This window comes from Lamprobacter modestohalophilus (assembly GCF_016583905.1).
GTDB classification, from domain to species: Bacteria; Pseudomonadota; Gammaproteobacteria; order Chromatiales; family Chromatiaceae; genus Lamprobacter; species Lamprobacter modestohalophilus.
The window spans coordinates 1-57,671 of record NZ_NRRY01000013.1 but is presented as its reverse complement, the minus strand read 5'-3'; the positions used below and the strand labels follow the sequence as shown (position 1 = coordinate 57,671).

Below are 57,671 nucleotides of genomic sequence, written 5' to 3'. Positions count from 1 at the left end.
CCGGCCAGCCTAGCGAAATCTCGCGAAAGCCTGATGAGCTGGCTCGATACGCAAGGGATCGAGCATGTGGGGATGCTGATCGACAATGGCTCCGGTCTCTCGCGGAATAGGCGCTGATTCGCCCTCCTAGCGCATCACCGGATTCCAGAGTAGATCCCAAGCTTTTTTGAGTGTTCTCATGCGGCATGGTACGACCCTTATCGTTCTGATACTGCTCCTCGCCCTGCCGGTTCAGGCCGATGAGGGCATGCATCCGGTCCTTGAGGATGCCTACAGCGCCCTGGATCAGATCCGCGATGTCCGGCAAGATCAGCTAGAAGGCTATCTTCAACGGCTGCAGCGACTGGCCGGCCAGGCATCCACCGACGCCCATTTTCAGGACTACTTCAAGGTCAAGCAGCGCTATCATCAGCTGCAGGGACAGCTGCCGGCCCCACCCGAGGTGATCCAGAGCATTGAGCAGCTCAAGGCCTCCATCCGCGATCACTACCTGCAACACTACCCGGTCTTCTACGACATCTTGTTCGTCGACAAGAGCGGATTCGTCCTCTCCACCATCCGGCACGAGCGGGACTATCACGAGCACCTGTTTTCGGGTCGGCTGGCCGAATCGGCGCTGTCTCGCCAACTCTTGCGCGATCCGGAGCGGTCGTTCGTGGATTACGATTTCTATTGGGCCTCGGATGAACCCTCAGCCTTTTTCGTCGAGCCCATGGTCATTGACGGCCAGAGGGAGGGTTGGCTGGTCTGCCAGTCTGCCTTGAATCGAATCAACAGGATCTTCACCCGGGAAGATGATCTGGGCCAGACTGGCGAGGTCTTTCTCGCCAATCGTCGCCACCAGATGCTCACGGCCAGCCGACTACACCCCGATCAGGGGGCCTTGCTGCGGCACCTAGCCGCGAAAAACCTGGAGCCCAAATTTTCCCAGGGCGAGGGACACCGGCGGGTAATCGATTACCGAGGCTACCCGGTGTTGACCTCATTTACCCTCTGCCGGGTACAGGACAGCGATTGGCTGCTGGTCGCCAAGATCGATGAAGACGAGATCCTGACCAAGCACTTCCGGCAACAGCAAGCGGAAGATGTTTCGCTCCTTGAGCGCCATCTTCCAGAGGGCGATCCGACTTTCTGCGCGGAGCATGTGCTGCCGCGAGATGGCCTCATCGTGGACATGGACGAATTTCGCTCATCTGCTGATGCGCCCCTGTTGACATTCGGTATTTCCACCTGCACGGCCCTGCTGATGATCCTTCCCAGCGGCGAGGCGATTCTGGGCCACGCCAGCGAGAATGACCGGATCTACGGAGGAACGGAGACCGATCTGCTGGGCAACATGTTGCGCGATATCACAAGGTTTCGGTTGCTGCCTTACGAAGTCCGCGACCTCAAGGTGGTGCTGATTGCCCCTCACGATCGGAGCCTAGGCGGGGCGGTGCAGCGTCTGCTCGCCGAGGGTTTGCTGCTTTCCCAGATCCGCTTCGCCCGTATGGCCGAGGCTGAGAGCGCTACCCTGGCACATGATCCTCGCCAGGGCAGCACCCTAGTGCGCTGGCGATTGTCGGAGTCGGCGGGTCTGCGCTGGCAATGCCTGGATGATCTGGAAGATCTGGGGCAGGTCTACCAAAGCGCCATTGCCTATCCTTAGGCTGCAGGCTCCACCAGAGATCGTGCTCGGCGATCAGCCGCACCGTCGCGTCATCCAACAGCTGGCCGTGCTCGATGCTCGCAACACCCGCCCGAGGAGATCCTCATGTGTAGGTTACAGCGGCACTGTTGGCGTCTGCCCATGATTAAGCGCTACCTCCTAACGCCAACGGCAAAGTGGTTGACGATGATCGAGGCCCCACTAAGCGCGTTTGCTGGCACCATCCAAGACGGTACCCAAGGGTTACTGTTAGCTGATTGAGCGGAGCCCAGAGGTTCGCTGGATATATTAGGATATCCTAGACAGCATGAGTCCAGAGCTGCCCTTCTACGGTGCCTACTTCCCCTCTTGGCTGATCAGCGCCACGCTCGGTATCCTGGGCTCAATGCTGGTGCGCAGCCTCCTGATCCGCTTGGGTGTTGATGAAGGCATGCCGCTGCGGACGCTGGTTTACATCGCACTCGCCTGCTTGATCGCCTTTGCGATTTCTGCCAAGGTCTTTGGCCGTTAGCCGATGGCGAGATCGGCCTATGCACGCCGCTACACGGTCGTCGGCACCAGCCTTGCGGTGCTGATCCTCATCGGCGCGGTCGCCTCCGGTTGGTGGTCCTTGCAGCGTGCCGCGAACAATCCTCTCTCCGAAGATGCCGTGCTGACCGCGAATCGGGTGAACGTCGCCGCCACCATCGCCGGCCGGGTCGTGACCATCGCAGTGACTGACAACCAGCGTGTCGCCGAGGGCGAGCTGTTGTTTGCGCTCGATCCCGAGCCTTACCAGCTGGCCGTGGCGCAGGCCCGGGCCGACCTACGCCTTGCCGAGGCAACGCGCGATGCCCAGCGGCGGACGATCGTGGCCGAGCAGTCGAATGCCGCTGTCGCCAGCGAGCAGGTGCAGCGCGCACGCTCTAACCTTGCGCTCGCCGAGGCGACACTGGCCCGGCTCCTGCCGCTGGCACCCAAGGGCTACGTCACGGCCCAGCAGGTCGATGACGCGCGCACGGCACGGGACGATGCGCAGACCAGCCTGGATCAGGCGCTGCGCCAGGCCGAGGCTGCAGAAGCGTTGGTGACAACGCTCGATGCCTCGGAGGCACTGGTCGACGCCCGACGGGCAGCACTGGCCATCGCCGAGCACGAACTGGCGGCGACCGAGGTGCTTGCGCCGCATGACGGGCTGGTGGTCGGCCTGACCGTCTCCACCGGCGAGATCGTCGCGCCTGGTCAGTCGCTGTTCACGCTGATCGACAGCGAGCACTGGTATGCCTCGGCCACCTTCCCCGAGACCGAGCTGTCGCGCATCGCGATCGGCGACTGTGCGCGCGTCTACGTGCTGGCCGATCGCTCGCGTCCCGTCGCCGGCCGGGTCGACAGCATTGGTTGGGGCGTCGTCTCCGAGGATCTGGTCAACCTGCCGCGCGGCGTGCCCTATGTGCCGAAGTCGCTCAACTGGGTGCGCATCATCCAGCGCTTTCCGATACGGATCAGACTCGACAACCCACCCGCGCCGCTGATGCGCGTGGGCGCATCAGCGGTTGCGGTGGTACGACATGGTGAAGACTGTGACCCAGGCGCCGCTGACTGATCCGTTGAATTTGTCGCCGGCAGCCCGGTTGGCACCCTCGTCGGCATCCCCGTCGGCCTCTTCGTCGGGCCCCTCGTTGGCACAACCGGCGGCTCCCAGGTCGGCACAACCGTCAATCCTCCCGCCAGCGCCATCGCGCTGGCACCAGGTGCTGGAGGACCTGCAACCCTTCCCCGGTCGCGCCGGCCTGACCTGGCGTATCGCGCTGCTGTGCGCGCTGGTGACCGGCGCGGCCATGATGTTCGAGATCCCCGAGGCGGCGATCAGTTGCTACTTGATCATCTTCTTGATGAAGCCCGATGCCGTGGCAAACATCGGCACCGGTATCGGCTTCCTGCTGCTGTTGCCGGGGCTGATCGCACTCCTGGCCTGGATCATCAACCTGACCCAGGGCTCGACCCTGCACATCATGTTGGCGATCGTCATCAGCTCCTGCCTATTGCTCTACCTCGGCGCGGCGACGCAGCTCGGCGAGCAAGGCAACGTGATGGCCTTGATCATCGCCTTCGTGCTGACGCTGATCGTCAAGGCGCCCTTCGGTGATGCCGCGACCTTCGCCTTGCGTGAGGCTTGGGCCATGGCCGCGCTGCCGATGCTCTTGATGATCGGCTTCAATCTGCTGCTCGGCTTTTCGCCGGTGGGGTTGTTGCGCGATAAGCTCCGCGCCCGGCTTGCCGCCGCCGCAGAGGCGCTGGAGACGGGTGATCGCGCGGAGTTGCGCGAATTGCTGCGCGAAGGCAACGCGCCCTTCGAGCCGCAGGCGCTGTCGGCCCGGCTGTTGCGGCTGGTGCCGCGCGCGGACGCCCGGCAAATCGCCGCCGACCTGCGCGCCGGCTATGCGCTGATGCTCGCGGTCTCGGCACTCCCGGATGATCTTGACCCGGCCCGGCGCGCCGCGCTCACAGACCAAATCCGCGCCGCCCATGAGGCGCTTGGTCAGGGCGAGGCGCCGGCGCCAGCTCCAGCTCCAGCTCCAGCTCCAGTTCCAGCTATGGCTATGGCTCCAGCTACGGCTCCGGCGCCGCCGCGATCGCCGTCTCGCACGCGCCTCATCGCCCAAAGTTCTCTCGAAGACGACGCCGCCTGCGCGGATGAGGCCGAGGTCGATCCTGCCGAGGGTGCAGCCTTGAATGACCCCGCCGAGCGAGCGGTCTCGGGTGCAGCCGGGGATGACCCCGCTGAGCAAGCCGCCTGGGCTGCAGCCTGTGATGATCCCGCCGAGCGAGCGGCCTGGGATACCCTCAATGTGCTCGCCGGTGCGCCCGAGGCCGAGGTCGTGCCGGCACCCAAGACGCCCTTCGTCGCCCCGGACGCGCTGAGCAATCCGGCCTACATCCGCTTAGCGTTCAAGACCACGGCGGCCGCGGTGATCTGCTTTCTCATCTATACGGCGATTGACTGGCAGGGTATCCATACGGCGATGGTCACCTGCTATGTCGCCGCGCTCGGCACCACCGGAGAGACCCTGCATAAGCTGACGTTGCGCATCATCGGCTGCCTGATCGGGGCAGCGATCGGGGTCGCGGCGATCTTTTGGGTCATCCCCCATATCGACGGCATCGGCGCGCTGATGGCATTGGTGTTCTTCGGCTGCCTGGTCGGCGCCTGGGTCTCGACCGGCCCCGAGCGCCTCTCTTACGCCGGCGTGCAGGTTGCACTGGCGTTCTTGCTCACGGTGCTACAAGGCTTCGGGCCGAGTGTCAGTCTGGACACGGCGCAGGGCCGTATCGTTGGCATCCTGCTTGGCAATCTCGTCGTCTATCTGATCTTTACGCGGCTCTGGCCGGCGCCCATCGTCGGCGAGGCCCGTGCCTTGTTCGCGCGCGCCCTCTCGGGGCTGGCCGGGATGGCGCGGCTGGCACCCGCCAGGCGACCGAACGCGGTCAGCAGCGCCGCCGCCATTGAATCGCTGGTCGGCAAGAGCGAGGAGGTCCTGCGCCTGCTGCCTTTCGAGCCCCGCGCGTTCAGGCCGACGCCTGAGAGCGAGGCGGCGCTGCATGGCGCGGTCGCCGAGATCGAGGCGCTCAATCGCGCGATCTGGCTGAGCCGTGATGCAGACCTCACGCAAACCGCCGAACAGCTCGACCGCCTTGCGGAACGCTTTTACGGACCTGCGGAAGAACCCGGACTCGCCGCCTCCGCCTCCGGCTCCAACAGCGGTTCCGACTGCGGCCTAAACCCCAATCCTTGTCCTGCGTCGTCTCCAACGCTACATGCCGGTCTAGCAACTTTCGTCGGCCCCTTCAGTCGCCAACTCAAACAGCTCCAGAGGGCCGCGGGATGACGGACCGTCATGCTTGGTTGCGCCGCGCTGGCGTCTTATTGCGCGATAGCGCTTCATGACAGGCTTTCACCTCAATGGGTGCGGTTTCCACATCATGTCGATCAGATGCTGCCATGTTGCGTAGACGACACAAGAAAAAGAGATCTCGCGCGGAGACGCAAAGGCGCAGAGAAGAAGAGAAGGACAAGAGAAGCGCACTGAGAACATCGAGCATGCGCTTTCTTCCTTTGCGCCTCTGCGTCTCTGCGCGAGCCTCTTCTTGCCACGTCAAAACATCACGCGACATCATGTCGAGGCTGCACCCCACCTCAATGCACCACGCCAGCGCCTCGGTGCGCGCTGGCGCTTCAGTGATCGCTGCCGCACTAGCTTTCACAGTCGTCCTCGGTCTGATGCTGATGCTGGCCGGCTGCGCCTCCAACGCAGAGAACATGACCTCCCCTTCGCCCGACCAGCCCTGGACGCCTAGCGGCGACGAGGAAACAGGCCTCTGGAGTCGCGCGCGCACGCATCAGCCAACACCAGATGACGGGACTGCACACTTCAGCATCCCTGCGGATTCAGCACGCGCGCAGTTCCCGCTGACCAAAGGGGTCGATCCAGACCGCACCTATGATCCGGACCGCACCTATCGCTTGCCCGAGCTGATCGACCTCGCACAACGGACGAACCCGGCGACCCGCACCGCCTGGCAGCAGGCACGGCAGGCGGCGCTGGCGGTCGGCATGGTGGAGGCGACCTACCTGCCGGTCATCAGCGCGACGGTGATTGGCGGATATCAGGAACTGACAACGCCGCTGCCGGACGTGCTGGGCGAAAACCTCAGTGTCGACACCAGCGAACAGGGTACGACGCAGATGCTCGCACTGCAGTGGCTGCTGTTTGACTTCGGCCAGCGCCAGGCGCTCGCGACGGCGGCCAAGCACACCGCGATCGCGGCAAACATCCTCTTCAACGGCACGCATCAACAGCTGATCTTCGAGGTGTCGCAGGCCTATTACCTCTACGGCGCTGCGATCCAGCGACGAGGCTTTGCCGAAACGGCGTTGCGCAACGCCGAAGCAGTCCGGACCGCCGTCGAAGCACGCGAGGCCCAAGGGCTCACGACCAGCGTCGAGTCGGCACAGGCGCGCCAAGCCGTGGCACAGGCCGAGTTACGACGGGTCCAGGCAGAGGGGGAAGAACGCGATGCGTATCAGAACCTGCTCGCTGCTGTGGGCGTGAATGCCCGGTTGCAGGTCGATGCGCTCAGCGCGGCGAGCCGGCCGCTTCCGGAGCCGGCCTCCGCACCGCTCGAGGCAACGATCCGACAAGCGCTTTCGCAGCGGCCCGACGTTGCGGCGAGCTACGCGGCGCTGCAGGCCAGCAAGGCCGGGGTAAAAGCCGCGCAGGCCGGTTCTCTGCCCAAGCTCTATGCCGGCGGAAACCTTGCTTCAGGGACGGGGGATTTTGATGTGTCCGGCCTGCCCACCATCGGTCAGCAGGGCTCAGGCAACGGTCTGCTACTCGGGGTCACGGTGCCACTCTACGATGCCGGTCTGCGAGAGGCTCAGGTCAGAGAAGCCGAGTCCCAAGCCGAGATGGCCGCCGATGAATTTCAACGGGTGCAGACCGCTGCGGTGACCGAGATCGTTGCAGCCCGAAATGCGCTGCGCACCGCGCTCGAATCACACCGCGCCGCCAGCGCCCTCGTCGAGGCCGCTGCGACCACCTATGATGCCGCCTTAGCGGCCTACCGCAATGGCGTCGGCACCGTCGATGCCGCAACAGAGGCGGACACCGCGCTACTCGATGCTCGCCAGGCGCAGGCCGAGGCACATGCGGCCACGCTGATCGGCGCGGTCAACCTCGCCTTTGTCGTCGGCTCGCTGACCTCGGGCGAGGGCCTGCCCTGATGTGCGTCCGTTTCCATCATTTGATTCAAAACGCCCGGCTCTGGATCGAGACTTGTCAATGCGAGTCTCGTCTCACCGTCGCACAATTCCGACTGAACTGATCGGAAAAGCAACGAGGAGACGCGATCATGCCCCAACAACGACGACACGACATGGGTACCGGCGGTGCTTGCTTCTGTCCGAAGTGCGCGTATCGCGCCGAGCATCAACGCGGGGTGCCCTGCCAAGACGAGCGCTGCCCGCAGTGCGGTGCCAAGCTGATTCGCGAGGGCTCTCATCACGATGCGCTGTTGCAACAGAAACGTCAGGGCTAGGACTCGCTTGCGATGAAGATTTATCTCGACTGCTGGCCCTGCTTTCTGCGTCAGGCACTGAGCGCGGCGCGCCGGGCCGGCGCTCCGCCCGCACTGCAGCGCGCGATCCTGGAAGAGACCATGACCGAGCTAGGGGCGGTCTCGGACGCGGCGACACCACCAGAGATGGGCAACCAGATTCATCGGCTAGTGCGCGAGCGCACCCAGGTGGCAGACCCCTACCGCGAGAGCAAACAGGAGGCTACTGCCAGCGCCCTCGCCTTGCTGCCGATGCTCAAGGAGCGGGTGGCGACTGCAACCGACCCGCTCGCAACCGCGGTGCGCATCGCGATCGCTGGCAATATCATCGACTACGGCGTCGCCGAGACCTTCGACCTGGAAGCGACCTTGGAGCGCGTGCTGCAGGCGACACCAGCGATCGATGACCTAGCACCGTTGCGCCAGACCTTGCAGCAGGTCGATCGAGTGCTGTATCTGGCCGACAATGCCGGTGAGACGGTCTTTGATCGCGTCCTGATCGAGGCCCTGCCGGTGCCAGTGGACTATGTTGTGAAGGCCGGTCCCGTGCTCAACGATGCCACCCGCGAGGAGGCGACCGAGGCCGGTCTCGATCAGGTCGCTGCGCTCAGCGATACCGGCTGCGACGCGATGGGCACCCCGCTCGGCCTCTGCTCGAGTGCCTTTCGTGAGCGCTTCGAGCGTGCCGGCCTGATCATTGCCAAGGGCCAGGCGAACTACGAGACGCTCAGCAACGTCGATGCGCCGATTTGCTTCCTGCTGCAGGCCAAGTGTTCCGTGATCGCCGAGGATATTGGCGTCGCCCCCGGCAGCGTCATCATCAAGGCGAGTGATGCCTTAAGCGCCGCAGTCTCGGCCACTAGCAAGGGTGCCGGCTAAGATGTCTCGTCACCATTCCGGACGACGAAGCGCTTGTTTCAGGCTAACCCCCCTGTTCGAGACCCGCTGCGCCTCTTTAGGCGCTGCCTGATGCTCAGCGCTCCTCGGCCGTGCTGCCCTCGATCGGCGTGATCGGCTCGGCGCGACCGCCCAGTTGCTCGGCGAGGAACTGCTCGATGCGCGCATTCGCGTCGAGCCGGTTCTCGGGGCGCGCGAAGCCGTGGCCTTCGTCGGGGAAGACGATGTAGGTGACCGGGAGATCCTTCTCGCGCATCGCGGCGACGATCTGATCGGCCTCGGCGATCTTCACGCGCGGATCATTGGCGCCCTGCAGCACCATTAGCGGCGCCTCGATCTTCTCGGCATGGAACAGCGGCGAGATGCGGCGGTTCAGCTCCGGATCGTTCTCGACATCGCCCACCCGCTTGACTAACTGCTTCTTCATCGGCGCCCAATACGGCGGCACCGATTGGAACAGGGTCTCGATATTGGAGGGCCCAACAATGTCGACGCCGCAGGCATAGAGGTCAGGCGTGAACGCGAGGCCAGCTAGGGTCGCATAACCGCCGTAGGAACCACCGTAGATGCAGATACGCTCAGGGTCGGCGATGTCCTGCTCAATCGCCCAGCGCACCGCGTCGGTGAGATCATGCTGCATGGCACCGACGCCCCACTCCTCGTTGCCGGCGTTCAAGAAGGCCTTGCCGAAGCCAGTCGAGCCGCGGAAATTCACCTGCAGCACGGCATAGCCCCGGTTCGCTAGCCACTGCGCCTGCGCGCTATAGCCCCAGTCGTCACGCGCCCAAGGACCCCCGTGAACTAGCAGCACCAGCGGCAGCTGCTTGGGCTCGAGCCCGAGCGGCAGGGTCAGATAGGACGGCAGCGTTAGGCCGTCGCGAGCCTGGATCTCGAGCGGCTGCATCTTGGCGAGATCACACTCGGCCAGCTCCGGGCGGGTGACGAACAGGCGCTCGACCTTGCGTGGCTCGCGGTCATAGAGATAGTAGGCAGCCGGCCCATCATCAGGCTGGTCGACGAAGACCCAGCGGTCATCGGCCAGGGTTCGGCTGACGATCGCGACCGTGCCCTCGGCGGTCTCCTCCAGATAGGCCATGTCGTCGGCGATGCTCGAGTCGATGATCGTCCATTCTGGCTTCAGATAATCGAACTCGACCGCCTGCACCCGATGCTCGGTCGGATGCATGATCACCGAGCCAACGTCGGCCTTAGCATGCCGGGCCAGCTCTGCGCTCGGCTTGCCGGTCTTGAGATCCAGCGCCAGCAACCGAGTCGTGTCCGAGCCGAGCGAGCTCGTGACAAAGAGCTGATCGCCCTGATCATTAAAGGCCAGCGCACCGCCGTTCTCGCCAAAGGGGAAGCGCAGCAGCTCACGCCAAGGCTGACTGATCTCGTCACGGACACGAATGATGTCGTCGCCCGTCTCGGGGTCGGTGGCTTCAGCGGCACGAATGCGGAACTCGGCATCGGTTAGCCAGCTGACCACATCGCCCGGATTCTCGGTATCCAGCGAGACCTTGCCGCTGTCGAGCTGGACCCGGTACATGTCGAAGACGCTCGGGTCACGCTGATTGAGTCCGACCAGAATCTCGTTTGGATGCTTGGGGTCGGTCATCAGATTCTGCGCACGCACACCCTCAAAGGGGGTCAAATCGCGTGCCTCTGAGCCATCCAACGGCGCCGCGTAGAGATGCCAATTTTCATCGCCACCCTCGTCCTGCACGTAAAGGATGCGAGTGCCATCCTCGGTCCAGCCATAGCTGCGAATGCCGCGTTTTTGATCATTCGTGATCTGGCGCGCCTCTTGGCTGCGGTCGGCCGGCTGAACCCAGACGTTGAGCACATCGTTCGCGGACGGCGCGAGCCAGCTCAGATGCCGACCATCCGGCGACAGCCTCGCCTGGGCGCGGGTTGGATTGCCGAACAGAACCTCGCGCGGGATCAGGGTCGGCAGCCCGCTGCCACCCGCATCTGCAGCGGTGGGATCAGGGGCGGAATCAGATGCTTGGCTGGACATAGCGCTGCTCAGGAGGATAGCGGAGGCAAATCGAAGGATGGAGGAGCCTGGCTTCATGGGGTCAGATCAGTCTTGTCGAGCTTCACGGGCTTTGACGATCAGCGCGTCCGCGATCTCGATCAGATCGGCCTTGCTCTTAGCGCCCTCGCCAAGGACGACGTAACGCCCATCGACGATGATCATCGGCACTGCGTCGACGCGAAAACGAGCCGCCAGGGTATTCGCGCGCGCCAGCGCTGCCTCGACCGCAAAGCTGTTGTAGAACTTGGCGAAGGCCTCGCGATCAACGCCCTGCTCGCCAATCCAGTTGAGTGCGGTCTTTTCGGTGTAGAGATTGGTCCGCTGCTTGATGACGGCATCGAAAACCATCTGGTCCAACGTCTCCAGCTCATCCGCGAAATCGAGGGCGAAGTAGAGTCGCGACAGGCTCTCCCAAGCGGCGCGTCCAAAGGTGACCGGCACGCGCTCAAAGCGCACATCGCTCGGCAATCCCTCAGCCCACTGCTTGATCAGCGGGTTGATGTCGCCGCAGTGTGGACAGCCGTAGGAAAAGAACTCCAAGACCTCGATCTCATCGCCTTCTTGCTCGGTTGCTGGGGCACTGACCGCCTTCCAGTCGCGACCCTCGACAAGCTCCGCGCTCGCCGTCAAGGGCAGACAGAGGAAGGCCAGAAAGGCCAGCAAGTAGAGGCTGAATCGGCGCCGAATCGCATCCATTGTCACATCTCCAGACAAGACTCTCAGGGGCATCCGACCGAGCGGACGGACAACGAACTCGCACAACGCGGACTGCTATCAGCAGCCAGGCCGCTGTTCTGCGCGAAGGGTTAACGGATAGAGCAGTTCGTGCCGTCGGCGATGACGACACGCATGACGGCTACAATACTTGCTTACTGCTCAAGCACCTGCACAAGCCGCTTGGGCTCGACGAAGCCGGGTACCAGTTGACCGTTCTCAAGAATGATGGCTGGGGTACCACGAATGCCCATCAGCTCGCCCAGCTCCATGTGGCGCTGCACTGGGTTGTTGCAGGCCTTGCTGTCGACTGGATTACCGTTCTTGGCCTCGGTCATCGCGGCGCGCTGATCGTCAGCGCACCAGACCGCGACGGCCTTATCGTAGGAGGGCGTGTCGACACCGGTGCGCGGATAGAACAGGTAGCGCACGCTGATGCCTTCCGCCTGATAACCATCGATCTGCTGATGCAGCTTGCGGCAGTAGCCGCAGTCGATGTCGGTGAAGACGGTGATCTGGTGCTTGGCGTTCGGCGCATCAAAGACGATCATCTCATCCTCGCCGAGGGCTTCAACCGCACGCTGACGTGCCTCGTTTTGCGCCTTTTCAGCCAGGTTTTCGCGGGTTTCCAGGTCAACGATGGCGCCGTCGATCAGATAGCGGCCATCGCCAGTCATGTACATCACCTGCGGGCCAATCTCGACCTGGAACAGGCCCTTGATTGGGGTCGGCTGCACGCTGGTTGGCTTCGCATCCGGTAGCACCTTGGCCAAGGCCTCGCGGATGGTCTGCGCCTCACTGGCGCTGCCTGCCGTGCTGACGGCGAGCAGTGTGACGGCCATGGCGAGGCCAGCGGCCCCGATCCTCAAACGCATTGTCATGCTGTTTTCCTCAGGTCTCTAAGACGATGTGCAATGGGGACTAAACTCTATGGGGACGCATTTCAATCAACTCCGCTTGTGCCCCTGGATCCCTAGACTTGGTGATTGCGTGCTCAGTTGCGAAGCGAGCGACAGTCCTCACCGGCAAAACCCGGCAACATAGAGCATGCGGCGGATTAGGTCTACTGCTGGCGGGTTACCATCTGTTCAGACGGCAACTCATCTCAAGCACGCGGCGGCTCGTATCAAGCACGCGGGTGGTGCTTCTCGTGCAACTGCTTTAAACGTTCGCGCGCCACATGGGTGTAGATCTGCGTGGTCGAGAGATCGCTATGCCCGAGCAACATCTGTACGACGCGCAGATCGGCCCCATGGTTCAACAGGTGCGTCGCAAAGGCATGCCGCAAGGTGTGCGGCGAGAGGGGCTTGATGATCCCGGCCAGGGCGGCATAGCGTTTGATGAGTTGCCAGAAGGCCTGACGTGTCATGCAATCGCTGCGCTGAGTCGGAAACAGATAGTCGCAGGTCCGACTGCCGAGCAGCACCGCCCTCGGCCCCCTTGCATAGCTGACCAGCCAGCTGGTCGCCTCCTCGCCGAGTGGGACCAAGCGCTCTTTGTCGCCCTTGCCGGTGATGCGCACCACACCCTGCGTCAGACTCACGGCGTCTGGTCTCAGGGTGACCAGCTCAGTGACGCGCAAGCCGCTGGCGTAGAGCACCTCCAGCATGGTGCGATCGCGATGGCCGCGTGGATCATCGGCATCGGGCGCCTCCAGCAGCGCCTCGACGTCGGCCTCGGTCAATGTCTTTGGCAGCGGTCGGCCCAGCCGCGGCGCCTCGACGCGCTCGCTGGGGTCTTCTGCAATCACGCCCTGACGCCGCAGGTGCCCATAGAACTGCCGCAAGCAGGACAGGACGCGTGCTGATGAGCGCGGCTTGCGACCCTGCTGTGCGAGCACCGCAAGATAGTCGAGCAGATCGCTACGCTGGGCCAGTGTCAGGCCACGCCGATGCTCTCGAGTGAGCCAGAGATGAAAGCCACGGAGGTCCGACTGATAGGCGGCGAGCGTGTTCGCGCTCAGCCCACGTTCCATCCAGAGCGCATCGGCAAAGGCTTCGATCACGCGCAGCCCGCTATCATCGCCTGGGCTCAAGCCCTGCTCGGCCTGGCCTTCAGTCAGGTCGCCCGTCTGCCTCATTGCTGGACCCTCGCCTCGCTCGGCCATCGTGGCTCCAGTGGCTCCAGTGGCTCCAGTGTCTCCGATTGCCTCGGTTGCTCCGGGCTGAACATTGCCTCATGGTCGAGCAGCCAGCGCTTGATCTCGATGAGGCGGCCGCTGCGATCGCCTGCGAAGCCGCCAAGACCGCGAGCAGCGATGACCCGGTGGCAGGGAATCCGAAGCGGCACGGGATTAGCGCGACAGGCATTGCCAACCGCGCGCGCGGAGCTGTCGAGCGCTTCCGCGAGCGACCCATAGGTGCGAGGGCACCCGGGCGGAAGAGCCGCGATCATCGCCCAGACCCGGCGCTGAAAGACCGTACCCGTCGGCTCGATGGCGCAGCTGAAGTGATGCCGCGGGTCGGTGAAATAGGCCTCCATCTCAGCACTCAGCCATGTTGGCGCGGCTACCCTCGCCCGCGCCTGCTCGAGCGTTGGTCCCGTCGCAAGCTCAGGCGCGAGCAGAACCCGTATCAACTGATGGTCCTGCCAAAAAATGCCAATCGCGCCAAAGGGTGTCGGAAGCTGACTGTAATTCATCGCGCCGAACCGGCTAAGCTAGTGGGATGTCCAGTATCAATCAGACCCAGCCGATGGCCAACCCTTCCGCAGCAATCGATGCCTTCTGGGAGCGCATTGCGCTCGATCAGCTCTCCGCCACGCAGTGGGAATCACTCTGTGACGGCTGCGCCAAGTGCTGCGTCAACAAGTATGAAGACGAGGACACCGGGGCCATCCATTACACCGATGTCGCCTGCTATCTCCTCGATCAGGACGGCTGCCAATGCACCGACTATCCGCATCGCTCCGAGCGCGTGCCCGACTGCGTCACGCTGACGCCAGCAACCCTAGCAGAGCCCTACTGGCTGCCTGAGACCTGCGCCTATCGGCTCGTCGCCGAGGGTAAACCGCTGCCAGACTGGCATCCGCTCATCTGCGGCGATCCTGACGCGGTACACCGTCTCGGTCAGAGTGTCCGTGGTCGAGTCGAATCCGAGACCACCGCTGGCGATCCACTGATGCGCCTGATCACCTGGATTCGGTGAGTACCATGCCCGAGCACAGCGCAAAAACCACCCCCGCCAACACCACCCCCGCCAACACCCCAATCCAAACTACGACTCCGACATCGGCCTCAGCATTAGCCTCAGCCTCAACCTCAACTAACGCACTCAATTCCGGATCTGAGCGCACCCTCGTGCTGGCCTCGACCTCGCCATTCCGGCGCGAGCTGCTCGACCGCCTCGGCCTCCGTTTCCAGACCGCCGCGCCGGATTGCGACGAGACGCGCCTCACCGACGAGCCACCGCAAGCACTGGTCCAACGGCTCGCGGAGGCGAAGGCACGCGCGGTCGCGGCACAGTTTCCGGATGCGCTGATCATCGGCTCGGATCAGGTCGCCTGCCTGGACGAGCAGGTGTTGGGCAAACCCGGCAGCCGCGAGCGGGCGCTCGAACAGCTACGCCAGGCCTCTGGGCGCCGTGTCACCTTTGAGACCGGGCTGTGCCTCTTTGATGCACGCAAGGCCCAAGCCCAAGTCTGCTGCGAGTCCTATCAGGTGCACTTTCGTCAGCTATCGGAGGCCGAGATCGCCGCCTATGTCGACCGCGAGCAGCCGTTTGGCTGCGCCGGCAGCTTCAAGTCGGAGGGGCTCGGGATCGCGCTGTTCGAGCGCTTAGAGGGCGCTGACCCGACCAGCCTCATCGGGCTGCCGCTGATTCGGCTCTGCGAGCTGCTACGCGCAGCCGGAATCGATCCGTTGCAGGCCTGAAGCAGGCGCACCTAGGGAATTATGAGGCGATGGAGGAACCATTGGCAGACATGGCCCCACTCCGCGACCTCTGCCGCCAACTAGCGCGCGTCCAGGCCCAAGCCACCCCACCCATCGACACAGGCTTGCGATTTAGCCAGGTCTCTTCCAATACATTCCAGTGCCCGGCCTGTGGCGAGGTCATCAACCTCCACGAAGGAATCCATGGCGAAGAATAAGCCCGAAAATGCCAAGTCCCTAGAATCCTGGATCTGGGACGCCGCCTGCTCCATTCGCGGAGCCAAGGATGCACCCAAATACAAGGACTACATCCTCCCGCTGATCTTCACCAAGCGCCTCTGCGACGTCTTCGACGACGAGTTGAACCGCATCGCCGCGGAGGTCGGCTCGCGCCGGTCGGCCTTCGCGCTCGCCAAGGCCGACCACAAGCTGGTGCGCTTCTACCTGCCGCTGGTCCCGGAGGACCCCGAGCAACCCGTCTGGTCCGTCATCCGCAAGTTCGCGGACAGAATCGGCGAAGGCGTCACCACCCAGATGCGCGCCATCGCGCGGGAAAACCCGCTGTTGCAGGGCATCATCGACCGCGTCGACTTCAACGCCACCACCCACGGCCAGCGCGACCTCGACGACGATCGCCTCTCTAATCTGATTGAAGCGATCAGCACCAAGCGCCTGGGCCTGGACGACGTCGAGGCCGACATCATTGGCAAGAGCTACGAATACCTGATCCGCAAGTTCGCCGAGGGCGGCGGCCAGAGCGCCGGCGAGTTCTATACCCCGCCCGAGGTCGGCACCATCATGTCCCGCGTGCTCGCGCCGGAGCCGGGCATGGAGATCTACGACCCCTGCTGCGGCTCCGGCGGCCTGCTGATCAAGTGCGAGATCGCGATGGAGGAGACGGCCAAGAGCGAACGGCCCGCTCCGCTCAAGCTCTATGGCCAGGAGTACATCGCCGACACCTGGGCCATGGCCAACATGAACCTGATCATTCACGACTTCGAGGGTGAGATCGAGATCGGCGATACCTTCAAGCACCCCAAATTTCGCTGGCGCGGCCGACTGCGCACCTTCGACCGCGTCGTCGCCAATCCCATGTGGAACCAGAACTGGTTCACCGAGGCCGACTACGACAACGACGAGCTCGACCGCTTCCCCGCCGGGGCCGGCTTCCCCGGCAAGTCCTCCGCCGACTGGGGCTGGGTGCAGCACATGCACGCCAGCCTCAACGACAAAGGCCGCGCCGCCGTCGTCCTCGACACCGGCGCCGCTTCCCGCGGATCAGGCAATGCCGGCACCAACAAGGAGAAGACCGTCCGCCAGTGGTTCGTCGACCACGACCTGATCGAGAGCGTCCTCTACCTGCCCGAGAACCTCTTCTACAACACCACCGCGCCGGGGATCGTCCTGTTCCTGAACAAGGCCAAGCCCGAGGCACGGCGCGGTAAGGTCTTCCTCGTCAACGCCAGCCAGGTCTTCGACAAGGGCGACCCTAAGAACTTCATCCCGCCCGAGGGCATCGCACGCATCGCCGACACCCTCATCGGGTGGAAGGAAGCGGACAAGCTCAGCCAGATCGTCGATCTCGCGGAGTTGAAGAAGAACGACTACAACATCTCCCCCAGCCGCTACATCCATACCAGCGACGCCGAAACCTATCGGCCGCTGGAGGAGATCGTCGCCGACCTGGACGCGGCGGAGGCCGAGGCGCGCGAGGCCGATGCCGCGCTACGGGAGATTCTGCGGAAGATCGGGGTATGAGCGAGCCCAACGACCTGAACGACGCCCCCGACCGCTTGCTGGGCGAGTTGCGGGGCATGATCACAGATGCGCGGGAACAGCTCGCCCAGACCGCCAATGCCGCGCTCACGATGCTCTACTGGAACTTGGGGAGTCGGCTGCACCGCGAGATTCTCGGCGAGAAACGTGCCGAATACGGTACGCAGATTGTCGCCGCAGTGGGGCGACAATTGTCCGGCTGGCTCGGAAGCGCCTTCAGTGAGGAGAACCTCTGGCGAATGATTCAATTTGCGGAGGCGTTTTCGTCGAAGCCCAGAAGATTGACAAGGCGTTGAAGGAGATTCTTTAGAAGCCGTGATTATGAGTAACTGGCAGCAAACCACAGTTGGTGAGATTGCCACCGGATTCCTCAACGGAGGAACGCCAACAACCTCGCGGGCTGATTTCTGGAAGGGAGAGATTCCTTGGATCACAAGCAAGTGGCTTGGGGAGAAATTAGAACTCACAACCGGGGAAAAATTCGTGTCCGAAGAAGCGGTCAAGAAGACCGCCACCAAGATCGTCCCCAAAGACAGTATCATCTTCGCAACGCGGGTAGGAGTCGGCAAAGTTGGCATCAACCGGATTGACCTCGCCCTCAATCAGGATCTCGCAGGCGTTCTGATCGACAACGAGAACTATGACATCAAGTTTCTCGCTTACCAACTCGGGATCGATTCGATCCAGCAATACGTTGCGATGAACAAGCGCGGCGCGACGATCAAGGGAATCACGCGGGACTGCCTCGAACAGATCCGGCTCAACGTCCCCCCACTCCCCGAGCAGAAGCGGATCGCGCACATCCTTTCGACGGTGCAGCGGGCAATCGAAGCGCAGCAGCGGATCATTCAGACCACCACCGAGCTGAAAAAGGCCCTCATGCACAAGCTCTTCATCGAAGGCCTTCGCAACGAAGCCTGAAAAGAGACCGAAATCGGCCCCGTGCCCGAAAGCTGGGAGGTGGTGGAGTTGGAAACCCTATTTGAGAAGCAGCCACAGAACGGAATCTACAAGCACAAGCGCGACTACGGCTCAGGCACCCAGATTTTGCGAATCGATGACTTCAGCAACGACGGTGACGTCGTTAACCGAGCTGGAAACCTTGTCGCGCTGGCTCGCGACGAAATCGAAACCTACGGACTGGAACCTGGCGACATCGTCATCAACCGAGTGAACAGTCTTTCCCACTTGGGCAAGACCGCCCTGATCGGAGCGATCAGCGGTGATATGGTCTTTGAGTCCAATATGATGCGGTTCTCGGTCGACGAATCGCAGGTTCTGAAAGAATACGTCTTCAAGTTTTTAAGTTCCCCGCTGACCAAGAAGCAGATCATCGGGACAGCGAAGCGTGCCGTTGCGCAGTCGAGCATCAACCAGGGCGACGTTAAGGCGATCATCGTCCCCAAACCGACGCTTGAAGAACAGGGCGAGATTGTTGCGGCGCTTGACGCCACCGAAGCCAAGATCTCCCATTCGACCGATAAAGCAGCGGTTCTCCAAGACCTCTTCCGCACCCTCCTTCACGAACTGATGACCGCGAAGATCCGTGTTCACGAGTTGGAATTTGAAATGATGAATTTGGAATAGCCAATGGAAGCAAGAAACCGAAAAATCTCTGATTGGTATGGCAAGGTAGAGCGGGCCGAGATCAAGCTACCGCGCTTCCAGCGCTTTGAGGCATGGGACCGAAGCCGGATTTGCAGTCTGGTTGAGACCGTCATCAACAACCTGCCCTTGGGGATCACCCTAATCTTGGAGGTTGGTGACAAAGAAAAGTTTGTTTCCCGCCACCTGTCCACAGCTCCCGAGATCGATGGCCGTGTCTATGAACACCTGTTGGACGGACAACAGCGATTGACCGCTCTATGGCGCGTCTTTCAGAACAACTACGAGTGGGAAACCTATTTTATCTATCTCAAAGCGTTGGACGAATATGATGGCGACGCGGAAATGGAAGATCACACAGCCTACTGGCGAGGTCGCTACTACAAGAAGAACGGCGAGCGTTATCCGCTTTGGTGCGACGCTCCGGCACAAACGCTTCGCCGCGGACTGATTCCCGCCAACCTCCTGAGGCCAGAGGACATCCAGAACGAGATTGATGCTTGGCTAAAACAGGCACTGGAGCCAGTCCAGGCGCAACCTGGCGATTCAGCTGGAATTGAGGCCTACTATCAGAAGAAACAAGAAGTGAGCGATGCGATCAAAGATTTGAGGTCGGTGATCGCCAACTATAATTTGCCCTATCTGTCCCTTCCCGCGCACACCGAAAAGTCGGTTGCTTTGAACGTGTTCATCAACATGAATACGAATAGCAAGCCGCTCTCTACCTACGACATCATCGTCGCTGAGGTGGAAAGCGTGATGGGCAGATCACTTCATGATCTGGAAGAAATCCTCATCGCGAAGAGCCCGGAAATCGCCCACTACGAAGAACCTTCCAAGTTGATTCTCAACACGGCGGCTCTACTGCAAAACCAGCTACCGAACCAGCGCGGTGCGTGGGATATGGACAAGCGGGAGATGGTCAACCACTGGGCTACGCTGGAAAAAGGTCTGCAGCGGATGGCGCGCTTTTTGAAGTCGGAGGGGATCTTCGATGCCAACCGCCTGCCGACGAATGCTGTTCTTGCGGTGATCGCGGCGCTATACCGGGACATTCCCGAATCTGGCGACAAGCTGGGGCAGGACGAATTGCTTCTAAAACGCTATACCTGGAATGCCTTCTTCACAGATCGCTACGAAAACTCGGCAGCGACTCATGCCTTCTCAGATTTTAATGCTCTTCGGCGGATCGTGTGTGGCGAGAAGAAAGCCGATGGCGCAACGTTTGGAATCCAGGACGTCCCAATTTTTGCCGAGCATACCATGGTCGAGGCCGAAGAACTGATGACGGCCGAATGGCCCAAGCGGGCAAGCATCCGTGGACGTGCTGTACTGGCCGTGGCCTGCCGTCTCGGAGCACTCGATTTCTCCACGGGCGAACGGCTCGATAAAAACAACATCGGAGACCGCCATTATCACCACATCTTCCCTGATGCGCTGCTTAAGGAAGCCGAGATTGACAGCTTTCTGGCTTTGAACTGCGCACTGATCACCGACAAGACAAACATTTCCATCGGTAGGAAAGACCCGCTGGTTTATCTAAAGGATCGGTATCAATGGACGTTGGAAGGCATCGTCAACGAACGCCTGCAATCCCACCTGATTCCAATCGATGAGTTATCCAATGGCGGCTACGAAGGTCTGGGGGATTCGGAAAAGAACGAAAAGCTTGCTAGTGACTTCAATGTGTTCCTGTCCGCCCGCGCAGAGTTGATTAGCAAAGCCGCGAGGCGACTGGCCGAAGGACACCAGTTGAGCACCGGAGAGATTTATTCGCATGGAGACCCCCTGTCAACATAAGGCCGTTCAAGTGGGGATGCCGCACACCCGATGCATTTCGGACTACAAGCCATGAACAACACCCGGATCGAGGCGAAACTTCCCGCGGAGCTTGCAGCTCAGGCCCGAGCATTCGTGGCGGAAGGCTGGGCGACGGACTTCAACGATCTGCTGGTGGAGGCGCTACGGCGATTTCTGGAGTCCCACGAGACATTGCCGAAAGCTGGCGGTCGGGCTGGCGTCGACGGGGACGGGCTTTCTGCTGGAAAGCCAGGTGCAAACAAAGGCACCTCGTGACGGGTGCTTTAGCGACAAAAAAGACAGTTTATACGACGCATAGGAAGATTCACGCCAGATTCAGCCGCGTTTATGTCGCGTAAGAGTTTTTCGCGACATATAATGCGCCACATGCCAAAGGGGATTCCAGAAGAAGAACTCAACGCCATCCTCGCGATCGTAGCGGACCATCATCCGAGCGCTGTGCAGGTCCGGACCATTCGCGACGGGTTGGCGTCTGAGCTGCCGACACGGATGCTGCAGCGGCGCCTGGCCTTGTTGGTCGATCGGCAACGACTGACGGCAGAGGGGCGAGGCAAAGGTCGGCGCTATCGTTTGCCGCCCAACAATGTTGGCGGGCAAGCTCGGCCCGGTCAGCTCGGAATCAGAGGGCATCCGCCCGGTCTCGAAGTCTACCCGCCCGTTTCGCCCGAGGCGATGGCCATCAAGGATGCGGTCCGCGCGCCAATTCAGCACCGGCAACCGGTCGGCTATCAGCGGGCGTTTCTGGACCAGTACCGGCCGAACGAAACCTTTTATCTGCCGGTGGAAACGCGTCAGCGCCTACTCGATATGGGGCGCCCGCCTGATGCTGAACGCCCGGCCGGGACCTATGCACGCAGGATCTACAGCCGCCTGCTGATTGATCTTTCTTGGAACTCGAGTCGCCTGGAAGGCAACACCTATTCGCTGCTGGAAACCGAGCGGCTGCTCGAACTGGGCGAGGCGGCGGAGGGAAAGGATGCGCTGGAAGCGCAAATGATCCTGAACCACAAGGCAGCCATTGAACTGCTCGTCGAGCAGGCCGACGAGATCGGTTTCAATCACTACACCATCCTGAATCTGCATAGCCTGCTGGCGGATAACCTGCTCGCCGACCCGCTGGCCGGTGGCCGTTTGCGGAGTATCGGGGTGGGCATCGGCGGGACCGTCTACTATCCGCTGGATGTGCCGCAACTCCTCGAAGACGCCTTCCGGAAGTTCCTTGAGACCGCGGCCGCGATTGCCGATCCGTTTGAGCAGGCCTTCTTTGCCCTCGTGCACCTCGCGTACCTGCAACCCTTCGAAGACGTCAACAAGCGGGTTTCGCGTCTTGCGGCGAATATCCCGCTGATTCGAGAGAACCTTTGCCCGCTGTCCTTCGTCGACGTTCCGGAGCGCGCCTATATCGATGCCGTGCTGGGCGTCTATGAACTGAATCGTATCGAGCTGTTGCGCGATGTTTTCATTTGGGCCTACCAGCGTTCCTGCGCGCGCTACTCCGCCGTGCGTCAGTCGCTAGGGGAGCCGGACCTGTTCCGTTTGCGTTACCGCGCGCTGATCGCCGAGGTTGTCGCAACAGTGGTTCGCGGCGGGCTGGACAAGAAGGCCGCAACCGCATTGGTCCGGCGGCGTGCTGGGGAGCAGGTGCCGGCAGAGGATCAGGGGCGATTTGTCGAGGTAGCGGAAACAGAGATGATGAGTCTCCATGAAGGCAACATCGCCCGCTATCGCCTGCGGCCTGCGGAGTACCAGGCTTGGCGGCAAGACTGGCATTAACGGAGTTTGCGCATGCCGAAACCCGGAGAACACAAGACCGTCCAAGCCCGCATCCTCGAATACGCCCAGGCCATCGGTTGGACCTTTGTGCCCCGCGAGCAAGCGGAGAAGCGACGCGGATTTGACCCGGACGTGCCATCCGCCGAACGCGCCAAGGGTCGTTCGCTCTTCTTCGACGACCTGCTCGCCGCCAAGGTGCGGGAGTTCAACCCGAGCTACGCCGAGGCCGAGGGTGCGCTGCTCGGGGCTTTCCGGCTTCTGCACACCGACATCTACGGCAACCGGGAATTCATCAAGCACCTGCGCAACCGTGGCACGTTCTTCGATGTTGACGCGAAGCGCGAGCGCGACCTGATCCTGATCGATTACGCGCATCCCGAGAACAACGTCTACGAGGTCACCGAGGAGTGGGCCTTTCACAACGGCCACTACGGCACGCGGCAAGACATCGTCTTTCTCATCAACGGCATCCCGGTGTTGGTGATCGAGTGCAAGAACGCCAACAAGGACGAGGCGATTGCGCTGGGGGTGGACCAGATCCGCCGCTACCACCGTGAGACGCCCGAGCTGTTCGTGTCGCAGCAGCTGTTCACCGCCACCGATGCCATCGGCTTTTGCTACGGGGTGAGCTGGAACACGGTGCGGCGGAACATCTTCAACTGGAAGGATGAGGAGGTCGGCAAGCTGGAGGCCAAGGTGAAGGGCTTCTGCGCCATCCCGCGGGTGCTCGGCTTCCTGAAGGACTACATCGTCTTTGCCGAGAAGGACGAGGAGCTGAACAAGTACATCCTGCGCCAGCACCAGACCGGCGCGGTGGACGCGACGGTCGGCCGCGCCCTCGATCCCATCCGCACCCGTGGGCTGATATGGCATACCCAGGGCAGCGGCAAGACCTTCACGATGATCAAGGCGGCGGAGCGGCTGTTTCGCGCGCCCGAGGCGGACAAGCCCAGCGTGCTGCTGATGATCGACCGCAACGAGCTGGAAGATCAGATGCTCAAGAACCTCGCGGCGCTGGGCCTGGGCAACCTGGAGCACGCCAGCAGCATCGCCCGGCTCAACCAGCTGTTGCGCGACGACTATCGGGGCATCATCGTGACGATGATCCACAAGTTCCGCGACATGCCGGCGAACCTCAACAGGCGCTCGAACATCTATGTGCTCATCGACGAGGCCCACCGCACGACCGGCGGCGACCTCGGCAACTTTTTGATGGCTGGCTTGCCGAACGCGACCTTCATCGGCTTCACCGGTACTCCGGTGGACAAGACGGTCTACGGCAAGGGCACCTTCAAGACCTTCGGCTGCGAGGACGACCAAGGGTATCTGCACAAGTATTCCATCGCCGACAGCATCGAGGACGGCACGACGCTGCCGCTCTACTACCAGCTTGCCCCCAACGAGATGCTGGTTCCGCACGAGACGCTGGACAAGGAGTTCCTGTCGCTGGCCGAGGCCGAAGGGGTGGCGGACATCGAGGCGCTGAACAAGATCCTCGATCGGGCGGTGAATCTGAAGAACTTCCTCAAGGGCAGGTCGCGGATTCAGGAGGTGGCGCAGTTCGTCGCCAGGCACTACCGCGAGAACGTCGAGCCGCTGGACTACAAGGCCTTCCTCGTCGGCGTGGACCGCGAGGCCTGTGCCCACTACAAGCACGCCCTGGATCAGTTCCTGCCGCCCGCGTATTCCGAGGTCGTCTACACCGGCAGCAACAACGACTCCAAGCTGCTCAAGGCATTCCATCTCGACCCGAAGCGGGAGCGGCAGATCCGCAAGCGCTTCGGCAAGCTCGACCAGCACCCCAAGATCCTCATCGTCACCGAGAAACTGCTCACCGGCTTCGACGCGCCGGTGCTCTACGCCATGTATCTCGACAAGCCGATGCGAGACCACACGCTGCTGCAGGCCATCGCCCGCGTTAACCGCCCCTATGAGAACGAGGCGCAGGAGATGGTGAAGCCCCACGGCTTCGTGTTGGATTTCGTCGGCATCTTCGACAAGTTGGAGCAGGCGCTGGCCTTCGACAGCGACGAGATCAATGCCATCGTGAAGGACCTGAAGCTGCTGAAGGTCCTGTTCAAGAACAAGATGGAGTCCAAGGCCCCGGCCTACCTCGGCCTGATCGAGCGCAACTTCAACGACAAGGACGTGGACAGCCTCATCGAGCATTTCCGCGACCCCGAGCGGCGCAAGACGTTCTTCAAGGAGTACAAGGAGATCGAGATGCTCTACGAGATCATCTCGCCGGACGCCTTCCTGCGGCCCTTCATGGACGACTACGGCACCCTGTCCGCCATCTACGCAGTCGTCCGCAAGGCGTACAGCAGGCGCGTGCAGGTGGATCGAGAGTTCCAGCGCAAAACCAACCGGCTGGTGCAGGAGCAGGTCGGCACCTACGAGGTGCAACGCGTCGACGGGCTGGTCGAGATCAACGCCGAGACCATCGAGCTGATCAAGCAGCGCCAGGGCGGCGACGCCACCAAGGTGATCAACCTGGTCAAGGGTATCGAGCGCAAGGCCGAGGAGGAGAGCGAGGACCCCTACCTGATCGCCATGGCCGAGCGTGCGCGGGCGGTGCAGGATGCCTTCGAAAGCCGCCAGCTCGACACGGCGGAGGCCTTGGCGGCGCTGCTGCGGGAGGTCGAGTCGAACGAGACCAGACAGCAGGAGCAGGCCGAGAAGTCCTTCGACGGCCTGACCTATTTCGTCTACTGCACCCTGTTGGATGCCGGCATCGGCAACTCCGAGGCAGTCAGCCGCAAGATCCGGCTCGCCTTTGGGGAATGCTCCAACTGGAAGCGAAGCGAGAACGCCTTGCGCGAGCTGCGCAAGCGGGTGACCTTCGCAATCTTCGCCGAGACCGAGGACCTGGATCGGGTCACGGCACTGGTGGACGAGCTGTTCACCCTGCTGGACAAGGCGGAGCGGATTTAGCGGGATGGCCGATGCCGCACGCAAGCAGGCGTTCAAGCACCGGGTCCGCGAATGGGCGGACCGGTTGGACGTAAAGGTCGTCCAGCTCAGCGTCCGCCCCATGCGCAGGAAGTGGGCGTCCTGCTCCACTAACGGACGGCTGAATTTCAACGACGAGTTGCTCGGGCTGGATACCGGGCTGTGGGACTACGTCATCGTCCACGAGTTGCTGCATTTCTCGGTACCCAATCACGGCAAGCTCTGGAAGAGCCTCATGCAGGCGCATCTGGGGGATTACGAGGCGATGGAGGCGCGGTTGGTAGACATGGCTAGCTCGGCGCGGAGTTGACCCATTGCTTCGCGCGCTGTTCGAGCGCTTAGAGGGCGCTGACCCGACCAGCCTCATCGGGCTGCCTCTGATTCGGCTCTGCGAACTGCTGGGCGCAGCCAGAATCGATCCGTTGCAGGCCTGATGCAGCCGTGCAGAGCCATCGGGAGCAGCTCGAACAGTCGGAACCGTGATCGTCTAGACTTTTAACAGATCCTAATGGCGGCGATGGCTCACCCTTCATGCGTTGCGGCCGAGGTGGCTTTGGAGGTCGACCCGATGACTGCAGTCGCGGTTGATGAGCGACAGATCGAGGTGCTGCACCAGGCCGTGCCGGGTCGGCTGCGGCTGCGTCTGCTGTCGCTCTATCGGGACCGAGCGTCTGCTCGCCGGCTTGCCGAGGAACTGTCCGGCCAGCCCGATATCATCGCCGCAACGGCCAACCCGCTGACGGGCGCGTTGTTGATCTTGCACAATCGCGAGCTTGACTGCGACTCTATCCTCCGTCGCGTCTCAGCCCTGCTCGACGCCCTCGCGAGCAACACCCTGCATGCCGCGCGACCGATGCGCCAATCGCCTAAGACTCAGGGTCTGAAGCCGAGCGCGGCGAATCCTTCAGCATCTAGCCCCATCCGCGCCATTGGCAAGATCGGTCGGCTCCGCCGGCTGCTCCACGACGAGCCGTCCCGCCACGCCACCGAGACCATTTCTGGTTTCGATCCGCGCCACTGGCACGCGATGTCGCCGCGGGAGGTCCGCCACGCGCTGCAGGTGACGGACGACGGCGGGCTGGATACCGCTGAAGCTGCACGTCGGCTGGCCCGCTTTGGCAGAAATCATCTCGGCATGGTGAGTGGGCGCTCGCAGCTCGCGATGTTGCTGGAGCAGTTGCTGACCGCGCCGGTCGGGCTGCTGGCCGCCTCCGCCCTGATCTCGGTTCTGACCGGGGGCGCTGCCGACGCCGCCGTGATCCTCGTTGTCGTCGGCATCAACAGCGCGATCGGCTGGCTCACCGAGCGACAAGCCGAACAGACGATTCGCGGGCTCGCGGATGTGCGCCCGAGGCACTGTCAGGTGCGACGGGATGGCTTGCCGAGGACCGCACCGATCGACTCGCTCGTGCCGGGCGATCTGGTCGAATTGGCCCCGGGTAGCTGGGTAGCAGCGGACTTGCGTTTGCTCAGCAGCCGCGAGCTCAGCATCGACGAATCGGCCCTGACCGGCGAGAGCCTGGCCGTGACCAAGGCCGCAGGCCCGGTGCTCGCGCCGGAGACGCCGGTGGCGGAGCGCGCCAACATGGCCTTCATGGGGACGGTGATCACCGGCGGTACCGGAGCCGGGCTGGTGGTCGGTACCGCGTTCGCCACCGAGCTTGGACGCATCCAGGCGATGCTGGGCGACGTCACCCCGCCGCAGACGCCAATGGAGACCCAGCTCGGTCGGCTCGGCTATCAGTTAGCGCTGTTATCCGGGCTGGTCTGTGCCGGCGTGTTTGTCGCCGGCTTGGTGCGGGGGCTGGGCTGGCTGCCAATGTTGAAATCCTCGGTGTCGCTAGCGGTGGCCGCGGTGCCGGAGGGGCTGCCGGCAGTGGCCACCAGCACGCTCGCGCTCGGCATCACGCGGATGCGCCGACAACGGGTGGCGGTGCGCCACCTAGACGCGGTCGAGACCTTGGGCTCGGTCCAGGTGCTGTGCTTGGACAAGACCGGCACCCTGACCCAGAACAGCATGGCAGTGCAGCGGCTGTTTCTCGGGACCGGGACCGGAGCCGGGGTCGGCGGAGCGGATGCAACGCTAGCGCAATCACCTGTCCGGCGACGCCTGTTGGAGGCGGTCAGCCTGTGCAGCGAGGTACAGATCCAGGCCGACGGCGAGCTGCAGGGCTCCGCGACCGAGCTGGCGCTGGTGCGCTTGGCGCAGGCCGATGGTATCGACATCGCTCAGCTACGCGCCGCCCATCCGCTGATCGAGCTGCATCAGCGAGCCGAGGGCCGCCCGGTGATGAGCAGCTTCCATCGCAGCGCCGACGGCGGGCTGCTGATCGCGGCCAAGGGTAGTCCGAACGACCTGCTCGAGCGTTGCACGCACCTCGGCGACGCCGAGACGCCATTGGATGAGGCAGCGCGTGAGCGCCTGTTGCGCGAGAACGATGGCATGGCCGCCGATGCGCTGCGAGTGCTCGGGGTGGCCTATCGGCACCAACCGCAGGCGCCATCCGTCAGCGAGATGGAAACCCGTGGGCTGATCTGGCTGGGACTGGTTGCTCTGTCCGACCCGTTGCGTCCCGGGATGGCCGATCTGATCCGCGACTTCCAGCAGGCCGGCATCAAGACTGTCATGATCACCGGCGATCAGAGCGCCACGGCGGCAGCGGTCGGCCGCGAACTAAATCTAGCCGCCCAGCGCGGCGACAGCCGGCAGGTCCGAGTGTTGGACTCGAGCGGCATCGATCGGCTGGACCCGGCCATGCTGCGCGGCCTGGTGCCCGATCTGGATGTCTTTGCTCGGGTCAGCCCGGGGCACAAGCTGCGCATCGTCCAGGCCTTCCAACAGGCAGGCTGGGTGGTGGCGATGACCGGCGACGGCATCAACGACAGTCCGGCGCTCAAGGCCGCCGATACTGGCATTGCGATGGGGCAAAGCGGCACCGACGTCGCCCGCGCGGTGGCAGACCTGGTGCTGGAGGACGACAACCTGCACAGCATGCTCGAGGCCGTTCGCCAAGGCCGCACCATCTATGCGGACATCCGCAAGACCATCCATTTCCTGCTCGCCACCAATTTCAGCGAGATCGAGGTGATGCTGGTGGCCATCCTGCTCGGCCTAGGCTCGCCATTGAATCCGATGCAGCTGTTGTGGATCAATCTGCTGTCGGACATCTTCCCCGGCCTGGCGCTGTCCGTGGAGCCCGCCGAGGCTGACGTCATGGAGCAACCGCCGCGCGACCCGGCCGAGCCGATCGTGCCGCGCGAGAGTCTGGCGCGCATGGGGGTTGAATCAGCCCTGATCAGCGCCGCCGCCATGACCGCCTACGGCTATGGGCTGGCGCGCTACGGACCCGGCGCAAAGGCCGGCACGCTGGCCTTCGACACGCTGACCACCGCCCAGTTGCTGCACGCACTGAGCTGCCGTTCGGAGCACCCGGTGTTCTGGGGCGGTACCCGCTTGCCGCCTAACCGCCCGCTCGACCTCGCGCTTGCGTCCTCACTCGCTGTTCAGGTGTTGGCGAACCTGGTGCCTGGACTGCGCCGTCTGTTGGGTCTGGCGCCGCTCACGGCACGCGATCTGCTGGTCGTACTCACGGCCGCTCTGTTGCCGCTGCTGATCAACGAGGCCCTGAAGCCCAGCTCAGGCCGGCCCAGCGCTGCTGTCGACGACACCGGCGCCGGCGAGCGGCCGGAGACCGAGACCGAATCCGCAGCCGAGGCGCCATGCCCAAGCGCTACACAAAGGGCTACACAAGGGACCAGACAAGGGACCAATCAAAAAGACGCACAAGGAGCGGCAAGAGAAGCCACTAAAGGAGCCGGACAATGACCAGCGAATACATCTCCATCTCAGAGTCAGTCACCGCCGCGCACCCGGACAAGCTCTGCGACCGTATCAGCGACGAGATCGTCGACCGGCTGCTAGAGCAGGACCCAGCCTCGCGGGTCGTGGCCGAGGCCGCCATGTTCGGCGGTGTCGTGTTCCTGGCCACGCGCATCGCCACCAGCGCGCGCATCGACCTTGCCGAGACGGCGCGCCGGGTCTTGACCGGAGCCGGTTATCATCACGACGACTACGACGCCGAGTCCGCAAGCATCCTGACCAGCAGCCTCGGCACGCTGCCGGAGTCCTATCCAAGGGTGCGCGCCGAGGAGCTCGACGAGGCGGGCGTCGCTGCGATTCCGGCCGGTAACCAGGTAACGGTGTTCGGTTTCGCCGCCCGGCAGACCGCCAGCTTGATGCCCTTGCCGATCGAGCTGGCCCATGCGCTGGCACGGGGACTAGAGCAGGCAGCGCGCCGCGGCGACTTCCCGTATCTGATGCCGGACGGCAAGAGTCAGGTCGCGGTTGCCTACCACGACCGCACGCCGCGGCGGATTCACAGCGTCTCATTGGTCGTCTGCCGTCGTGCGGGGATGCAGGTCGCGGAGCAGCGGCTGCGCGACGACCTGATCCAAGCCGTGGTCGAGCCGGTGTTTGCCGAGCGCGAGATCCGGCCCGATGCGTCGACCCTCTATGCGTTCAACCCGGAGGGGCCGTTCGTCGGCGGCGGACCGCAGGTGCACTGCGGGCTGACTGGACGCAAGACGGCTGCGGACAATTACGGCGGCATGGCACGTCACAGCGGTGCGGCGCTGAGCGGCAAGGACCCATTGCGCATCGACCGCGTCGGCGCCTACGCGGCGCGTTGGGTGGCTAAGCAAGTGGTGGCCGCCGGGCTCGCTGAGCAGTGCGAGCTGCAGCTCAGCTACACCGCCGGCGAGGCCTGGCCGTTGAGCATCCAGGTGGACTGCTTCAACACCGAGCGGATCGGGGAAGCCGTCATCGAGGGGCGCATCCGCAACGCCTTCGACCTGCGTCCGGCCGCGATCGTGCGCGACCTTCGGCTACAGTCCATCGCCGCCCGACCCGGCGGCTTCTACCGCCACCTCACGAGCTATGGCCACATGGGCCGCGAGGATCTAGACGCACCTTGGGAACGCCTGGATCGAATCGATGCGCTGACGGCAGCCTGAGGCAACGTTCATGGCAGGTGTTGTGCCGCAGGCCTCTGCCGCGGCTCGGGCTCCTCGGGTATCGTCGGTATGAAGCGCAGTAGCTCGAAGGCATACCACAGCAGCGAGGCGGCCGGTGCCAGCAGCTGACCCCGAAGCACCTGCCCCATCGCGAGAACGATGAGCAGTAGCACGGCCAGCGTGCGCAGGTCCGCCGAGCCACCGGTCTGTTCCTCTAGGCTCCGGTCGATGCGATCGGCGGCCCGCCGCACCGCATTGAGGCCTGGCGACAGCGGCGGCGGGCCGTCGACGATCTGGAGTCGTCCGGTGGCCGCGATGGCGAGGCGAGGATCTTGCGCCTGGGTTGGATCGAGCCGAATCAATAGGCCGGCGGTGGACGGGTTGCCGGAGACCTCGACGATGCCCGGCAATGCCGTCAGCTGCTCGCACAGCTCGGCAAAGAAGGCCTCGTCGTGGCGCCGGTCGGGCAGGCGCAGGCGCATCCGCTCGCGCGTGCGATGGACCTGGTAAGCGATGCTCTGCATCAACCGCTCGCACCCGTGGTGGGCGCCTCCGCAGACCGCCTGACGCTGGCAGCGGTCTCACTACCTGCATCCGTCGCGGCTTCGCTGCCGGCATTCATCGCGACCTCGCCGCTAGCATCAGCATCCATCGAGGCCGCACTACCGCCGGCATCCATCGCGGCTGCACTACCGCCGGCATCCATCGCGGCTGCACCGCCCGCAGCCGGCGTGGCCTCGCCGCCGATATCTGCCGCGGCGCGGTCGGCAGCGCGCGCGCTGCGCTCAGCACGCAGCTCCTCTTGGACCTCGGCGGCGACATCGTCAACGACCTCGGCGATCTCGGCTGCTGCTTCCCGCGCCTTCTCGGCGGCCAGGATGCCGAATCTCAGGGTCGCGCGGGCGGCCGGGCGCAGGTAGGGCGCCAGTGCAACCGCCGCGACCGGTATCAGCAGCGCCGCGCCAAGCCCGATCGCAATGCCGCGACCGAGGCCGCTCTTGCCGAGTTCGTCGAGATTGGCCATCGAGCATCCTCCGTTGTGATCACTGTTCTGTTGACTGCAGACGGCCAGCGGTCGGTGACCGGCCCTACCTAAAGCTGGGAGCCCCGATTCCGATGCGCTCTACAAGCGTGGTCGCTAGGCTGGTGCCAACGCGCTCTGCCACGCGCTCCCAGAGGTCGCGCTCCTGGCTGTAGTCGACCAGCTCTTCTGCACCGACGATCTCTCGAGCCACGTAGGACGGGCTACCGAGACCGTCACTGAGGCCAAGCTCAACGCTTTCTTGACCGGTCCAGAACAGGCCACTGAACAGCTCCGGTCCGCCCTTGAGGCGGTCGCCGCGACCCTCTTTCACCGCGGTGATGAATTGCGCATGGAGGTTGTCCAAGAGCCCTTGGATAAACTCCCGATCCCACTCATCAAAGTTGGAAAAGGGATCGAGGATGCCCTTGTGCTCGCCAGCGGTGAGCAACCGGCGCTGGATGCCGAGCTCGTCGATGACACGCTGGAAGCCAAAGCTGTCCAGACGGACGCCGATAGAGCCGATCAGCGTAGCGCGGTCGACGTAGATCTCATCGGCTGCACTCGCGATGTAGTAGGCGCCCGACGCGCAAACATCAGCGGCGACCGCATAGACCGGCTTGTCCGGATACTGCTCCCGCAATCGCTTGATCTCATCGAACACGTAGCCAGACTGCACTGGGCTTCCACCCGGGCTGTTGATGCTCAAGATGATGGCCTGAGCGTTCTCAGCCTCGAAGGCATCGCGCAATCCCTCAACAATGCGGTCTGCACTGGCGTTCGTCTTGTCCGCGATCAGCCCTTCAACCTTAACGACAGCCGTATGCTCGCCAGCCGAGCCTACCGAACCACCGATGCCATCCATGACAAGGGTCATCGAGAGCAAGAGCAGATAGGCGAGGATGCCGAATTTGAGCACCAGTCCCCAGCGCCGAGAGCGTCGTTGTTGACGCAGAAATTCGGCCGCCATGCGGTTGATCAGCGCGCGCTCCCATTCCGGATCATTGGTGGCTGGCATCGGTTGGCCAGCGGTCAGATCGCTGTTTTTCCAGCGTCTTATCCAAGAGGGTAACTTCATGTCTAGGCTCCGCTAGCAGTCGAGCGAGAATTCATCTTCCGGAGTGGCACCGCGCCATGAGTGTGAGGCCCTCTGGAACGAGGCAGGGCCCCTGACTGATCTCCACAGGATCAGCGGAGCAACCACTCCGAGAGCAAGGCGATCGAGGACGCACAACCCAGTGGTTTGTGTTCGAGAAGCCGCGTCGGGGGCTGGGTGCCATAGCCCACGGCCAGTGCCCGAACACCGGCGTTTTGGGCCATCAGTAAATCGTAATCGGTATCGCCGATCATCAGTGTATCCGCTGGCTTGACGCCAAGCTCATCCATCAGCTCATGCAACATCCCAGGGTGCGGCTTCGAGGCGGTCTCTTCCGCACAACGGGTTGCGTGGAACCAGGGGCGCAACCCGGTCTGGTCGAGGGCCTGATCAAGACCCTTTCGGCTCTTGCCGGTGGCCACTGCCAAGAGCTGGCCGCGCTGGTGCAAGGCTTCGACAAGCGCCTTCGCACCCTCGAAAAGCGGCGTCGGTATCGTATTGGTTACCAAGAAATGGTGACGATAGCGCGCAATCATCTCGCTGAGATCCTGGTCTGAGCTGACCCCTGGCAGGCGCAGAATCGCCTCTTCGAGGCCCAGGCCGATCACCTCGCGTACAGCGGCCGATGGCGGCGGCGGGCGGCCCATATCGGTGAATGCCGCTTGCATGCTGGCGACGATACGCCCCTCCGAATCCATGAGTGTCCCGTCCCAATCAAACACCACCAGCTCGATGGCTTGCAGCTCCGGCATTGCATTGCGGGTCAAGTCCAAGATTCCTCCTCGAGTCTACTCAAGACTGCCTCTAAACGCTCAGGCAGTGGTGCCGTGACATGCACCAGCGGTCCGTCTTCCTGCGAGCGGAAGCTCAGGGCCGCGGCATGTAAAAACAAGCGCTTTAATCCGAACGCCTTCAGGCGCTCATTGTCCGCTGGATCACCATATTTCGGATCGCCGGCGACCGCGGCCCCCAGGTGCGCGGCATGGACCCGGATCTGATGTGTGCGCCCGGTATCAAGCTCTGCCTCGACCAGGGTAAAGGGACCGAGGCGTCGTCGCACACGGAACCAGGTTCGCGAGGGCTTACCCTCCTCCGGATCGACGCGCACCACCCGTTCACCACCGCGCACTCGGTTAGTGCGCAGCGCAACCGCGACCTCGATCTCGGGTCGCGAAAACGGCCCGCAGAGCAACGCTAGGTAGCGCTTGTCGACCTCGCCATCGCGCAGTTGTGCATGCAAACGCCGCAACGCACTGCGGCGCTTGCTGATCAGCAGGCAGCCGGAGGTATCGCGATCCAGCCGATGGACCAGCTCGAGCTCGGCACCGGGGCGCATCGCGCGAAGCGTTTCGATCACCCCTAGGTTGATGCCGCTACCACCATGCACGGCGAGACCGGCCGGTTTGTTCAGCACCAGAAGACGTTCGTCTTCGTACAGCAGAGCCTCGTCAAGACGCTCTCGAAGTTGAGTCGATGGTGCGATAGATTCACCCTGCGCCGGCAGCCGCAGCGGCGGCAATCGCACCTGATCTCCGGCCTCGAGCCGCTGCGAAGGCCGCGCGCGCCCCTTATTGACCCTAACCTCACCGCGGCGTAGCAGGCGATAGACGAGACTGCGTGGCACGCCTTTCAGCTGCGCCAGCAGAAAATTGTCGATCCGCTGGCCAGCAATATCGGGGCTGACCTCCACCCACCGCACCATCGGGACTCGCGACGGGACTCGCGACGGATCTCGCGACATTTGATCCGTCTGCGCAGTCGCTGCGCTTGCGGCTGCCGAGGCGGTAACAGAACGCGAATTGGCGACAGAATCGCGCGGCACATGGCACGCTGTGCGATTCTGCTTGGGGCGGGCGTGCTTGGGTTGCTTCGATGTCGACTTCAGGGTCAATTGCCGGTACCGGGAAAGCTTGCTAGCATTCACGACTTGTGCTGCGTGGAAAGGTACGTGCGCGTGCCAGACTTCATGGGGAGGAGCAGCATAAGACAGGGTTAGCGCCGGCCCGAGCGAATCGCGATGGTCCGAGCGAGGTCAAAGGTTACTGGCTCCGGAGGTTGACGCTACGCCACCTCGTGGAGCCGATCGCCCCACACTTGGGGACTGACCCGATGCGCGAGGCGTAAGGCCAGCCAACAGTATGGCGCATCGCCAAGCCAATTGTGACACCCGTTGTGACACTCGGTCGCAATTCCCGACTCCCCACTGGTTTTTAACGAGCATCGGTGTGTCGCCGGTGACTCGACAGGGTGACTGGCGCGCTGCGCGAGACACCGAAGGTTAATTGAAAGCGCGTGCCCAAGGCATGCCGCGGGTTTCAAAATGGGCTGTTCAGCGCGAACGCCGCGCGGGCAGATCAACCCGGGCTCCTGGGTGCGGCGGCACATGAAGCCGCTTGCGCGCGCCGCCACAACCGAGCTTCTCGGCGGTGAAGCGCGCCTCGCGCCAAGGCGAGAGATCCAACAACGATGAAAAGAATGTTGATCAATGCAACTCAGCCTGAAGAGTTGCGGGTGGCCATCGTCGACGGCCAACAATTGTACAACCTGGATATCGAGAGCGCAGGACGCGAACAGAAAAAGGCCAACGTCTACAAAGGCACCATCACCCGCGTTGAGCCAAGCCTTGAAGCCGCCTTCGTCGACTACGGCTCAGATCGCCACGGATTTCTGCCGCTAAAGGAGATCGCGCGCAGCTATTTCCGGCAAGACGCACCCAAGCCCGGCACGCGTGCCAGCATCAAGGAGCTGATCAAGGAGGGTCAGCAAGTCATGGTGCAGATCGACAAGGAGGAGCGCGGCAACAAGGGCGCGGCCTTGACCACCTTTATCTCCCTGGCCGGCCGTTACCTGGTGTTGATGCCGAACAACCCGCGCGCCGGCGGCGTCTCACGTCGCATCGAGGGCAACGACCGCTCGGACCTGCGCGAGGTGCTGAGTCAGCTCGAGCTGCCCGAGGACATGGGCCTGATCGTCCGCACCGCGGGCGTCGGCAAGAACGCCGAGGAGCTGCAGTGGGATCTCAACTACCTGCTGCAGCTCTGGGACGCGATCAAGACCTCAGGCGAAGAGCGCAAGGCGCCCTTCCTGATCTATCAAGAGAGCGACGTCATCATCCGCTCGATGCGCGACCATCTGCGCGTGGATATCGGCGAGATCGTCGTTGACGACGCCAAGGTGTATGAGAAGGCTGAAGCCTTCATGCGCCAGGTGATGCCGAACAACCTGAAAAAGCTGCGGTTGTATCTAGACGAGGTGCCGCTGTTCACCCGCTATCAGATCGAGAGCCAGATCGAGTCGGTGTTCCAGCGTGAGGTCAGGCTGCCCTCCGGCGGCTCGCTGGTGATCGACCAAGGCGAGGCGCTGACCGCCGTCGACATCAACTCCGCGCGCGCCACCAAGGGCGCTGATATCGAGGAGACGGCGCTCAACACCAACCTGGAGGCGGCGGACGAGATCGCCCGTCAACTCCGCCTGCGCGACCTCGGCGGCCTGTTCGTGATCGATTTCATCGACATGACGCCGGCGAAGAATCAGCGCGAGGTCGAAAATCGCCTGCGCGACGCCCTCAAGCACGATCGCGCTCGGGTTCAGGTCGCGCGAATCTCGCGTTTTGGCCTGCTGGAGATGTCGCGTCAACGCCTGCGGCCGTCGCTTGGTGAGTCGAGCCAGCTGGTGTGCCCGCGCTGCAAGGGCCAGGGCACCATCCGCGGCGTCGAGTCGCTGGCCCTCTCGGTGCTGCGGATCGTCGAGGAAGAGGCGATGAAGGACCGCACGTCACGCATCATTGCGCAACTGCCGGTTGAGGTCGCGACCTTCCTGTTGAACGAGAAGCGCCGCCAGATCCTGCAGATCGAGGAGCGCCAGAAGGTCGATGTGGTGCTGATCCCAAACCGGCACATGGAGACACCGGACTTCGAGATCGAGCGCATCCGCGCCCAGGACACGGAGCGACTCGCCGATAACGAGATGAGCTACGACCTGACCGCACAGCCAGCGCAGGCCGAGCCGACCTTCGCGCGGCCGCATATCATCCCGCGTCCGGAAGAGCCCGCGGTGAAGGCCTTGGCCCCCTCGATGCCGGCACCGCAGCGCCCTGAACGACAGGATGATGAGCAGCCTCCGACGCTACCGACCGCAGCCGACAGTGCGAGCGAGCAAGGGCGGCGCACCGAGAGCGTACTCAAGCGGATCTGGTCAACACTCTTCGCGTTGCCGAATGATCAGCCGGGTGGCGCATCGGCAGACAATCACGCCGGCGCTGGATCAGAACAGGCGTCGGGCAGCGGTCCGCGAGCCCATCGGTCCGGTTCGTCGGATGCAAAAAGCCAGCGCGCTGATCGCGGACGCAACGGCAGCGACCAAGGCAGTCGTAGCCAACGTGGCGAGCGCCGTTCGCGTCGTTCGAACGGGGCTAGCCAAGATCGCGCAGGGCTGAGCGAGACAGCTGCAACTCAGGATAGAGACAGCGCGACTAGCCCAGCCACCGAGAACGACAGCAGCCCGCAGCGCTCACCGGAGGAACAACCGCAGAACGCTACAAACGGCAACGCGCAGAGTGCGGGTCAGTCGCGACGCAGTAGCTCTCGCCGCGGCTCACGGGGCGGCCGCGGTCGGCGGAATCAACCAGGTACCGACAGCTCAAGCGCAGCAACCGACGAGGCGAGTAACAGCCCAGCCACGACCGACGAACAGTCGACGTCAGCCAACGCAAAGCGCGATGCGGCGCCAGTCTCCTCATCCAAGGCGCTGGTCGCGAGTGAATCGAGTGCTCACTCGGACGAGGCCCCTAAAGGCCGCAAGATACCCGCTGCGGGGGAATCGAATGCCGACCAGAACTCCAGTGCTCGCTCGGCTGTTCAGAGTGCTGAGGAAAGCGCTACGGGAGGAAGCACCGAGTCGGGCCCAGAGGATGGCGACGCAAAGCCTTCGAGCCGGACACGATCAAGCCGACGTCGCCGTGGCGGACGCGGCCGTCGGCGCACTGAAGCCAACGGCAATGCGAGCGAGCAGCAAGAAGCGCCCGCTTCGGCAGCAAGCAGCGAAGCTGCGACCGAATCAGCGTCAGACGCCACGCCTAAGCCGAGCGCAACATCCGGGGAGGCATCTGGGGGGTCCCCTGGCCGGGCCGACGGACATGCGAGGCGCGCAAAGCGCGACGACGCGGGGCCGGATGAGGCCGTCCGCGGCGGACAAGATCACAATGACGCGGCATCAGTGAAGCCTGCCGCTCCCACGGACTCAGCATCGGGATCGCAGGCGAGCGAGGCACGCACGGCGTCTCGCGCAGAGGCGGTGCCGGCAGCCGGAAAAGCCGATCCGGCAACTCCGGCGCCATCAACAGCGACATCCGATGCGCCTCAGTCACCCGGACATGATGACTCCCGAGCCGAGGCTCGCACCGAGCCCAAGCCTGTAAAACCGAGCGTCGAGGCGGCTAGCAGCCCAGTCACTGCACCTAGCACTCCCCTCTCTGCGGCATTCACAGCTTCGCCTCAACCAGCTTCAGCTCAACCGGCCTCGACTCAACAAGTCCCCGCTCAATCAGCCCCAGCGCAACAGACCTCTGTCGCCTCAGCTGTCACCTCAGCCCCCGAGGCCAAGCCCCAGGCTTCTCCTGAAGCCGCATCGATGCCCGAGGCCAAAACTCAGGCTTCTCCTGCAGCCACATCGGCGCCAGAGAGCAAAACTCAGTCCTCCCCTGATGCCTCATCGGCACCCGAGAGCAAGACTCCGGCTCCTCTGCCTGCAGCCGCGTCATCTCCCAAGGCCAGCGCAGAGTCTCCGACGTCGAACGATGTTACCGGCCAACCGTCAAATCCAGCCGGACAATGAGTACCGTCCCTTACAACGCAGAGGCTTATCTCGGTTGTCATGTTTGAGCTCTTCCTGATCTCAGCCAAGCGATTCGCCGGTCTGGTTGCCTCGAGTCTGACGACCTCTCCGGACGGCCGCGCAGCATTGCGGCCACGGCGGATCTTGATCATGCTCGGCTTCCTGCCTGTCTTTGCGCTCGGTCAGGCGCTTCACTGGCTCGGTTTCTTGCTGGATGATCTGTTCTTCCGCGGCTGGCGCCGAGTGCAGGTCGAGGCACCGGTCTTCGTACTCGGCGTCCCGCGCAGTGGCACGACGCGTCTGCACCAGGTGCTGGCCCAGGATGAGCAGTTCACCACATTCCGCACCTGGGAATGCCTGTTCGCGCCATCGGTCACTCAGCGCCTGTTCTTCCTCGGGCTTGCGCGAGCCGATCGGGCCGTTGGCGCCCCAATGGCACGTCTGCTGCGCAGAATCGAGCGACGGGTCTTCTCCGGGCTCGATGATGTCCACCCGATGGGGCTAACGACCCCGGAAGAGGACTACTTCGCGCTGATGCCGGTCCTCTCCTGCTTCATCCTCGCGCTGCCCTTCCCCAACTTCGAGCACATCTGGCGCGTCGGTCGCTTCGATGCCGATCTCGAGCCGGCCGAGCGCCAGCGCCTGCTCGATTTCTATGAGGCCTGTCTCAAGCGCCATCTGTATGTGCACGGTACCGAAAAGTGCCTGTTGTCGAAGAACGCGGCCTTTGCGCCCTTGGCACAGAGTCTCGCGCAGCGCTTCCCAGACGCCCGCTTCATTGTTAGCCTGCGCGATCCGCTCGAGACCGTACCTTCTCAGCTCAGCTCGATTGGCCCAGGACTGGCCTTCTTTGGCGTGCCGGCAGACAGCGAGCCGGTGCGCCGGCGACTCACCGCTCAGCTTGCGTTTTACTACGAGAATCTTGGCCGACTGCGCGAACAGCTTCCCGAGTCGCAGCATGCAGCGCTTGGCATGCAAGACTTGCGCGGTGGGCTTGGCGTGACGTTAAAGGCGGTCTACAACCGCTTGGGGCTGCCCGTGTCGGCCGACTTCGCGCAAGTGCTCGAGCACGAAGACGGCCAGGCTCGGAGCTACAAGAGCAGCCATCATTACAGCCTCGAGCAGTTCGGCCTCACCCCGGCAACCGTCTCAGAGCGCTTCGCCGCCGCTTATCGTCATCCGGTGCTCGCGCCGGTAGCCGCTGCGCAACCTGCTGTGCTAGAGACCCGGTCCGCGTCATGCTGAACTCCTCTCAGCCGCCTGCGCCAGCATCGGCCATCGAAACCGATCAGGCACGAGCCGCCGCCGACGCCAGGGGGCTCAGGGTGGCGATCATCTCCGACGCAGCGCCCGAGCGTAACGGCGTCGGCACCTATTATCGAGACTTGGCCGAGCACCTAAAGGCGGTTGGCGCCAAGGTCGAGTTGATCTCACCACGCTTTCGCACCGGTCGCTGGTACGGTGGCTTGGCCATGCCCATGCCGGGTGATCCAACGCAGCGTTTTCTCATCCCGCAGCCGAGGCTCATCAGCCGACGGCTCAAGCGGCTCGATCCCAACGCCATTATCATCGCCACCCCCGGCCCCTATGGCATGCTCGGCTTGATCTTGGCGCGCCGCTATGGCGCTCGGCTGGTGGTGGGTTTTCATACCCATTTCGAACGCCTTGCTGCGCTCAACAATCACTGGCGGCTGTTCGGTGTGCTCGCCCAGACCTACCTCAACACCTGCCATCGCGCCCTGTTTAAGGCCAGCCATCTGGTGCTGGCCAATTCTGATGAGATGCTTGATGTTGCCCGATCAATCGGGGCCTCAAAGGTCGGCCTGATGGGCACCCCGATCCCGAAGCACTTCCTCGATGTGCCGGTCAATCCGCTGCGGCCCCAGATCAAGCAGGTACTCTTCGCTGGTCGGCTCGCGCCGGAAAAAAATCTAGGCGCCGTGGTCGAGGCGGCTCAGGCCCTGCCGCAACTGCAGTTCCAGATCGCCGGAGATGGTCCGTTGCGCGATTGGGTCCAACACGAGGCCGCCCGCCTGTCGAACCTCGAGTACGTTGGTTGGGTCCGACGCCAAGAGATCCTGCCTCTGATCGATCGCGCCGACCTCCTGGTGCTGCCCTCGACGATCGAATCCTTTGGGACCATTGCCCTCGAGGCCATGGCCCGCGGTCGCTTAGTGGTGGTCTCCTCACAGTGCGGCATCCTGAGCTGGGACCATCTCAATCGCGCCCTGTTTCAGATGCGCGACGATGAGACGCTTTCCAGCACATTGATGCGCGTTTGCGCGCTGGATCAAGGTATTCTCGAACGCAAGGCCTCGCTCGGACGTGAGGCGGCGCGAGAGATCAACGATCGCAATCTACGCCACTGGGTCTCGGTGCTGCGCGACCAAGACCCACAAGGCCTCGAACAGTATGAAGCCGATTGAGCAGCTGTCCCTAGCGACGGAGGCGACCCTGCCAAAGGCGTTGATCTCTGTCCACGACCTGATGCCTGAGACCATGCCGGCCGTGCATCAGACACTGAAGCAGCTCGAACAGCATCGGCTGACACCCGTCACCTTGCTCGTCGTGCCTGGACGCAACTGGAGCCGCAGCGGCATCGAAACGCTGCGCAGCCTAGAGCGCGATGGCTACCGTCTAGCCGGCCATGGCTGGCACCACCAGGCCGAGCGTATCGGCGGGCTCTACCACCGCCTGCACAGTCTGTTTCTGTCGCGCCGGGTCGCGGAGCATCTGGCACTGGATGAGGCTGGGATTATTGCCCTGATCAATCGCTGCCACGCCTGGTTTAGCGAGCAGGGTCTCACACCGCCAACGCTCTATGTTCCGCCGGCCTGGGCCATGGGCAGCATCTCGATCCCGCGCCTGCGCGAGGCCTGTCCGTTTTCCCTTTACGAACGCTTCGATGCCGTCATCGACTGCGCTGCCGAACGGACGCACCCTCTGCCACTCACCGGCTACGAGGCAGACAGCGCGCTGCGCGTCCCGGTGTTGCGACTCTGGAATCGATGGAACTGGCACAATGCCCAACGCCAAGGTCTGCCCATCCGCATCGGCATCCACCCACGCGATCTCGAGCTTGGGCTGGCCGATGCGCTCAAGCGCGACCTGTCGCGATCGATCAGGCCCGTCGATTACGACAGCCTGCTCGGCGCCACTGGCTAGATCAACCAGCAAAGGCCGCCGTTGCCAGCGCCGCCAACCACCAAGATGGCCTAAGTCGCTGTCCAGGTGCCACCTCCCGATCATCGTCCTGAAGCAGTGCCCACATCGGTGCTCACATCGGGAAGCGGTTGATGGACAACCTGTCTAATCCTGCACAGACTCGATCCGCTCGCGGCGAATCGCCTCCAGCAACCCCCGCGCGGCCTCGTCGACCATATCGAACACGGCGTCGAAGCCATTGGTTCCGCCGTAGTAAGGGTCTGGCACCTCGCGTCGGCCCAGCTGTGGCGCGAAGTCCATGAACAATCGCAGCCGCTCCTCGAAACCTGGAGGACAAAGTGCTGACAAGTTGCGGTGATTGTCCTCGTCCATCGCCAGCACATAGTCGAACCGCTCAAAGTCCTCGGCCAACGCGCGTCGTGCGCGCTGCCGCGAAAGATCGATCCCGCGCCGCCGTGCGGTCTCTCGTGCGCGCGGGTCTGGCGGCTCGCCAACGTGATAGGCGTGTGTCCCTGCCGAGTCGATCTCGATCCGATCTGACAAGCCCTCCTCGATCACCAGCTTGGTGAACACCCCTTGCGCTGTTGGCGATCGACAGATATTGCCCATGCAGCAAAAAAGAACACGGATACGCGTTTGATTCATAACGGTTTTATGATGAATATCTAAACAGGAATAAGGGAAATGATAGCGCCTTGAGCGAAAGTAGAATCAAATAGATACGGCGCAGTTTTGGACGTGGCGATGCGCTACCGAGACGCCAGGTACTCGCGCAACACTGCATCGATGCGTGTCTGCCAGCCAGGTCCACCGGCCTTGAAGTGCTCGATGACTTCGGGCGAGAGGCGAATGGAGATTGGTTGCTTCAATGGCGCTTTCTGCGGTCCGCGATGGCGTGCCTTGGCAAATTGCTCCTCGGTCCATTCCGGGTTGTCCGACAGATCGATGTCGTCATCGCCCATGGCATCGACGCGCGCCCAGTCTGTCAAATCAGACTCCGCGCTCTTTGAAGTAACGTGCTTGTTCACGATGAGTGGCCTTTCGCAAAGAAATCAAACGTACCCGCTCGCCACGCTCGGTGTAGACCAGCGCGACGACGCGACCCGACTTGACCCCAAGGGCGAAGTACCGCGCCTCGCCGTAGGCTTCTCGGTCATCCTCGAAGACCAGCATGAAATCGTCGAAGATGACCTCGGCGCCCACGAAGTCCAGACCATGCTTGGCAAGGTTGGCGTGGCGCTTGTGTTCGTCCCAAGTGATCATGGCTTAAATGTATATACAGCCATTGCTTCAGTCAAGACTGATTGCTCAGACGAACATTTGCCGCTGCGCAGTCGCCAAATGTTGGATAAGTTTTGGAAAACCGCCGCTAAGCCTCGCCGTTGCTGGCTCTTCGTCTGCTACCCAGACAGACGAAGAGCACCCTGACGCGGCTATTAGGAAGGTGATTCATCGACTTGTTACCCTATTCCCTCATCAGCGGCGCCGAAATGGGAGCCCTTCTTGCTGACTGCGAAGATTGAAGCGATGCCGTTCGGCGCGGCGACGAATATCCGCGGCGGCGTCTCGTGCTGGCACGCTGTCAGCGCCTAGGTTTGTTTGCGGCGCGATGCGCTGCTGGTGCTCGGCGCGGTCGATCGCACGCGCGTTGCGTTGTTGTAGCGCACGGAGATCCAGTTGTTGTGAGCGCTCGATGACTTCCAGCTGCCGTTGTTGCTTGAGATCGAGCGGCGCGACGCGATTCCGATACGCTCGCTGATCCTGCTCCAATTCGATCCAGCCGCGCGCATTCCGGCGTTCCTGCGTCGCGCCCAAGGCGCTGGCAGCACCGGATGAAACCTGCGCCGCGACTGGCGATCCTTGAGCAGCCAAGATCAGCAGCAACAGGCCGATGGTGCGGGATCTGGTGCGGGATCTTTGATCTCGGACACCGAGAGCGGTCTGGCAGCCTGGAGGCATCGCTCGCACTGCGATGGTGCAGAAATAGGGTCGCTTGATCCAATTCTTACCCACTCGTACCCCGTTGTTTCCGTGGTTTTGGATAACGTTTGGCATGATCGCTCCCTGTATCAGGCCGCACGATCGACGAAATTTCTGCATTCGCATGCTAATACCAGATATTGGCACTGATGCTGCATAAACTTCAGTGAGGCGGAAACCTCCCTCTCTGCCATTTCCGTCCTCTGACCTCCTCAGTGGTGAATTGCCCCGCGACTTCGCGGGGCATTTTTTTGTCCGCTAAAGCATCCATATCCTGTCTTGTTGACGACTCAGGATTCATGCTCGAGACCACTGATGACCGACGATGCCTTCACCCAACGCCTGCGCTCACTGATTGGGCGCAACTGCTGCTATTTTGGCCGCGACTGCCGAATCGTCGAGATCCTTGGCGGGAGCGACGACGAGCAGGGTCATCTGGTTCTCGAGGCCTTTGACGCGGTCCCTCCGATCCAGGCCGACCAGTTCGGCCAGGCCGTGTTCCGTGCTAACGAGCACATCGAGGTCCCAATCCAAGGTCCGCGGGGCGAGTTTTCAGAGGAGCTGATGCATCTGCTCGATGGGCTGGAGACCGAGGCTGCGCGCTAGAGACCCTGTCACGGTCTAGACACTCCAGTCACTCCAGGCTCAAGGGCATCTCAGGCATCCGGTGAGGGCTTGACCTGCCCTCTCCCTCCCGACATCACTCTTGCTCCGGCCCACGACGAGGTGCTACTCGTTCACACCCAGCCAGCGCGCCACGCGTTTGACATCATCGGGGGTGTCAACGCCCGGACCCGGCAAGGTTTTGGCCTCCGACACATGGATGCGCCCACCATGCCAGAGCACCCGCAGCTGTTCCAGGGATTCGGCCTGCTCCAGCGGTGACGCGGGCCAGCTGACGTAGCGCGCTAGGAAGCCTGCATGGTAGGCGTAAAGCCCGATGTGGCGCAGGAAAGGCACTCCGGGCGGCAGCCGAGTCTGATCGCGGAGAAATTCGTCGCGATGCCAAGGCACCGGGGCGCGGGTGAAGTACAGCGCATAGCCGTTGCAATCGGTAAGCACCTTGACGATGTGCGGATCGAACAGCGAGGCAGCATCCTCGATGCGGCAAGCCAGAGTCGAGAGGCCAGCGTCGGGATGATGGGCCAACCCACGCGCGACCTGATCGATCAGTACCGGCGAGATGCCCGGCTCATCGCCCTGCAGGTTGACAACGATGTCCACTGCGTCCCAACCCCGAATCTCAGCAACCTCGGCGATGCGCTCCGAGCCGCTGCGATGGTCAGCGCGCGTCATCACCACCTCGGCGCCGAACGCACTACAGGCCTCGGCGATGCGAGGATGATCGGTCGCGATCAGCACCTCGGTGGCCGAACTGGCGCAGGCGCGCTCCCACACCCAAGCGATCAGAGGTCGCCCGCCGATCTCGATCAGCGGCTTACCCGGCAGACGGGTAGCGCCGAAGCGCGCGGGAATCACCACGCGAAAAGGCTGTTCGACAGTGTCTCTACTCATGGCTCCAGTATTCCTGGCTCCCCAGTGTTTATCTTAAAAAGAGCATTTGAACCGCAGATTAACGCAGAGATTGCAGTACCCTGTTACTCATCACTGCTTCACCTGTTGGGTGGCTTTGCCGAACCTGCTAGAGCCTTGTTTTTTAATATTTACTCTGCGCAAATCTGCGGTTTATAGGTTTATGGCTCCTGTGTCCCGCTGAGCTTGATGGGCGCCTGTGCTTGAATGTGCTCCAGCGCTCTGTCCAATGCCCTGATGAAGCGCGGCTCGAGGACGGCTGTTACCGGCACAGACCAATGCGCCGGCCCGGCGAAGGTGCGGCATTTGACGGCATCCTTCTCGGTCATCAGCACCGGTCCATCGGGCCAGTTGCGCAGATCGTCGGCAGTGTACCGATAATGATCCGGATAGGTCAGCGACGCGACCGTTAAGCCAAGTCCATGTAACATCGTGAAGAAGCGCTGCGGATTGCCGATCCCAGCGACTGCTGTGACTGGCTGCCCTGCAAAATCCGCCAAAGGACGCCGGCGAGACGGATCAACCAGGTTCACGGCATCAGCGGGCTCCAGTCGCATCTGAAACGCATCCAGCGAACCGCCGCCATTCTCGATCACCAGATCGACTTGGCGTCGCCGGCCAACCGGCTCGCGTAACGGCCCGGCCGGCAGGCAACGACGATTGCCAAAACCGCGCTCGCCATCGACGACGAGGATCTCGAGCTGCCGCCTCAGCCGGTCATGCTGTAGCCCGTCGTCGGTGATCACCAGATCGCAACCGCACTGCTCAGCAAGGTCATGTGCCGCCGCCACGCGATCGCGGCACACCATCACTGGGCAGCCCGCGCGCTGGGCCAGCAGCAACGCCTCGTCACCAAACTGGCTTGCATCGCCGTCAGCCGGCACCTGACGAGGTTGTTCTCGATTTGCATCGGCCTCGAACCGCTTCCGGCCATAGCCCCGCAGGGCAATGCCAGGCCGATAGCCGCGCTCGGTGAGATACCCCGCCAGCCAGAGCACCAAGGGTGTCTTTCCGGTCCCGCCGACCGTGAGATTGCCGACCACGATCACCGGCACTGGCGCCGAATAGGACGCTAGCCAGCCGCGCTGATAGAGCCAGCGGCGCCATTGCGCAACACCACAGTAGAGCCAGCCGAGCGGTGCCAGCAAGATGCCGAGCCAGTGTCCCTGATACCAAACGCGCTCCGGAAGCACATCCAGCCAAGGTTTCAGCCTGTGCTTGAAGCGGTCTCGGCGCTCACTGACAGGAATGTGGCTGGGCCGACGATCTGTCGCGGCCACCCTAGCTCAGCCCGATCCCGGCATCGGCGAACTGCAGCCGATGCAGACGCGCATAGTAGCCGCCGCGGGCGATCAGATCAGCGTGGGTGCCGCGCTCGACGATACGGCCGGCGTCCAACACCAGGATCTCATCGACGTGCTCAATGGTCGACAACCGATGCGCGATCACCAGGGTCGTGCGATGCTGCATCAGCGCCGCCAGCGCCGCCTGGATATGACGCTCGGCCTCGGTATCCAGCGCCGAGGTTGCCTCATCCAAGACCAGGATGGGGGCATCCTTGAGCATCGCGCGGGCGATCGCGACGCGCTGGCGCTGACCGCCCGAGAGCAGGATGCCGCGATCGCCGACCAGGGTATCCAGCCCCGCAGGCAACGCATTGATGAAGTCAGTGGCATGCGCAGCCTCGGCCACGCGCTCAATCTCGGCCCGGCGCGCGCCACCTTTCAACCCATAGGCGATGTTGTTCGCCAGGGTATCGTTGAACAGCACCACGTCTTGAGTGACGAGCGAGATCTGCGCGCGCAGGCTGGCCAAGGTCAACTCGCGGGTATCGACCCCATCGATCAGGATCTGCCCCTGAGTCGGATCGTAGAAGCGCGGTAAGAGGCTGGCGATGGTCGACTTACCGCTGCCAGAGCGCCCAACCAGCGCAACGCTGCGCCCGGGCTCGATGAGCAGGTTCAACTCCTCGAGCACGGGGCCCTTCTCCGGGTCGTAAACCTGGGTCACATCGCGGTATTCGACCCGCCCCTGAGCACGGGTCATCACCTGATGGCCAGTGTCGGTCTCGACCTCGCTATCGATCAGCTCGAAGAGGCTCTCGGCAGCGACAATGCCGCGCTGCAGCTGCGAGTTCACCGAGGTCAGACGCTTCACCGGGGGCAGCAGCAGGCCCATGGCGACGATGAACGACATGAAGGTACCGACGGTAATATCGGCACGCAGGCCCTGAAGGGTGGAGAGATAGACGATGATCGCGATCGCGATCGCCGCGATCAGCTGCACCAGTGGCACGCTGATCGAGTCGGTGGCGACGATCTTCATCTGCAGCGAGCGCGTCTTCTCGTTGACTGTCGCGAAACGCCGGGTCTCGTAGTCCTCGCCGCCGAAGGCCTTGACCACCCGATGCGCCTCGATCACCTCCTGTGCCGCATGCGAAAGCGAGCCCATGCGCTCCTGGACGCGCTTGCCGTAGCGGCGGAAACGCTTGGTCGCATACTTGATCGCCAGCACCATCGCCGGTGCCACCAGGAGGAAGATCGCGGAAAGCGCCGCGTCGATGTAAAGCATGTAGAGGATCAGCACTAGCGCCGTGAAGCCATCGCGCACCAGTGTTGTCAGCGCCGAGGTCGAGGCGGTGGCGACGTTCTCGACGTTGAAGGTGAACTTGGCAACGATCTGGCCAGAACTATGGTGATCGTAATAGCGCGCCGGAGCCCGCAGCAGATGATCGAACATCTGCTGGCGGAGATCCGCCACCACGCGACGCCCAACCCATTTGAGACAGTAGGTATTGATAAAGCCGGCAATGCCGCGCACCAAGAAGATACCAACCAGCACGAACGGCATCAGGCGCACCACGTTCGGGTCGCGCTCGACAAAGCTGCCATCGAGCAGCGGCTTGATCATGGCCGCAAATAGCGGCTCGGTGAGCCCGAACACCAGCATGCCGGCGATCGAGATCGCGAACATCTTCCAGTACGGGCGGACATAGCCCAACAGGCGTCGATAGACCTCGCGGGCGGTGGCCTCTCCTTGCGCGCTAAACAGGGCCCCAGGCGCCGCTGGCGAGGTCATCGCTCGATCTCCTGCACTGCACTCGGCTGTTCCGCCGGTTCCTGTTCCGCTGATGCCTGTTCCGCTGGCTCCTGGTCTGACATCTGGTCTGACATCTGGTCTGACATCTGGTCTGACGCCTGGTCTGACGCCTGGTCGAGCGGCTGTTTCGACGCGAGTCCGGGCACTGCGCTCGACGCCGAACTCATGGTCTGGCGCGGGCTCTGGCTGGCCGCGAACGCCACCTGGCTCAGCCCGAGCTGGCCGGCCGCATCGAGCACCTGCATCACCGCCTGATGCTCGGCCTTGGCATCGGCCTTGATCAGGACCGGCAGCTCGCGCTCGGCGCCGACCGCGCCGATCAAGGCCTGCTTCAGGGTCTCGAGATCGGTCCCGTTGACCATTTGTGCGTTGACGTAGAAGCGACCCGCGCGGTCGACCATCACCTCGACCAGCGCGATCTCCTCGGCCGGCACCGGCTCGGCATCGGCCTCCGGCAGTTGCAGCCGCAACCGTCCCTCGTCGCGGAAGCTGGTCGTCACCATGAAGAAGATCAGCAGCAAGAAGACGACGTCGATCAACGGTGTCAGGTTGATCTCGGGCACTTCGGGGCGATGTGGGCGCAGGTTCAAGGCGTCTCTCCGTCCGCGGCCTCGCGCTCGCCTTGCATCACCTCGATCAGCCGCAACGCTTGCTCTTCCATGCCGACCACCAGCTTATCCACCCGGCTGAGAAAATAGCGATGGAACATCAGCGCCGGGATCGCAATCGACAGCCCCGCGGCGGTGGTGATCAGCGCCTGTGAAATACCGCCGGCGAGCACGCCAGGGTCGCCAACGCCAGCGTCCATGATCACCGCAAACACGTCGATCATGCCGATCACGGTGCCGAGGAGCCCAAGCAATGGCGTCACTGCGGCGATAGTGCCAAGCGTACTCAGGTAGCGCTCCATCCCAGAGACGACGTGACGGCCAGTGTCCTGAATAGCCTCCTTCATCACCTCGCGCGCGTGAAACCGGTTCACCAGCCCAGCGGCGAGCATCCGACCGAGCGCCGAGCCCTGTCGAATCTGATCGATGCGTTGATCGTCAAGCTGATCGCTGCGTTGCAGCTCCCAGATCTGCATCACCAGCCCATCCGGCATGATGCGTTTGCGCCGCAAGGCCCAGAAACGCTCGATCACGATGGCCATTGCGACAACCGAGCACAGCAGGATCGGCACCATCAGCCAGCCGCCGGCCTTCATCAGATCGAGCACTAGGGAGTTACCTCGGGACGCAAGTGAGCCAACAGATCAGGGCCGCAATCATAACGCACTGCAAAACCATCAGGCCGAGCTTGTACTCGACCGGCGATCCCTAGGGCCGGCCACCGGCTGGGACTGCCGGCGCCGGATGGTGGCGCCAAAGCCGATTTACGCGCTCACGATAGGCAGGCGCGACACGCAGTTCGCCCTCCGGGTCAACAGACAGCTCGATCGCACCGGAGCTCGCGGTGTCCAGGCTCGCCGCGCCGGACGCGATCACGCGCTCGCGAACCGACTCAGCGGGAAAGCCAAAGCGATTCTTCCAGCCCATGGAGAACAGCACCAACCGCGGCGATACCGCGCTCAAGAAGGACTGCGTCGTCGAGCTCGCACTTCCGTGATGTGCAGCGATCAGCACCTCGGCTGGCAAAGCGCCCGCCGCCTGCTGGAGCAGACGCCGCTCAACCGAGGCCTCGGCATCACCCGGCCAGAGCAGCGCGGTCTCGCCGACCACAATGCGCAGCACACAGGAGCTGTTATTACCGTCCTCGACCAGGTCCGTGGGATGCAGGACCGCGAAATCGACCCCGTCCCAATGCCATTGCTGTCCGCGCCGACAGGTCTCAACGCGCCCGCCTTCGCGGCCAAGAGCATGACCAGCTGCTTGCTGTCGTTGCTGCTCGATGGATTGCTCGATGGACTGCTCAGCGGATTGTTCAACGGATTGTTCAACGGACGGCTTAATGGACGGCTCAACGGACGGCTTAATGGGCGGCTTTGTGACGCTTACAGCGGAAGGCTTGCCTTCCAACATCCGTTCAATCTCGTCCGGCTCGCCACTGAGAATGCGTCGAGCCTCAACCGAGGCCAGCAGTCCCTGCACGCCGCCTGCATGGTCCTGATCCGCATGCGAGACCATCAGCAGATCAAGGGTGTTGATGCCCAGGTGCTGGAGGTAGGGCGCGATCACCGCCTCACCGGTGTTGAAGCCGCTGCGAAAGCCGGGGCCGGTATCGTAGACCAGCGTATGGCGCTGGGTCCGAATCACCGCGGCGAGCCCTTGCCCAACGTCAAGCAGCGTGACCTCGAGCGAGCCTGGCGCCGGCGTTGGCGGCCGCAGCAGCCACAACGGCAACAGCAGCACCGCCCCAAGCCAACGCCCGGGCAGCCCACGCGGCGCAAGCAGGAGCAGCGCACCAAGCCCTGCGATGAGCCAGACCCAGTCGGGCCGGCCGCCGAGCGACACACTGGCCCAGGGCAGCGAGGCAGCAGCAGCGAGCAGGCTGTAGCCCTGGTCCAAGAGCCAGTCGACGGCGAGCAGCGGCAGCGCCCAGCCGGTGAGCAGGAAGGCGAGACTGGCGACGAGGATGATCGGCAGCAAGAGCCCGAACAGCGGCACGGCGATCAGATTCACGAGCGGCGCAATTACGGACGCACGGCCGAAGAACGCGATCAGCAACGGCAGCAGACCGAGCGCCACGGCCCACTGAGCCGCGCCCCAACGCGCGATCCAACCTGGTGGGCCAAGCCGCCAGCCGAGCGCATAGAGCAGCACCGCAACCGCACCGAACGAGAGCCAGAAGCCGTAATCCAAGACCGCCGCCGGATCGACCAACAGCACTGCCGCCAACGCCAGCGACAATGCACTCGAGGCGCGCAGCGTTCGGCCGGCGACAATCGCTAGCAAGACCACCGCGAGCATCATCAATGCCCGCTGCGTCGAGACCGAGAAACCGGCCAAGGCGGCATAGACAAGCGCTGCGAGCAGTGCAGCCACCGCCGCCGCGCGCGGGGCCGCAACGCGCAGTGCCAAGCCTGGAGCCCACACCCAAAGGCGCCGAACCAACACAAACAGGGCCGCGGAGACGAGCCCAACATGAAGCCCCGAGATCGCGATCAGATGCGAAGTCCCGGTGCGCGAGAAGACCGACCATTGCGCGGGCGTCAAGGCACCGCGATCGCCGATCACCAGGGCCGGAACCAGCGCCGAGCCGACGCCCGTCGGGAGCGCCTCAAGCAGACGCTCACGCAGTCCCTGACGCCAACGATCGAGCCAGTACCGCCCTGCCCCCGCATCGAGCCTTTGTGGTGCAACCTGCGTCCGCACATAGCCCGTCGCCTTGACCTGCTGCCGGAACAGCCAGCGTTCGTAATCGAAGCCACCAGGATTCATGAACCCGTGCGGCGTCTTCAGCCGGACCTTGAACCGCCAACGCTCGCCGACCTTGAGGTGCGGCGCATCTTTGTACCAAGACAGCCTGACGCGACCATCGAAATCGCTCGACGCACCGGCGTCGGACAGGCGCTCGACATCGAACAGAAAGCGCGACCGCTCAGCCGTTACATCCGGTAGTGAAGCGATGCGACCCACGATGGTCACATCTTGCTGGGCCAGGGCGTCTGGAAACGGATTGCACAGCAGCGCGCAGGCCCAGAGGTGCGACCAACAGAAGCCGAGGACGAGGGCGGCGAGAGGCCAGCTGATCCGCTGCAACAGGCAGCCGATGATGGCCAGGAGGAGCAGCCCAACGACCGCGAGATCCGCGGGTGGATCAGCGGCGATGAAATAACCACCGGCGCCCAGTGCAAAGCCAAGGCCGATCGCGGTCAGCCCGCAATGCCGCTCAGCTGCCAGACGGTCGCGCATCACGGATACGGCGACGTGCCCGCTACGCGGTCTTGACCAATCTGCCCTCGTCCAAGCGCCAGACCTGATCAGTACGCCCAGCAAGGGCCGGATCATGGGTCACGATGACGATACTGGTGCCGATCTCGGCATTCAGCTCCAGCATCAGATCGTAGACACCCTCGGCCGTATGCCGATCGAGATTCCCGGTCGGCTCGTCGGCGAGCACACAGGCCGGGCGGGTCACCAACGCTCGGGCAATGGCGGCGCGCTGGCGCTCACCGCCGGAAAGCTCAGACGGCTTGTGCTCCTCCCGATGGCTCAGCCCAACGCGACCGAGCATCGCCGCAGACTGCTCCTGAGCCTCAGCCGGTTCGCTGCCGCGGATCAAGAGTGGCATCGCCACATTTTCGAGCGCCGTGAATTCGGGCAGTAAATGATGAAACTGATAGACGAAGCCGAGCTGGCGATTGCGCCGCTCACCACGCACCCGCTCCGAGAGCTGCATCACCGCTTCACCGGACCAGAGCACCTCGCCAGAGGTCGGCTGCTCTAACCCACCGAGGCAATGCAGCATCGTGCTCTTGCCCGACCCTGAGGCGCCGATGATGGCCATGCGCACCCCTGGCTGGACGAGAAGATCGACGCCACGCAGGACTTCAACGTCCAGCGGTCCTTGGCGGAAGCGTTTGCTGACCCCGCGCGCCTCCAGGACGGGCATCCGGTCGCGCTGCTCGCTCATCGTCGCGCCCTGATCAGTCCGCTGATCACTCCCCTGATCAGTCACCTGATTACGGCCCTGATTACTCATAGCGCAGCGCCTCGGCCGGGTCCGTCCGCGCTGCGCGCCAAGCGGGATACAGGGTCGCGAGCACCGTCATCAAGAAGGCGCCAGCGGCGATGCGGACCACGTCTGCCGCGCGCACATCGGATGGCAGCACACTGATGTAATAGATGCTCGGGTCGAGAAAATGGACATCGAACAGGCCTTCGATGGAGGCAACGATCGCTTCCACGTTCCAGCCCAGCAAGACGCCGCCAACCACGCCCATCAGGGTGCCGAAGACGCCGATCGCGGTGCCCTGAACCATAAAGATCGCCATGATGCGGCCTGGTGAGGCGCCCAGCGTGCGCAGCACGGCAATGTCCGCGCGCTTGTCCGTCACCACCATCACTAGGGTTGAGACGATATTGAAGGCGGCGACCGCAACGATCAGGAACAGGATGATCGACATCATCCGCTTCTCGGTACGCAGCGCAGCAAAGAAGTTGCGATGGACCTGGGTCCAGTCCGAGACGCGATAGAGCCCGTCGAGCGAGTACTGGATCTCGCGCGCGATCATCGGCGCCTCCCACATATCGGTCAGCTTCAGCCGCACGCCCTCCGCCGCATCGCCAAGGCGCATCAGCCGCGCCGCATCCTCCATGTGCATGAAGCCAGCGCCGCGGTCGTAATCGGACATGCCAACCTCGAACAGGCCGATGACGGTGAAGGCCTTGAGCCTGGGCATCACACCGACCGGCGTCGCGTTCAGCTGCGGTGTGACCACCGTGACTTTATCCCCGACCCCGACCCCAAGCACCGCTGCCAGCTCGCGGCCGAGGATGATATTGAACGCCCCGGGCGCTAGCGAGTCGACCGACCCCGCAATCATGTCGTCACGAAGATCCGAAACCGCATCCTCTTGAGCGGGCAAGATGCCGCGCAGCAGCGCTGCGTTGGTACGACCGGCATGCATCAGCATCGATTGGATCTCGACGAACGGCGCTGCGCCAAGCACATCTGGTCGCTGACTGAGTTCGTCGACGAGGCCTTGCCAGTCGCTGATCCCGCTTGGGTCGGAGAGGGTTGCATGCGAGGCCATGCCGAGGATGCGCTCCTGGATCTCCTTATGGAAGCCGTTCATGACCGACAGCACGACGATCAGCGCGATGATCCCAAGCGTGATGCCAAGCATCGAGATCATCGAGATGAACGAGATGAAATGATTGCGCCGACGAGCGCGCGTATAGCGCAGGCCGACAAAGAGGGAGAAGGGGCGAAACATGGGCGCGGATTAGACCAGAATGCAGCGTTTGAAGATAGCGCCAAGATGCATCGATGGCCTCACCGGGGGCCTGCCCTCTGTCTCGCGATCGGCATTGGCACGAAACCGCCAAAAAGCTGTAAAGGCTTTCCCGTACACTAACCGGTATCCGCGGCTGACTGTCGCATGCTGTAACCGAGTCGCCCCATGCTTATCCCGAACCGAAAGACCAAGATCATCGCAACCATCGGCCCAGCCTCCGAACATCCGGAAGTGCTGCGTGCCCTGATCCACGCCGGCCTTGACGTTGCCCGGCTCAACTTCTCGCACGGCAATCCGGCGTATCACGCCGGCCTGATCGCGACGATCCGCGAAGCAGCCATCGATGCCGGGCGTCGGGTCGCGATCATGGGCGACCTGCCCGGCCCCAAGATGCGTATCGGCGATCTCGACGATGAGCCCATCGAACTCGTCCGCGATCAGCCGTTCACGCTGACCACCGAGCCCAACGTTGGGCAGGCCGATCGCGTCAGCGTCACCTTCCCAGGGCTGCCGGCAGCGGTGAAACCGGGTGATCGCTTGTTCCTCAATGACGGCTTCATCTTGCTCAAGGCCGTCGAGGTGACCGAGACCGATGTCGTCTGTAACGTCCGCGCCGGCGGTGAGCTGAGATCACGCAAGGGGCTGAACCTCCCAGGCATCGATCTGGGTATCTCCGCCTTCACCGAGGAGGACCATCAATGGCTGCGCTTTGCCGCTGAGCATCGGCTCGATGCCGTGAGCCAGTCCTTCGTTGCCACGGCCGCGGACATCGACGCCGTGCGCAGCGCGGCCAAAGCGCTCGACTATGCACCCTTCATCATCGCTAAGATCGAGCGCGCCTCAGCGCTGGATAATCTGGACGAGATCCTGGACACCGCCGACGGCATTATGGTCGCGCGCGGCGACCTCGGCGTCGAGATCCCGATCGAGACCATCGCCGTCGCCCAGCGCCGCATCACCGAGCAGGCCAATCTGCGCGGCAAGCCGGTGATCACCGCCACACAGATGCTGGAGTCGATGGTCACGCTGCGCCGACCCACGCGCGCCGAGGCCACCGATGTCGCCAATGCCATCCTCGGCGGCACCGACTGCGTGATGCTCTCGGCCGAATCGGCGATGGGGCGCTTCCCGGTCGAATCGGTCGAGATGCTCGCTGCCATCGCCGCCGCCATCGAGCCAGAGCGCGATAACCGGCTGCTCGCCCAAGCACTTGGCGCCTACGGCAATGGTGGCCCGCTGCGGGCGGTTGATCTGATCGCCCGGAGTGTCTACCACACGGTTGAGCGCAGCGCCCCGCAAGCGGTCATCGTGCCAACCCGCAGCGGTGATACCGCACGCAGTATCGCCCGCTTCCGTCTGCCCTGCTGGGTCGTCGCCCTGAGCCCAACGCCGAGCACCAGCCAGGCGCTCAAGTTCTCCTACGGCGTGCTCGCTGTCGATGTCGACAGCGACCTGCCGGATTGGAGCGAATACGTGCGCAGCTGGCTAGCCGACAAAGGCATCAACGACGGCCTGGTGCTGCTGACTCAGGGACCATCCGAAGAGCACCCCTGCGGCAATCATCGGCTCGAGATCATGGAGCTCAGCCCAGAGCGCAATCCTGCGTGCCAGTAATGCCCTCCAACGCACCGCCGCTCGACCAGCTTGAGCTGGCCATCACCGCCTCCGGCCGCCGCGTCGCCTTCTCGCAGCTCGGCGACCGCGAAGGCACCCCGATCATCTACGCGCATGGTTTTCCGAGCTCCAGGCGCGAGGCCTGGCTTGTGCATACGGCGGCCTGCGCCGTCGGTGCTCGCATCATCAGCATCGACCGCCCCGGCTATGGCGACAGTGATCAGGCCCCAGACCGCAACATCAGCGACTGGCCAGACGATGTGCTGCTGATCGCAGACCAGCTCGGCCTCAAGCGCTTCGCATTACTCGGCGTGTCCGGCGGTGGCCCCTATGTGCTGGCGTGTGCTTGGCGTCTCGGCCAATCGCTCGCCCAACCGGAGTCACAAGACCGAAAGGGACGAATCACGAGTTGCGCCCTGGTGTGCCCGCTCGGGCCGATCTACCGCGACGAGCAGCTTGAGCAGATGCACTGGGCAGCCCGCATGAACCTGCGCATCGGCCAACAGGCGCAATGGCTCGGTGACCTGGTCTTCGGCGGCCCAACCACGATGCTGCTCGAGCATTGGCCATCCCTGGTCGAGAACACCCGCAGCCTAGCCGCGCCAGCCGCCGACCGTGCAGTACTCGCGGACCCCGAGACCGCCGCGATCCTCAACCGTACCATCGCTGACGCGATGCGCAATGGCGCCCCCGGCGCCCGCCGGGATCTGCACCTCTACACCCATGACTGGGGCATTCCCTTCCAGCAGATCGATCTCCCGATTCGCATCTGGCACGGCCAAGCCGACGGCACCGTACCCATCGAGCACGCACGCTGGTATGCCAAGCAGCTTCCGAACGCCAGCCTGACCGAGCTACCGGGCGAAGGCCATTACTCAGTGCCGTTTCGCCACAGCCGCCAGATCCTGAGTGAGCTGATCAAACCCGCCGCTTGAGACAGCGCTTCATCGCAACAAGAGAAGCGGAAGCTATGGCGATGGCGATGGCGATGGCGATGAGCAAGCCTGAACACAACAACGCATCCCCTCAAAGATAAGGCGTCAGCAACCGAGCGAAGCTGTCACGCAAACGGAATGGCAAGGTGCGAGCGCGCATATCGGCGGCGCGGATCTCGATCACGCCCGCCAGCTTCTTATCAAACATTTCGAAGCTCAGGCGCGGGCTGCGGCACGCACGCTTTTCAAGGTCGCCGACCGCCATCCTGAGGTGTTGCGCGAACTGAATTGGTCAACCTGTGCCAACCGATGGCAACCCGTTCGCGAAAGTTGCAAGGGCTTGAGTGATTATCTGGATGTTTACCTCCATGGAACATGGGGCAATAGCCGACCAAAGCTGTCAGAAATTTTTACGTTTTTGCAGCTATCCATTCAGATCCATACTAAAATTGTCAACATTTTTTACACGATCTTTTGTCATCTTTACTAAAATTGTCAGGATTTTTTACGCTGTCCGTTTTTATCGATACTCTTATATTTGTTAAGCAGCTGTAAAGTTTGGATAAAATTTCTTTGGCGCAAAAAATGCTTAGCGGGCGATGGTTGTTTTCACGCTTGACCTTAAAGCGCACAGCGCAATGTGTCAGCCCCTAAAAATTTGACCCGGAGAACGCTCATGGCTTGCGACGGCAATGACCACAGACTTCTTCCTAACCTGAAGCCCCTTCACCTCGCTATTCTGACCGCACTGGCGACGCCAACGGTCCCAGCCGCCGCACAGAATGCCACTTGGCAGGGCGGCACCGGCAACTGGAATGACACGGCTCAATGGGATACGGGCAACGTGCCCAGCAGCGCCAATGATGTCCTCATCGACGGCGGCAAGACCGGCACCGACTCGGTAGCCAATGTGAATGTGAGCTCCGCGGCAGGCAATCTGACCATCGATACCGGGGATGCCGTCGACATCAACAATGCCACAACACTGAGCATACATGGGGCGAGCATCCTCAATGACGGCGAAATTGGAATCACTTCCACCGGCGGCACCACCAGCCTATCCATCCAGGGCGATACCACACTGACCGGCAGCGGCTCGGTGCAGATGAGCAATCAGACCGTCAACCGGATTATCGGTGTTACCGGTTCGACCCTGACCCAGAGCGCCAATCACAGCATCAGCGGGTCAGGCAGCATCGGTGGTAATTTCATCGGGCTGGACAATGCCGGGGTCATCGAGGCTGTGGGCAGCGCGGGGCTGACACTGAACCTGCGCGGGACCAACGACGAGACCCG

52 protein-coding genes and 1 pseudogene are annotated in these 57,671 nt (G+C 63.0%); 29 read left to right on the top strand and 24 right to left on the bottom strand.

Going from position 1 to position 57,671, the window contains the following annotated elements:
* The first annotated feature begins 178 nt into the window (after positions 1-178).
* The 4 genes from CKO42_RS09960 (at position 179) to CKO42_RS09945 (ending at position 5,514) form a co-directional block, all read left to right on the top strand.
* Positions 179-1,648: a cache domain-containing protein gene (locus CKO42_RS09960; protein ID WP_200243024.1), complete on the top strand. Its 1,470-nt coding sequence runs from the start codon at positions 179-181 to the stop codon at positions 1,646-1,648.
* A 307-nt stretch (positions 1,649-1,955) separates the two neighbouring features.
* Positions 1,956-2,159 (top strand): YtcA family lipoprotein, encoded by a 204-nt coding sequence (locus tag CKO42_RS09955; protein ID WP_200243021.1) that lies wholly within the window; start codon positions 1,956-1,958, stop codon positions 2,157-2,159.
* Positions 2,160-2,162: 3 nt separating this feature from the next.
* Positions 2,163-3,230 carry a multidrug transporter subunit MdtN gene (gene mdtN / locus CKO42_RS09950; RefSeq protein WP_200243018.1) on the top strand — a complete coding sequence of 356 codons (1,068 nt, stop codon included), beginning with the start codon at positions 2,163-2,165 and terminating at the stop codon, positions 3,228-3,230.
* A 148-nt stretch (positions 3,231-3,378) separates the two neighbouring features.
* Positions 3,379-5,514: an FUSC family protein gene (locus tag CKO42_RS09945; protein WP_200243015.1), complete on the top strand. Its 2,136-nt coding sequence runs from the start codon at positions 3,379-3,381 to the stop codon at positions 5,512-5,514.
* 7 nt (positions 5,515-5,521) lie between these two features.
* Here CKO42_RS09945 and CKO42_RS09940 read toward each other — a convergent pair whose 3' ends face one another.
* Positions 5,522-5,890, bottom strand: coding sequence for a hypothetical protein (locus tag CKO42_RS09940; RefSeq protein WP_200243012.1), 369 nt, complete (start codon positions 5,888-5,890; stop codon positions 5,522-5,524).
* A 55-nt stretch (positions 5,891-5,945) separates the two neighbouring features.
* On the opposite strand from CKO42_RS09940, the gene CKO42_RS09935 reads away from it, so the two are divergent.
* From CKO42_RS09935 to CKO42_RS09925, 3 genes are all read left to right on the top strand, one after another.
* The gene (locus CKO42_RS09935; RefSeq protein WP_200243009.1) at positions 5,946-7,409 is read left to right on the top strand and encodes a TolC family protein; all 1,464 of its coding nucleotides are present in this window, start codon (positions 5,946-5,948) and stop codon (positions 7,407-7,409) included.
* Between the two features lie 128 nt (positions 7,410-7,537).
* Positions 7,538-7,723 (top strand): ferredoxin, encoded by a 186-nt coding sequence (locus tag CKO42_RS09930; RefSeq protein ID WP_200243005.1) that lies wholly within the window; start codon positions 7,538-7,540, stop codon positions 7,721-7,723.
* Positions 7,724-7,735: 12 nt separating this feature from the next.
* Positions 7,736-8,620, top strand: coding sequence for a damage-control phosphatase ARMT1 family protein (locus CKO42_RS09925; protein ID WP_200243002.1), 885 nt, complete (start codon positions 7,736-7,738; stop codon positions 8,618-8,620).
* 94 nt (positions 8,621-8,714) lie between these two features.
* On the opposite strand, the gene CKO42_RS09920 is transcribed toward CKO42_RS09925, so the two are convergent.
* The 5 genes from CKO42_RS09920 to CKO42_RS09900 all read right to left on the bottom strand — a co-directional run bounded on the left by CKO42_RS09920 (position 8,715) and on the right by CKO42_RS09900 (position 14,030).
* Complete coding sequence (locus CKO42_RS09920; protein ID WP_200242999.1) at positions 8,715-10,655, bottom strand: S9 family peptidase; 1,941 nt, start codon at positions 10,653-10,655, stop codon at positions 8,715-8,717.
* A gap of 66 nt (positions 10,656-10,721) precedes the next feature.
* Complete coding sequence (locus tag CKO42_RS09915) at positions 10,722-11,372, bottom strand: thiol:disulfide interchange protein DsbA/DsbL (RefSeq protein WP_200242996.1); 651 nt, start codon at positions 11,370-11,372, stop codon at positions 10,722-10,724.
* Between the two features lie 173 nt (positions 11,373-11,545).
* Complete coding sequence (locus CKO42_RS09910) at positions 11,546-12,271, bottom strand: DsbC family protein (RefSeq protein WP_200242994.1); 726 nt, start codon at positions 12,269-12,271, stop codon at positions 11,546-11,548.
* A 245-nt stretch (positions 12,272-12,516) separates the two neighbouring features.
* Positions 12,517-13,497, bottom strand: a complete 981-nt coding sequence (gene xerD, locus CKO42_RS09905; protein ID WP_274608902.1) for a site-specific tyrosine recombinase XerD — start codon at positions 13,495-13,497, stop codon at positions 12,517-12,519.
* On the bottom strand, positions 13,467-14,030 hold the full coding sequence (locus CKO42_RS09900; RefSeq protein ID WP_200242993.1) for a methylated-DNA--[protein]-cysteine S-methyltransferase: 564 nt from the start codon (positions 14,028-14,030) through the stop codon (positions 13,467-13,469). The genes xerD and CKO42_RS09900 overlap by 31 nt, the downstream gene beginning before the upstream one ends.
* A gap of 26 nt (positions 14,031-14,056) precedes the next feature.
* Between CKO42_RS09900 and CKO42_RS09895 the strand changes: the two genes are divergently transcribed.
* The 14 genes and pseudogenes from CKO42_RS09895 (at position 14,057) to metK (ending at position 30,201) form a co-directional block, all read left to right on the top strand.
* The gene (locus CKO42_RS09895) at positions 14,057-14,536 is read left to right on the top strand and encodes a YcgN family cysteine cluster protein (protein WP_242479269.1); all 480 of its coding nucleotides are present in this window, start codon (positions 14,057-14,059) and stop codon (positions 14,534-14,536) included.
* A gap of 152 nt (positions 14,537-14,688) precedes the next feature.
* The gene (locus CKO42_RS09890; RefSeq protein WP_338034891.1) at positions 14,689-15,261 is read left to right on the top strand and encodes a Maf family protein; all 573 of its coding nucleotides are present in this window, start codon (positions 14,689-14,691) and stop codon (positions 15,259-15,261) included.
* Positions 15,262-15,465: 204 nt separating this feature from the next.
* Positions 15,466-17,019 carry a type I restriction-modification system subunit M gene (locus CKO42_RS09885; RefSeq protein WP_200242989.1) on the top strand — a complete coding sequence of 518 codons (1,554 nt, stop codon included), beginning with the start codon at positions 15,466-15,468 and terminating at the stop codon, positions 17,017-17,019.
* Entirely contained in the window at positions 17,016-17,333 is a 318-nt protein-coding gene (locus tag CKO42_RS09880) for a DUF1016 N-terminal domain-containing protein (protein WP_200242976.1), read from the top strand. Before CKO42_RS09885 ends, CKO42_RS09880 begins: the two co-directional genes overlap by 4 nt.
* A gap of 25 nt (positions 17,334-17,358) precedes the next feature.
* Complete coding sequence (locus CKO42_RS09875; RefSeq protein WP_242479268.1) at positions 17,359-17,958, top strand: restriction endonuclease subunit S; 600 nt, start codon at positions 17,359-17,361, stop codon at positions 17,956-17,958.
* A 21-nt stretch (positions 17,959-17,979) separates the two neighbouring features.
* Positions 17,980-18,624 (top strand): restriction endonuclease subunit S, encoded by a 645-nt coding sequence (locus tag CKO42_RS09870; RefSeq protein WP_200242964.1) that lies wholly within the window; start codon positions 17,980-17,982, stop codon positions 18,622-18,624.
* Positions 18,625-18,627: 3 nt separating this feature from the next.
* Positions 18,628-20,442 (top strand): DUF262 domain-containing protein, encoded by a 1,815-nt coding sequence (locus tag CKO42_RS09865; RefSeq protein WP_200242961.1) that lies wholly within the window; start codon positions 18,628-18,630, stop codon positions 20,440-20,442.
* A gap of 51 nt (positions 20,443-20,493) precedes the next feature.
* Positions 20,494-20,718 carry a hypothetical protein gene (locus tag CKO42_RS09860; protein WP_200242958.1) on the top strand — a complete coding sequence of 75 codons (225 nt, stop codon included), beginning with the start codon at positions 20,494-20,496 and terminating at the stop codon, positions 20,716-20,718.
* A 102-nt stretch (positions 20,719-20,820) separates the two neighbouring features.
* Complete coding sequence (locus tag CKO42_RS09855) at positions 20,821-22,236, top strand: Fic family protein (RefSeq protein ID WP_242479267.1); 1,416 nt, start codon at positions 20,821-20,823, stop codon at positions 22,234-22,236.
* Positions 22,237-22,248: 12 nt separating this feature from the next.
* Positions 22,249-25,170, top strand: coding sequence for a type I restriction endonuclease subunit R (locus CKO42_RS09850; protein ID WP_200242956.1), 2,922 nt, complete (start codon positions 22,249-22,251; stop codon positions 25,168-25,170).
* A gap of 4 nt (positions 25,171-25,174) precedes the next feature.
* The gene (locus CKO42_RS09845; protein ID WP_200242954.1) at positions 25,175-25,498 is read left to right on the top strand and encodes a M48 metallopeptidase family protein; all 324 of its coding nucleotides are present in this window, start codon (positions 25,175-25,177) and stop codon (positions 25,496-25,498) included.
* 13 nt (positions 25,499-25,511) lie between these two features.
* A pseudogene (locus tag CKO42_RS28485) lies at positions 25,512-25,622 on the top strand (septum formation inhibitor Maf); the annotation flags it as partial.
* Positions 25,623-25,756: 134 nt separating this feature from the next.
* Positions 25,757-29,014 carry a cation-translocating P-type ATPase gene (locus CKO42_RS09840; protein WP_200242952.1) on the top strand — a complete coding sequence of 1,086 codons (3,258 nt, stop codon included), beginning with the start codon at positions 25,757-25,759 and terminating at the stop codon, positions 29,012-29,014.
* Positions 29,011-30,201, top strand: coding sequence for a methionine adenosyltransferase (gene metK / locus CKO42_RS09835; RefSeq protein ID WP_200242950.1), 1,191 nt, complete (start codon positions 29,011-29,013; stop codon positions 30,199-30,201). The genes CKO42_RS09840 and metK overlap by 4 nt, the downstream gene beginning before the upstream one ends.
* An 8-nt stretch (positions 30,202-30,209) precedes the next feature.
* On the opposite strand, the gene CKO42_RS09830 is transcribed toward metK, so the two are convergent.
* From CKO42_RS09830 to CKO42_RS09810, 5 genes are all read right to left on the bottom strand, one after another.
* Positions 30,210-30,725: an HMA2 domain-containing protein gene (locus tag CKO42_RS09830; protein ID WP_200242946.1), complete on the bottom strand. Its 516-nt coding sequence runs from the start codon at positions 30,723-30,725 to the stop codon at positions 30,210-30,212.
* Positions 30,725-31,225: a DUF5132 domain-containing protein gene (locus CKO42_RS09825; protein ID WP_200242943.1), complete on the bottom strand. Its 501-nt coding sequence runs from the start codon at positions 31,223-31,225 to the stop codon at positions 30,725-30,727. Before CKO42_RS09825 ends, CKO42_RS09830 begins: the two co-directional genes overlap by 1 nt.
* 64 nt (positions 31,226-31,289) lie before the next feature.
* Positions 31,290-32,300, bottom strand: coding sequence for a S49 family peptidase (locus CKO42_RS09820; RefSeq protein ID WP_200242940.1), 1,011 nt, complete (start codon positions 32,298-32,300; stop codon positions 31,290-31,292).
* A gap of 110 nt (positions 32,301-32,410) precedes the next feature.
* Positions 32,411-33,085, bottom strand: a complete 675-nt coding sequence (locus CKO42_RS09815) for an HAD-IA family hydrolase (protein WP_242479266.1) — start codon at positions 33,083-33,085, stop codon at positions 32,411-32,413.
* A complete protein-coding gene (locus CKO42_RS09810) occupies positions 33,082-34,020 on the bottom strand; it encodes an RluA family pseudouridine synthase (protein WP_242479265.1) in 939 nt (312 codons plus the stop codon). The genes CKO42_RS09815 and CKO42_RS09810 overlap by 4 nt, the downstream gene beginning before the upstream one ends.
* Before the next feature lie 764 nt (positions 34,021-34,784).
* Here CKO42_RS09810 and rne point away from each other — a divergent pair.
* From rne to CKO42_RS09790, 4 genes are read left to right on the top strand one after another with little or no spacing between them, the layout of a single operon-like run.
* Complete coding sequence (gene rne, locus CKO42_RS09805; protein ID WP_200242934.1) at positions 34,785-38,150, top strand: ribonuclease E; 3,366 nt, start codon at positions 34,785-34,787, stop codon at positions 38,148-38,150.
* Positions 38,151-38,189: 39 nt separating this feature from the next.
* Positions 38,190-39,395, top strand: coding sequence for a sulfotransferase (locus CKO42_RS09800; protein WP_200242932.1), 1,206 nt, complete (start codon positions 38,190-38,192; stop codon positions 39,393-39,395).
* Entirely contained in the window at positions 39,389-40,576 is a 1,188-nt protein-coding gene (locus CKO42_RS09795; RefSeq protein ID WP_200242929.1) for a glycosyltransferase, read from the top strand. The genes CKO42_RS09800 and CKO42_RS09795 overlap by 7 nt, the downstream gene beginning before the upstream one ends.
* Positions 40,563-41,315 (top strand): DUF2334 domain-containing protein, encoded by a 753-nt coding sequence (locus CKO42_RS09790; RefSeq protein WP_200242927.1) that lies wholly within the window; start codon positions 40,563-40,565, stop codon positions 41,313-41,315. The genes CKO42_RS09795 and CKO42_RS09790 overlap by 14 nt, the downstream gene beginning before the upstream one ends.
* A gap of 144 nt (positions 41,316-41,459) precedes the next feature.
* Here CKO42_RS09790 and CKO42_RS09785 read toward each other — a convergent pair whose 3' ends face one another.
* The 4 genes from CKO42_RS09785 to CKO42_RS09770 all read right to left on the bottom strand — a co-directional run bounded on the left by CKO42_RS09785 (position 41,460) and on the right by CKO42_RS09770 (position 43,199).
* Complete coding sequence (locus CKO42_RS09785; RefSeq protein ID WP_200242925.1) at positions 41,460-41,960, bottom strand: low molecular weight protein-tyrosine-phosphatase; 501 nt, start codon at positions 41,958-41,960, stop codon at positions 41,460-41,462.
* Between the two features lie 104 nt (positions 41,961-42,064).
* Complete coding sequence (locus CKO42_RS09780; RefSeq protein ID WP_200242922.1) at positions 42,065-42,304, bottom strand: BrnA antitoxin family protein; 240 nt, start codon at positions 42,302-42,304, stop codon at positions 42,065-42,067.
* A 1-nt stretch (position 42,305) separates the two neighbouring features.
* Positions 42,306-42,578, bottom strand: coding sequence for a BrnT family toxin (locus CKO42_RS09775; RefSeq protein ID WP_200242921.1), 273 nt, complete (start codon positions 42,576-42,578; stop codon positions 42,306-42,308).
* Positions 42,579-42,791: 213 nt separating this feature from the next.
* The gene (locus tag CKO42_RS09770) at positions 42,792-43,199 is read right to left on the bottom strand and encodes a hypothetical protein (RefSeq protein WP_200242920.1); all 408 of its coding nucleotides are present in this window, start codon (positions 43,197-43,199) and stop codon (positions 42,792-42,794) included.
* A gap of 411 nt (positions 43,200-43,610) precedes the next feature.
* On the opposite strand from CKO42_RS09770, the gene CKO42_RS09765 reads away from it, so the two are divergent.
* On the top strand, positions 43,611-43,901 hold the full coding sequence (locus CKO42_RS09765) for a hypothetical protein (RefSeq protein WP_200242919.1): 291 nt from the start codon (positions 43,611-43,613) through the stop codon (positions 43,899-43,901).
* A 123-nt stretch (positions 43,902-44,024) separates the two neighbouring features.
* Here CKO42_RS09765 and kdsB read toward each other — a convergent pair whose 3' ends face one another.
* The 8 genes from kdsB to CKO42_RS09725 form a co-directional block, all read right to left on the bottom strand.
* Complete coding sequence (gene kdsB, locus CKO42_RS09760; RefSeq protein WP_200242917.1) at positions 44,025-44,810, bottom strand: 3-deoxy-manno-octulosonate cytidylyltransferase; 786 nt, start codon at positions 44,808-44,810, stop codon at positions 44,025-44,027.
* Positions 44,811-44,989: 179 nt separating this feature from the next.
* Positions 44,990-46,108 carry a tetraacyldisaccharide 4'-kinase gene (gene lpxK, locus CKO42_RS09755; protein ID WP_338034890.1) on the bottom strand — a complete coding sequence of 373 codons (1,119 nt, stop codon included), beginning with the start codon at positions 46,106-46,108 and terminating at the stop codon, positions 44,990-44,992.
* 1 nt (position 46,109) lies between these two features.
* A complete protein-coding gene (gene msbA, locus CKO42_RS09750) occupies positions 46,110-47,906 on the bottom strand; it encodes a lipid A export permease/ATP-binding protein MsbA (RefSeq protein WP_200242915.1) in 1,797 nt (598 codons plus the stop codon).
* A complete protein-coding gene (locus CKO42_RS09745; protein ID WP_200242913.1) occupies positions 47,903-48,517 on the bottom strand; it encodes a biopolymer transporter ExbD in 615 nt (204 codons plus the stop codon). Before CKO42_RS09745 ends, msbA begins: the two co-directional genes overlap by 4 nt.
* The gene (locus CKO42_RS09740) at positions 48,514-49,143 is read right to left on the bottom strand and encodes a MotA/TolQ/ExbB proton channel family protein (RefSeq protein ID WP_200242910.1); all 630 of its coding nucleotides are present in this window, start codon (positions 49,141-49,143) and stop codon (positions 48,514-48,516) included. The genes CKO42_RS09745 and CKO42_RS09740 overlap by 4 nt, the downstream gene beginning before the upstream one ends.
* A gap of 100 nt (positions 49,144-49,243) precedes the next feature.
* Positions 49,244-51,778 carry a DNA internalization-related competence protein ComEC/Rec2 gene (locus tag CKO42_RS09735; protein WP_242479263.1) on the bottom strand — a complete coding sequence of 845 codons (2,535 nt, stop codon included), beginning with the start codon at positions 51,776-51,778 and terminating at the stop codon, positions 49,244-49,246.
* 22 nt (positions 51,779-51,800) lie between these two features.
* Positions 51,801-52,499: a lipoprotein-releasing ABC transporter ATP-binding protein LolD gene (gene lolD, locus CKO42_RS09730; protein WP_200243120.1), complete on the bottom strand. Its 699-nt coding sequence runs from the start codon at positions 52,497-52,499 to the stop codon at positions 51,801-51,803.
* A gap of 61 nt (positions 52,500-52,560) precedes the next feature.
* Positions 52,561-53,805 (bottom strand): lipoprotein-releasing ABC transporter permease subunit, encoded by a 1,245-nt coding sequence (locus CKO42_RS09725; RefSeq protein WP_200242904.1) that lies wholly within the window; start codon positions 53,803-53,805, stop codon positions 52,561-52,563.
* 186 nt (positions 53,806-53,991) lie between these two features.
* On the opposite strand from CKO42_RS09725, the gene pyk reads away from it, so the two are divergent.
* Positions 53,992-55,440 (top strand): pyruvate kinase, encoded by a 1,449-nt coding sequence (pyk, locus tag CKO42_RS09720; RefSeq protein WP_200242898.1) that lies wholly within the window; start codon positions 53,992-53,994, stop codon positions 55,438-55,440.
* Positions 55,440-56,375: an alpha/beta fold hydrolase gene (locus CKO42_RS09715; RefSeq protein ID WP_200242894.1), complete on the top strand. Its 936-nt coding sequence runs from the start codon at positions 55,440-55,442 to the stop codon at positions 56,373-56,375. Before pyk ends, CKO42_RS09715 begins: the two co-directional genes overlap by 1 nt.
* A 91-nt stretch (positions 56,376-56,466) precedes the next feature.
* Here the strand turns inward: CKO42_RS09715 and CKO42_RS09710 are convergent, their stop codons facing one another.
* Complete coding sequence (locus tag CKO42_RS09710) at positions 56,467-56,640, bottom strand: phospholipase D-like domain-containing protein (protein WP_200242892.1); 174 nt, start codon at positions 56,638-56,640, stop codon at positions 56,467-56,469.
* A gap of 411 nt (positions 56,641-57,051) precedes the next feature.
* Here CKO42_RS09710 and CKO42_RS09705 point away from each other — a divergent pair.
* A partial coding sequence (locus CKO42_RS09705; RefSeq protein WP_200242890.1) for a hypothetical protein occupies positions 57,052-57,671 on the top strand: 620 nt, incomplete at its 3' end.

Bases quoted from the DNA above. Each gene is read 5' to 3' on its own strand.
- CKO42_RS09960 (WP_200243024.1), top strand. From the start codon at position 179: ATGCGGCATGGTACGACCCTTATCGTTCTGATACTGCTCCTCGCCCTG.
- CKO42_RS09955 (WP_200243021.1), top strand. From the start codon at position 1,956: ATGAGTCCAGAGCTGCCCTTCTACGGTGCCTACTTCCCCTCTTGGCTG.
- mdtN (WP_200243018.1), top strand. From the start codon at position 2,163: ATGGCGAGATCGGCCTATGCACGCCGCTACACGGTCGTCGGCACCAGC.
- CKO42_RS09935 (WP_200243009.1), top strand. From the start codon at position 5,946: ATGACCTCCCCTTCGCCCGACCAGCCCTGGACGCCTAGCGGCGACGAG.
- CKO42_RS09930 (WP_200243005.1), top strand. From the start codon at position 7,538: ATGCCCCAACAACGACGACACGACATGGGTACCGGCGGTGCTTGCTTC.
- CKO42_RS09925 (WP_200243002.1), top strand. From the start codon at position 7,736: ATGAAGATTTATCTCGACTGCTGGCCCTGCTTTCTGCGTCAGGCACTG.
- CKO42_RS09920 (WP_200242999.1), bottom strand. From the start codon at position 10,655: ATGTCCAGCCAAGCATCTGATTCCGCCCCTGATCCCACCGCTGCAGAT.
- CKO42_RS09915 (WP_200242996.1), bottom strand. From the start codon at position 11,372: ATGGATGCGATTCGGCGCCGATTCAGCCTCTACTTGCTGGCCTTTCTG.
- CKO42_RS09910 (WP_200242994.1), bottom strand. From the start codon at position 12,271: ATGACAATGCGTTTGAGGATCGGGGCCGCTGGCCTCGCCATGGCCGTC.
- xerD (WP_274608902.1), bottom strand. From the start codon at position 13,497: ATGGCCGAGCGAGGCGAGGGTCCAGCAATGAGGCAGACGGGCGACCTG.
- CKO42_RS09900 (WP_200242993.1), bottom strand. From the start codon at position 14,030: ATGAATTACAGTCAGCTTCCGACACCCTTTGGCGCGATTGGCATTTTT.
- CKO42_RS09895 (WP_242479269.1), top strand. From the start codon at position 14,057: ATGTCCAGTATCAATCAGACCCAGCCGATGGCCAACCCTTCCGCAGCA.
- CKO42_RS09885 (WP_200242989.1), top strand. From the start codon at position 15,466: ATGGCGAAGAATAAGCCCGAAAATGCCAAGTCCCTAGAATCCTGGATC.
- CKO42_RS09880 (WP_200242976.1), top strand. From the start codon at position 17,016: ATGAGCGAGCCCAACGACCTGAACGACGCCCCCGACCGCTTGCTGGGC.
- CKO42_RS09875 (WP_242479268.1), top strand. From the start codon at position 17,359: ATGAGTAACTGGCAGCAAACCACAGTTGGTGAGATTGCCACCGGATTC.
- CKO42_RS09865 (WP_200242961.1), top strand. From the start codon at position 18,628: ATGGAAGCAAGAAACCGAAAAATCTCTGATTGGTATGGCAAGGTAGAG.
- CKO42_RS09860 (WP_200242958.1), top strand. From the start codon at position 20,494: ATGAACAACACCCGGATCGAGGCGAAACTTCCCGCGGAGCTTGCAGCT.
- CKO42_RS09855 (WP_242479267.1), top strand. From the start codon at position 20,821: ATGCGCCACATGCCAAAGGGGATTCCAGAAGAAGAACTCAACGCCATC.
- CKO42_RS09850 (WP_200242956.1), top strand. From the start codon at position 22,249: ATGCCGAAACCCGGAGAACACAAGACCGTCCAAGCCCGCATCCTCGAA.
- CKO42_RS09845 (WP_200242954.1), top strand. From the start codon at position 25,175: ATGGCCGATGCCGCACGCAAGCAGGCGTTCAAGCACCGGGTCCGCGAA.
- CKO42_RS09840 (WP_200242952.1), top strand. From the start codon at position 25,757: ATGACTGCAGTCGCGGTTGATGAGCGACAGATCGAGGTGCTGCACCAG.
- metK (WP_200242950.1), top strand. From the start codon at position 29,011: ATGACCAGCGAATACATCTCCATCTCAGAGTCAGTCACCGCCGCGCAC.
- CKO42_RS09830 (WP_200242946.1), bottom strand. From the start codon at position 30,725: ATGCAGAGCATCGCTTACCAGGTCCATCGCACGCGCGAGCGGATGCGC.
- CKO42_RS09825 (WP_200242943.1), bottom strand. From the start codon at position 31,225: ATGGCCAATCTCGACGAACTCGGCAAGAGCGGCCTCGGTCGCGGCATT.
- CKO42_RS09820 (WP_200242940.1), bottom strand. From the start codon at position 32,300: ATGAAGTTACCCTCTTGGATAAGACGCTGGAAAAACAGCGATCTGACC.
- CKO42_RS09810 (WP_242479265.1), bottom strand. From the start codon at position 34,020: ATGGTGCGGTGGGTGGAGGTCAGCCCCGATATTGCTGGCCAGCGGATC.
- rne (WP_200242934.1), top strand. From the start codon at position 34,785: ATGAAAAGAATGTTGATCAATGCAACTCAGCCTGAAGAGTTGCGGGTG.
- CKO42_RS09800 (WP_200242932.1), top strand. From the start codon at position 38,190: ATGTTTGAGCTCTTCCTGATCTCAGCCAAGCGATTCGCCGGTCTGGTT.
- CKO42_RS09795 (WP_200242929.1), top strand. From the start codon at position 39,389: ATGCTGAACTCCTCTCAGCCGCCTGCGCCAGCATCGGCCATCGAAACC.
- CKO42_RS09790 (WP_200242927.1), top strand. From the start codon at position 40,563: ATGAAGCCGATTGAGCAGCTGTCCCTAGCGACGGAGGCGACCCTGCCA.
- CKO42_RS09785 (WP_200242925.1), bottom strand. From the start codon at position 41,960: ATGAATCAAACGCGTATCCGTGTTCTTTTTTGCTGCATGGGCAATATC.
- CKO42_RS09775 (WP_200242921.1), bottom strand. From the start codon at position 42,578: ATGATCACTTGGGACGAACACAAGCGCCACGCCAACCTTGCCAAGCAT.
- CKO42_RS09765 (WP_200242919.1), top strand. From the start codon at position 43,611: ATGACCGACGATGCCTTCACCCAACGCCTGCGCTCACTGATTGGGCGC.
- kdsB (WP_200242917.1), bottom strand. From the start codon at position 44,810: ATGAGTAGAGACACTGTCGAACAGCCTTTTCGCGTGGTGATTCCCGCG.
- msbA (WP_200242915.1), bottom strand. From the start codon at position 47,906: ATGACCTCGCCAGCGGCGCCTGGGGCCCTGTTTAGCGCGCAAGGAGAG.
- CKO42_RS09735 (WP_242479263.1), bottom strand. From the start codon at position 51,778: ATGCGCGACCGTCTGGCAGCTGAGCGGCATTGCGGGCTGACCGCGATC.
- lolD (WP_200243120.1), bottom strand. From the start codon at position 52,499: ATGAGCGAGCAGCGCGACCGGATGCCCGTCCTGGAGGCGCGCGGGGTC.
- CKO42_RS09725 (WP_200242904.1), bottom strand. From the start codon at position 53,805: ATGTTTCGCCCCTTCTCCCTCTTTGTCGGCCTGCGCTATACGCGCGCT.
- pyk (WP_200242898.1), top strand. From the start codon at position 53,992: ATGCTTATCCCGAACCGAAAGACCAAGATCATCGCAACCATCGGCCCA.
- CKO42_RS09715 (WP_200242894.1), top strand. From the start codon at position 55,440: ATGCCCTCCAACGCACCGCCGCTCGACCAGCTTGAGCTGGCCATCACC.
- CKO42_RS09710 (WP_200242892.1), bottom strand. From the start codon at position 56,640: ATGGCGGTCGGCGACCTTGAAAAGCGTGCGTGCCGCAGCCCGCGCCTG.